Here is a 57,671-nt window from a genome sequence, read left to right as displayed (position 1 = left end):
CTCCGTTTCAATCGAAGAACTCAACAATCTCTTGTAGGCATCTTTTACTGCCTCTTCCACCTGTTCCGATGCTTCTGTATTCCCTTTGATAAAAATTCTGTTCAATCTTTCCAGAACATCATCCTGATTCGGAGCAATTTCCAGGCGCAAAATTCCTTCAGCCTCACCTCTCCTCAATGCCAGCATTCTATGCGAAGCACATCTTTTCAAAGCTTCTTCCGACTGAAAATAATCCTTGAATTTAACTCCTTCTTCCTCTTTCCCTTTAATTACCTTTGAACGGATAACGGCCTGTCGCTGAAAAATGCTTCGCACCGAATTACGCGAAATTTCATTCTCGTTTACCCACTCAGCAATAATATCGCGAGCTCCCTGTAAGGCTTCATCTTCATCTGCAACCTCATCGTTTACAAACTGGCTTGCTCTCGATTCCACATCACGTTCCACCTGTTTCATCAATATTTTTGCCAGTGGTTCCAGGCCTTTTTCTTTTGCTTTTACTGCCCTTGTTTTGCGCTTTTGCTTGTATGGCAAGTACAAATCTTCCAATTGATTCAAGTCTGTACAAGCCTCAATCCTGGCGCGCAATTCGTCTGTCAGTTTCTCTTGCTTGTCAATTGCATCAAGAATACTTTCTCTTCTCTTATCCAGCTCTGTTAATCGTGCCAATTCTTCTTTAACATTGGCAATCTGAACTTCATCCAGGCTGCCTGTCATCTCTTTTCGATAACGAGCAATAAATGGCAATGTGGCACCTTCTCCCAGAAGTTGCATGGTATTTTCAACCTGAAAAGCCTGCAATTGCAAGCTTTTCGATATTTGGGTTATGTATTTGTTCATCTCTTAATAAGTATCAGTTAGAATGCATCAGGATTTTGAATAGCGTTCAAACTCTTGTTTCGATCGTTCCACGCAATCCTCAAGCGAAAGTCCGTTAAAGTAATTGCCTGTGATATAAATTCCGCTTTCTTCTGCCAATTGTTTAATCTTAGCCATTCGCTCGGTATGCCCTATCTTAATTAAAGGCAACTTGTGTTTGGCCTCAACAGTTTCTGCTTCCAAAGAGTCGATACCAAGCAGTTCAGTCATAAACTTTTCTTGTTCCACTTTACTGATATGGTTCTCCTCGAAATGGAAAGCAAAACCTCTCATTTTTTCATGTGTCAGCACATCGCGGGTAACCATTGAAAAACATGGTCCTTGCAAAGGAATCACAAAGCTAAGTGGATCGAAGGATAGCTTCTCTTTTTCTAAAACCACCGTGCGCGATTCAATATTTTGAATTGGAAAATCAGCCAATACATCCGATAAATCTGCATTCAGGTTTTTGCTTAATTCAGAGGCTACTTTTGGCGTAACAGCCAATGAGATATCCTTAGAAAGATATATTTCTCCACTCTCTGCTCTTGCTTCAAAACCATCTTGATTTTTTACCAACTCAGAGAGCTTGGTATTCAATTTAAGATCGATATTTTCATGAGCTGCAAGTGCTTGCATAAAACTTGTCATTCCTCTTTTGAGGATAAAACTTTTAGGATGCTCTTTGCTTTTGGTTTTTCGTCTTTTTAGAAAGTATTCGGCCGAAAACTCGTTGGCATTCTGCACAATTACTGCACTAAACATACGCGCAAATACCTTTTCGAAATTCTTGCGACCTACAATTTTTCCGAAGTATTCCTTTACCGTTTTTCCGTCTCTCTTCGAAAAAAACAAGTTAGGTACCGAGCAAATCAATTCAAACTTGCTCACTCTCGACATGATTTTTTCGTGCTTGTCGGTAAACACTTTCATACCCACTTTCTCACGAGCCACAATCTCATCTTCCAATCCATTTTTTTGAATCAGGTCAATTAAATTGGTATAACTTGCATAGAAGGTATGCGCCCCCATCTCCACCCAGAAATCATCTTTGTAATAAGTATTTAAACATCCGCCAATTTTATCGGCAGCATCTAAAACCAGTACTTTTTTACCCGATCGGGCAATATGATTTGCGAGGCTTAATCCACTTATGCCGGCGCCGATCACAATCATGTCGTAAGATTCAGCTTGGGTCATTTTTTTAGCTTAGGGTTATTATTTTTTGTTCGTTTTTTTTCTCTTGAAAAATTTACGTTTGCCTTTGGGTTTCGGCTTTGTTCGAGGATTGTATTCGGGTGCTTCTCCCAGTTCGGCAGGAACCGGTATTTTAAATACATCCGATTCAATTAAATCTTCGATCTTTTTAAAGTCGCCCTGATCCTTGTTTGTGATAAAGGTTAAAGCAACTCCTTCCGATTCTGCACGTGCAGTACGGCCTACCCTGTGCACATAATCTTCTGCATCGTTTGGAACATCAAAGTTGATTACCAGATCGATTGAATCGATATCGATTCCCCTGGCAATAATATCTGTGGCAACTAAAATCTGGTGTTTTCGGTTCTTGAATTCACGCAAAACCTCTTCTCGCTCACTTTGTTCCAAATCGGATTGAATGCCGGCAGCCTTAAATTTATGCTTTTTCAGATCTTTGGTAATGGCCTTTACATTTACCTTGGTCGAAGAGAATATGATTACACTTTTCAGATCTTTACCTTCCAAGAGGTGATTGATCAAAGGAATTTTCTGCTCTTCGTATAGCATATATGCCGCTTGCAAAACTCCTTCGGCAGGTTTTGAGATGGCAATATTTATGCTTTCAGGCTCTACCAAAATTTCTTCTGCCAGCTCTCTAATTTTAGGAGGCATGGTAGCAGAAAACATGAGGTTTTGTCTCTCTTTTGGCAGAAAACTCACAATTTGCATCAAATCGTCGAAGAAACCCATATCCAGCATTCTGTCGGCTTCATCTAAAATCAAATGCTTAATTTTCGACGTATCAACATATCCTAAATTCAAATGAGAAATCATTCTACCCGGAGTAGCAATTACCACATCGGCACCTTCTATCAGCCCCTTTTTCTGTTGATCCCAAACAGAAGAATCGCCACCACCATATACCGATAGTGAAGTAATGGAAACAAAGTATCCAAAACCTTCCATTTGTTGATCGATTTGCATGGCTAACTCCCGGGTTGGAACCAATATCAGGGTACTAAAGCCTTCAGTTTGGTTCTTTTGGATTTGATCCATTACCGGCAACAGATATGCAGCGGTTTTTCCAGTACCCGTTTGGGCACAAACAATCATATCTTTGTTCTCGATAATTTTTGGGATAGATAACTCCTGAACAGGAGATGGTGTTTCGAAGCCCATGGCGTCCAGACCGTCCATTATTTCAGGAGAAAAATCAAATTCAGAAAATTTCAACTAGTTTCTTTTTAGTGAGTTATAAATTACAATGATTGAAGATACAAAAAAACTGTTTATTCAACATATAAAACCAAGCCTTTCAGGTATTCTCCTTCGGGATGATAAATATTTACCGGATGATCGGCTGGTTGCGTTAATTGATGCAGAACACGAACAGTTCTACCTGCATTTGCTGCTGCAACAAATACGGCTTTTCTAAAATCTTCTTTGCTAACTGCCTGCGAACAAGAGAAAGTAAATAGAATTCCTCCTGGCTTAATCTGTTCGAATCCTTTTTTATTTAATCGCTTGTATCCTTTCAAGGCATTATCCAATACCTTTTTGTGCTTTGCAAAAGCAGGTGGATCCAGCACAATCAGGTCATATTTTTGTGAAGATTGATCCAGAAACTTGAAAGCATCTTCAGCGAAAGCTTCATGTCGCTTGTCGTCTGGAAAGTTTAGCTCAACATTTTCATTGGTAATATCAATGGCTCTCGATGAGCTGTCAACCGAATGAACCAATTCTGCACCACCTCGCATGGCATAAAATGAAAATCCACCGGTATAGCAGAACATATTCAATACAGATCTTCCTTTCGAATAGTGTTCCAATAAGCTTCTGTTTTCGCGCTGGTCGATAAAAAAACCTGTTTTCTGGCCTTTCAACCAATCCACATTAAATTTTAAGCCGTTTTCCAATGCTGTAAACGACTCTGTTTCACCAAACAGATACCCATTTTTGGGCTCAATGCCCGATTTAAAAGGAATGGTTCCTTCCGATTTGTCGAAAACAGCTACCAAATCTTTACCAAAAACAGTTTGCAAAGCTTCGGTTATTTCTTCGCGATGCAGATACATTCCAACCGAATGACATTGTATTACGGCAGTTCCTGCATAAAAATCGATGATCAAACCTGGCAGGCCATCACCTTCGCCATGCACCAACCTGAATACATTGTTATCTTCTGCGCCATAAAGAGAAACTGCTCTTCTCATTTCGCAAGCAGAGCGAATTTTTTCTACCCAAAAGTCCAGGTTAATTTCTCTTTCTTCGAAACTTAGAATTCGAACCACTATCGACCCGATGGAGATATGTCCGATTGCTAAAAATTCATTCTGATCGTTATAAACTGAGACCAAATCTCCCTCTTGTAAGCCTTCATCTACTTTACTTACAGCTCCCGAAAAAATCCATGGATGGAATCTTTTAACAGAGTGCTCCTTCCCTTTTCTCAGGTATACTTTTGGATAATCTATCATTTAGAAATGTATTTTTTACTGATTAACGAATTGCAATTGCCTGCAATCGTTGTTTGCGACTTTTTAGAGTCAAAGTAATTTTGTGAGTCTTATATTTCTGGTTCAGCAGCTTTTAGTTTTTCAAATATCTTTAAAGATACCCAAGCATCAGTTGCGGCATATCTTAGCTGACCCGGACTTAAAGTTTCTGCCTCCCAATTCGAAACCTGTTGTCGTTTCGAAATTCTAAAATTCAATACAATGGCCGATAGCTTCTTTAATGAGAAGCTTTCAATCCCAAAATTGGATACATAGTCTTGCAGTTCCAGGAATCCATTGGCATCAAAATCGTTTAGTTTTTGCAATCCCCTGATATCATCTTTAATGGCGGCTCCCACTTTTATGATATCTGGATTTTTAAGAAGATCGATAATTTCTGCTGGAAGACCTATTTTATTAATTCTGAATAAAAAAGTTTTTGAGTTTGCGGCCAGTTGAAGTAAAGCTACATCGTTAACTTTTCCTTTTTTGAACGATGGTCTGGTTTCGGTATCAAATCCTAAAACCGAATAGGTTTTTAGATAATTCACGGCTTCGAAAAGATCTTCATATTCGTCGATCAGAATAATATCTCCTTCGAAAGCCTTTAATGGCATTTTGTTAGCTTCTTCGGCTGTAATTGATTTTTGAAATGGCAACATTTACTACTCTTTTACTCTGGAAATTTATTTTTCCTATTCATTTTCTTCACCCCATTCTCTCTGGCGTTGTGAGAAAATAGATCCACTCATGTCTATATTATCGATATTTGAATCAGCATCTAAATCTGATTCATCATTCAGGTTTACTTTATCGGCTGCAAGTTTATGAATGGCACGAAGCGAATTTACAAGTTTTTGCCCCCAATACTCATAAAAATGGTGATTTAAATCCCAAAGGGCATCATTCATTACCTCAACCGTTCCGATTTTATAGGAGGTAATAAAATCTTTAAGATCCTGATAAATATCGGCAAAATTTTCAGAAATCGAAGCAACAAGTGGTGTATCGCTATACTCCATATCGTTCTCGAACACTTCCAAAAACTCATTGTGGGCTCCCATTTTACTTTTCACGCTAGAATGAATAAACTCCCAATCCGATTCAGTCACAAACTTTTCCACTTCATCATCAAGCTCATTTTCGTTGGCTGGCAACATACTTGCTTTCAGGTAAAGTAAAGGCAATAATTTTTGAGCTGTTTCTACAAACTCAAGTTTTGTAATTTTCGAACTTGTTTCCAACAACAGGCAAAACTCGTTGGCTACTGTTACAAATTCAATAACATTTTTAGAATATACTACGTGTTCAAATTTATCTTCCATCTCTATTTTTTCCTACAACCTTGCAAAAATAACAAGATTTTACGAATAATAAATCCTTAGTTTCCAGACATGACAAATGCTTTGACAAACAGGCATGTTCTGTATTTGCAATTCCACTGGTGATTTATCAACTACACAGGGATCCATTTTATTCGGTTCCCACTTGCGCAATCAACCTCCTCATTGTCCTTTAAATGCTGAATTACTGTAATGATATTGTCTTCATTATAATCCAATCTTTCCACAATATCTTCTATGGCCAAAAAGTCTTTTTTTATCAGATCTAAAATGGCGTAATAAATGGTACGAAATTCTTTATCGCTTAATTTATCGGCCTCCATGGCTTTGCAAATATCACATTGTCCACACTCCTGTGCATATTTCTGCCCAAAATACTCCAACAAAAATTTCGATCGGCAAATATTTTCCGATTCTGCATAATGAATCACCGAATGAATCTTACTTTCCAGTTGCTCCTTTCTTTCCTGGTATACTTCTTTGGTCAACTTGATAAATCCAATTGGCAATCGTTCCTGGCTATACAATATAAAAGGTGTTTTCTTTCTCGGGATATACTTTATAATACCATGTTTCGACAATTCCTTTAAATAGGCAATAATCAATTCTTTATCTGCCTTTAATTTTCTTGCGAGACTGTCCACATTAATGGGCACATAATCTGTAAAAAGCCCGGTGAAGGAACGAAGTAAAATTTTGATAAAAGCATCAAAATTTTTATTGGCAACCTGGAATTTATACAGATCATCGCGTTGCACTGCAAAATGAATTCTCGACTCATGTTCCAGGTCATCCGTTAATTCGATATATCCTGCTCGCTGCAATATTTTTAAAGCATTAAAAGCCTGCAGTACATTAAATTTAAAATTCTTACAAAATTGCCCCAGGTCAAAATCGAAAACTGCATCCTTACCTGCCCCTTCAGCTACCTGTAAAAAGTTTCCTAAGGCCTGATACACTCTCACAATCAAATCTTTCTCTGGAAAGGCTGTTTTAATTCTTTTCAACAATTGTACCTTATCGGGATTTGAGTAGAGCATAACAGCATAGGCTTTTTTACCGTCTCTTCCGGCTCTTCCCGCCTCCTGGAAATAGGCTTCCAATGTATCTGGCAAATCCATATGCACCACGGTTCTCACATCCGATTTATCGATACCCATACCAAATGCATTGGTTGCTACCATTACCTGCACAATGCCTTTTTTCCATCGGTTCTGCCTGAAGTCTTTTACTTCGTTTTTCAGGCCCGCATGATAATATTCTGTCTTAATTCTATTGTTTTTAAGGAATTCTGCCAATTCCTTGCATTTTTTCCTGCTTCTCACATAAACCACCGAACTCCCTTTTTGTTTGCTTAGAATTTTAAGCAGGTATTTTTGCTTATCCTCTGTTTCCCGAACCAGATAAATTAAATTTTTACGTTCAAAACTCTTTCGGAAAACATTTATTTCAGGAAATCCGAGCTTTTCCTGAATATCGGTAACAACATCTAAAGTGGCAGTTGCTGTAAGTGCCAAGACAGGAACTTCCGGCAATAACTCCCGAAGCGAAATGATTTTTAAATAAGAAGGGCGAAAATCATATCCCCATTGCGAAATACAATGCGATTCATCAACTGCAATCAGGCAAACATTCATTTGCAGGGCTTTCTTTCGAAAGATATCGGAACTTATTCTTTCGGGAGAAATGTAGAGAAATTTCACATTCCCAAACAGGCATTTGTTCAGAATGTTTTCAATTTCGTCCCTGGAAAGCCCAGAATAAAGGAGTTCAGCTTTAATTCCCTTCTCTCTTAAATTCTGAACCTGATCTTTCATCAATGCCACCAAAGGCGATACAACCAGGCAAATTCCTTCGCTTGCCATGGTGGGAACCTGGAAGGTTAAAGATTTTCCTCCTCCTGTAGGCATCAACCCCAAAGTATCTTTCCCTTCAGAAACCGATTTAATGATCTCATCCTGTAAAGGACGAAACATCCCATATCCCCAATATTTTTTTAGAATATCTGTAAATCGATCCATTGAATTCTGTTCCAGCTTATTTATGGTGTTTTTTTGGCTTTTTTAATGCAATAAAGCAGTCTAAAAATAGTAACTTTTATATGGAATTAATCAATTAACAATTTTTAGTATTTATAATCAAGTTCTATTCCGCTATTTTTTTGTATTTTCGCATGCAATTTAAATCTAAAATTATTGCATAATGTCATTCGTATCTGATAAAATTATTTCTGACGGTCTAACGTTTGATGATGTTCTCTTGGTTCCTGCTTATTCTGAGGTACTTCCTAGAGACGTAAGTTTAAAAACTAAGTTCTCCCGAAACATTACTCTTAATGCTCCAATGGTATCTGCTGCGATGGATACTGTTACCGAATCTGCTTTGGCAATTGCCATTGCACGTGAAGGTGGTATTGGTGTAATTCACAAGAACATGAGTATCGAATCTCAGGCAAAACAGGTATTAACTGTAAAAAGAGCTGAGAATGGTATGATTTACGACCCAATTACAATTCCTCCTTACAAAACTGTAAAGGATGCCCTGGGCTTAATGAAGGAATTTAAAATTGGTGGTATTCCTGTAGTCGACACCGACAAATCATTATTAGGTATTGTAACCAATCGTGATTTGCGTTTCGAATTGGATATGGATCGTCCAATATCAGAAGTAATGACAAGTGAAAACATTGTTAGCACATCTGACTCTACCGATTTGGAAAAAGCAGCGGAAATTCTTCAAGCACACAAAATTGAAAAATTGCCTGTTGTTGATTCAAATAACAAATTAATTGGTTTGGTAACCTACAAGGATATTACCAAAGCAAAAGATAAGCCATTGGCTTGTAAAGATGAAAAAGGTCGTTTGCGTGTAGCTGCCGCTGTTGGTGTATCTGGTGATACTTTAGAAAGAATCGAAGCTTTGGTTCAGGCCAATGCCGATGCCATTATTATCGATACAGCTCACGGTCATTCAAGAGGTGTAGTTGAAGTACTGAAAACTGCCAAGAAGAAATTTCCTGACATGCAGTTTATTGTAGGAAACATTGCAACTCCTGAAGCAGCTAAAATGTTGGTTGATGCTGGTGCTGATGCTGTTAAAGTAGGTATTGGTCCAGGTTCTATTTGTACAACACGTGTAATTGCCGGTGTAGGTGTTCCACAGCTGAGTGCAATTTATGAAGTTTCGAAAGCACTTAAAGGCACAGGTGTTCCTGTAATTGCCGATGGTGGTTTGCGTTACTCAGGTGATATTGTAAAAGCAATTGCTGCTGGTGCCGACTGTATTATGGCAGGATCGCTTCTTGCTGGTGTTGAAGAATCGCCAGGAGAAACCATCATATACAATGGTCGTAAATTTAAATCGTACCGTGGTATGGGTTCTGTTGAAGCAATGCAGCAAGGTTCTAAAGACCGTTACTTCCAGGATGCTGAAGACGATATCAAGAAATTGGTTCCTGAAGGAATTGTTGCCCGCGTACCATATAAAGGAACTTTATATGAAGTAATTTACCAGTTAATTGGTGGTTTACGTGCAGGTATGGGATATTGCGGTTCGGCAAGTATTGAAGATTTGCACAATGCAAAATTTGTTAAAATTACAGCTTCGGGTATGGCAGAAAGTCATCCTCACGATGTAGCAATTACTCGCGAAGCTCCTAACTATAGCAGATAATTATATCGCATATAATTCGGTAACCCGTATGTTGCGGGTTACCGTTTTCTTTTTTGGAATTTTTACCATATCATTACTGAATGAGGAAGGGTTTACTATATCTGATTACAGTTTTATATTGCTCGTTAGCAAGTTACGGACAATACAGCACTACAGATACCCTTTTCAGCATAAACAACCAGGCCTACCCTTCTGCCCCATTTAAAGATTTGTTCGAGAGCAAGAAGCTCCGCGGTACAGACAACAAAGCCCTGCCATTAAACGAAGCTTTAGATTTATACATCGATTATCAGTTAAAAGCGAGAGAAGCTAAAAATTTACGACTGGACACCATCCCTGAAATAGCTCAGGAAATCGAATCCTATCACAATCAGGCATTCAACACCTACCTCTACCCTGTCGAAATCAGCGACAAACTTATTGAAGAAACCTTCAATCGTCTCCAACATTTCATTAAAGTTCGACATATTTTAATCAAAATTGAGGGAAGGGAAACACCCAAAGATACACTTGAAGCCTACCAGGCTGCTTTAAAAATTTACACTCAATTGAATAAAGGCAGAAAGTTCGAAAAACTGGCTTCACTGTATTCCGACGACATGTCGGTAAGAAAAAACGATGGGGAAATTGGATACATTAGCGTATTCGATATGGATTATGCATTTGAAAGCGCTGCATATGATACCGAATTTGGAAAATATTCAAAGCCTGTCCGTTCTCCGTATGGATATCACATTGTTCAGGCCATGGAGAGAATTGAAAATCCTGGCAGAGTAAAAATCAAGCACCTGATGCTTGAATTCAAAAAGAAAAATGCAAAAGATGAAATAAAGCTGAAAGCTGATTCCTTATACCAACTTTTACAAAAAGGAGCAGATTTTTCTGAAATGGTTCTTAAGCATTCTGATGATATCAATTCTGCCAAAGACAGTGGAAACTTGCCTTGGTTTGGCTTATTTGAAACACATCCAGCCATAGAAAAAGCTGCGTTCAATCTTAAAAACAAGGGTGATTATTCAACACCAATAAAAACCGAATTTGGATATCATATTATTCAATTGCTTGATAAAAAAGAACACAAATCGCTGGAGCAAAGCAGAGAAGAAATTACTTCTCGTTTGGAAGATGACAGCCGATCCAGAAAATCGGAAAGAGAATTAATTCGATACCTAAAAGAAAAATACAAGTATCAGGAAAACAAGCAGCTTCTCGAAAACTTCTATTCCATATTGGATTATGCTTATGCCGAATTATGGGAAGCGTTATTTACCATTGATGGGAAAGATTATTCGCAGGAAAAATTCGCCGAATTTTTAAGCAAGCAGGAATCGAAAGATATTTACGAGAATTTTAAAGAATATATCAACAGATTATATGTTAATTTCTCAAACACTTGTATCTTAGCCTACCACAAAAAAAAGTTGGAGGAGCAATATCCTGAATTAAGATCTCTGCTTCGGGAATACGAAAATGCTGTGTTGGTTTATTTCATTAGTAAAAACAAAATTTGGGACAAAGCATCGGCAAACGAAAAAGAAGTAAAGGAATTCTATCAGCAGAATTTAGAAAAATATGAATCAGAAGTAGGTTTCGAAGAGAGTAAAGATAAAGTACTAAGAGATTACAGAGAATATTTAGGACTGGAATGGTCGAAAGAATTGCGTAAAAAATACGCTGTTTCCATTAACAAACCTACTCTTATTAAAATTGCAAATAAGCAGAATGAATAAATATATATTAGCAATCATAGCACTTGCATGTTTAAGTGCATGTAATTACAATACCGAGGAAGATAAAACAGTTGCAAAGGTAGATCAGGATTTTTTATACATGAGTGAAGTTGCTGCCGTAGTGCCCGATGGAAGCTCAAAAGAAGATAGTATTCTGATTGCGGATAATTATATCCATCAATGGATCAAAAAGCAATTGATTATATCAAAGGCTGAACTAAACCTTACCGATGAAGATAAGGATGTGAGCAAAATGGTTGAAGATTATCGCTCTTCCCTAATCATACATAAATATCAGCAACATCTTTTAGAGCAAAAACTGGATACCATTGTCTCCTCTTTCGAGATTGACAACTACTACAGGCAAAACTCAAGCAACTTTGTTCTGAACAAGAACATTATCAAGGCATTATACATTAAAATAGCCAAGCCAGTACCCGATTATAAAGAATTACAGAAGCTTTATAAATCAGAAAAAGAAGAAGATTGGGACGAATTGGAAGACTACTGTTTTCAGAATGCCACAAAATTTGATAATTTTAGCGGACAATGGGTAAATGCAAAGGAGTTGCTCAACCGAATTCCTTTCGAATATAGCGATGAAGACAAATTGTTAAAAAGTAGAAAACACATCGAAACAGAAGATTCGACTCACCGCTATTTTGTTGCCGTTAAAAAAGTAGAGTTTAAAAATAAGGTAGCTCCGCTGGAATTTGTAAGAGACGATATCAGAAAAATAATTATCAATAAACGAAAAATAGAATTCATTAAAAACCTCGAAGAAAACATCTACAGAGATGCCGAATCGAAAAATAAATTCAAAATTTATTAAACCATAAAATATGCGTTACATTTTTAGAAAAACTTGCATGGCAATTACACTCTTGTTGATGAGTATGCTTACTCTAACTGCTCAGGACAATGTAGTCGATAAAATTATTGCCGTGGTTGGTAATCAGGTTGTATTAAAATCGGATGTTGAAACCAGGTTTCTTCAACTTCAGGCTCAAGGATACACCTCGGGTAGTGTTGATTTAAAAACAGAAATTTTTGAAGATCTTTTGATTCAAAAAATGATGATTGCCCAAGCTGCGATTGATAGTGTTGAAGTAACGGAACAAGAAGTAGAAAATGATCTTGAACGTAAGATGCAAATGTATGTTCAAAGAATTGGTTCGAAAGAAAAATTGGAACAGTTTTATGGAAAATCGCTTCTTGAAATGAAGAACGACTTGCGTGATGACAACCGTAACGAACTGATTAAAGAAAGAATGCAGGCCGAAATTACGAAAGACATTCATATTACTCCTGCCGAAGTAAGAGAGTTTTACAATAAAATGAACAAGGATAGTTTACCAATGATTGCCGGTAAACTGGAAGTACAACAAATTGTAAGATATCCACAGGTTACTGATGATGAAAAAGACAGAATCAGAAACCGTTTAAGAGGATTTAGAGACAGGGTTCACAATGGTGAAAACTTTGCCACTTTGGCCGTTCTTTATTCTGAAGATCCAGGAAGTGCCCGCCAGGGTGGTGAACTTGGATACATGCCAAGAACAGACTTGGTTCCAGAATTTGCCAACGTTGCCTTCAACCTAAAAACCGATAAAGTTTCGAAAATTGTTGAAACGGAATTCGGTTTCCATATCATTCAATTTATCGATCGTAAAGGGGAACGTATTAATGTGCGTCACATCTTGCTGAAACCAAAAATTGAAGAAGCAAAAAGAGAACAAGCTAGTTCGCGTTTAGATAGTATTGCCGATTTAATTCGCAGCGAAAAACTGGAATTCGACGAAGCTGCATTCTATTTCTCTGCCGATAAGGATACAAGAAACAATGGTGGTTTAATTGTAAACCCATATACTGGCTCATCGAAATTCGAAAAAGACAACTTGCCTCCGGCAATTGCTCAGCAAGTAAACACTTTAAAAATTAATGAAATTTCTGAACCATTCCTTGATGTTTCGGGAGGTAAGGATGCTTATAAAATCATTAAAATAAAATCGGAAACAAAAGCTCACGCTGCGAACCTTTCCGACGACTGGAGCATTTTTGAAAATATGCTCACAAGCAAAAAACAGCAAGACATCCTTAATAAATGGATCAAAGATAAACAGGCCAACACCTACGTACACATCGATGATTCTTACAAGAATGCTAAATTTAGATTCAAAGGCTGGATAAAATAAGAAAGCAAAAAAAACATACTCAGACACAGCCAATATGCTGTGTCTGATTTTTTAATGGGAATCCTTAAAACAAATTCGATGAATTTTAAATCAGAAGTTGAAGCTGCAAATTCCTTACATGCCGATTACGAAAAACTGTTGGCTGAAATAGGCAAGAAAATTTATGGTCAGGATGAAATTATTAAAAAGGTACTGATTTCGATCTTTAGCAACGGTCATTGCTTGCTGGTAGGTGTACCCGGCCTGGCTAAAACTTTGCTTGTAAATACCATTTCGCAGGTTCTCGATTTAAAATACCAAAGAATACAGTTTACCCCCGACCTAATGCCTTCAGACATTATTGGAACGGAAATCCTAAACAGCGAACGCAAGTTTACATTTATCAAAGGACCTTTGTTTGCCAATATTCTTCTTGCCGACGAAATTAACCGTACGCCTCCAAAAACGCAATCGGCATTGCTGGAGGCCATGCAGGAAAAAATGGTAACCGTAAATGGTAAAAATTATGAGATTGATAAACCATTTTTTGTACTGGCAACTCAAAATCCAATTGAGCAGGAAGGAACATATCCACTTCCCGAAGCACAGCTGGATCGATTCATGTTTAGCATCTACCTCGACTACCCAAAATTGGAAGATGAAATTTCTATTGTTGAAAACACAACTTGTGGCAAGGATATTGTTTTAAACAAAATCATATCGGGTGAAAAAATTTCCTACTATCAAAAATTGATACAAAAAGTACCAATTAATCGAAATGTATTGGAATATGCAGTAAATTTGGCAGCCAAATCGCGACCAAATACCGAGATTTCTCACCCAATGGCAAATGAATACATCAATTGGGGAGCAGGGCCACGAGCTTCGCAGTATTTGGTAATTGGAGCAAAAACCAATGCTTTGTTATCGGGAAAATATTCGCCTGATATTGAAGATGTAAAAGAGGTGGCCATTCCAATTCTTCGACATCGAATCATGAAAAATTACAAAGCCGAAGCGGAAGGAATTAGCGTAGAAGATATCATAACAGAATTATTAAAATAAAACGAATGCCTGGCATCATTTCAAGATACAAAACCATTTTTCTTTTGGTTGGATTCATGTGCTTTTTTGCATTTCATGCAGAAGCTCAAAAAAAATCTAAAGTAAAAATTAAAAACTCCGAAAGTTTTAGAGCTTTGCTAAAAGCCGATCCTCCGGTTACCATTTTTAAGAATAAAGTATACATTACACATGAAGACATAAAAATGTATTGTGATAGTGTGTACCAGTACAACGAACAAAACAGAATCGAAGCATTTGGAAATGTTCATATTATTAACGCCGATACGGTTCATATTTATGGTGATTACCTAAAATACAATGGCAACACCAAACTTGCCGAATTGCGTGACAATGTAAAACTGAAAAACAAATCGGTTACCGTTACTACCGAGTTTCTAGATTTTGATATGAACGAAAGTGTTGGCTATTACTTTAAGGGTGGTAAAATTGTAGATGCCGACAATACGCTTACCAGTGTAATCGGGAGATATTATACTCGTCAGGATTTGCTATTTTTTAAAGACAGTGTTGAGGTTCACAGCAAGGACTATATTCTAAATTCGGATACCTTAAAATACAATACCACCAGCAAAACAGCTTTTATTTTGGGCCCAACTACCATCCAAAACGAGAAAGAAACTTTGTACTCCGAAGATGGCTGGTACAATACAGCAAGTGGCATTTCTCAATTTTTTAAGAATACCACACTCAATAGTAAAGAATACCAAATTAAGGGAGACAGCATTTACCTTAACAAAAATGACGAGAATGCAAGGGGTTTTGACAATGTAGAGCTTCGTGATACAGTGAACAAATTTATTCTTCGTGGGAATTTTTTGGAAACTTTTAAGAACACCGAAGAAGCCTTAATGACCGATTCTGCTGTTTTTATCCAGGTGGCCGAACAAGATTCACTATTCCTACATGCTGACACTTTAACCATTTCGAAGGACTCTGCAGGCTTTGAGCTGATTAAAGCTTTCCATCATGTTAAATTTTTCAGACCCGATTTGCAAGGAAAATGCGATTCGCTGGTTTACAGTATGCAAGATTCAACCATTTGGTTATATAATGATCCGGTGCTTTGGGCTCAGGGAAATCAGATGGTAGCCGATACTATTGGAATCGAAACTCAAAATCAGGAGGTAAGATATTTGCACTTTAGAGGTTCCTCCTTCTTAACAGCCAAAGAAGACAGTACTTTTTACAACCAGATTAAAGGGAAAAACATGCTTGGGCATGTAAAAGACAATAAGGTGTATAAGCTGGATATTGACGGCAATGGGGAAACCCTTTATTACCCGAAGGATAAAAACATCATTATGGGAATGAATGTGGCTAAAAGTAGCGATATCACCATTCACATTAAGGAAAATAAAATTGACCAGATCGTTTTCATTAAAAAACCAGATGGCAATATGTATCCCTTGTTTGAAGTGGAGCCAGAAATGCTATTCCTGAAAAATTTCCGTTGGTTCGATGGCATTCAGCCAACATCCAAAGAGGATATTTTCATTTGGCGAGATACAGCACCCAAAACTTCTCAAAGCATTTTAAAAGCTGAAGTTTTAGATAGAAAAAAGGAATGATAAATAACACATAAAACAAAAAACGAGGTTTTGAATCAAAACCTCGTTTTTTATTTTTTAGTATTCATCTTCGTTGAATAAAAAATCTCCTTTGCTCGGATAATCAGGCCAAATATCCTCAATACTCTCAAAAATCTCTCCCTCTTCCTCGATTTCCTGCAAATTTTCAATTACCTCCAGCGGCGCACCAGAGCGAATTGCGTAGTCAATCAACTCATCCTTGGAAGCCGGCCACGGGGCATCTTCAAGTTTTGTTGCTAATTCAAGTGTCCAATACATAAGTTCAAAATATTTTTAGGTTCCTTTATTCTGCGAATATAATTTTTTTTTCCGAATTTACAAGTCAGGCTCCCATTTTATTTCAGTAGCGCCAACATCCAGTAAAACCTTACGCGATAACACGAACAGGTAGTCCGATAATCTATTTAAGTACTTCAACAATAAGGGATTTATGTCAATTTCAGTGGACAATTGATTGGCTCTTCGTTCAGCTCTTCGACAAACTGTTCTGGCCACATGACAAAAACCATTCAAAGTACTCCCTCCGGGTAGCACAAAATTATTCAATTCAGGTAACTGCTCATCCATTCGATCCATTTCCGATTCCAATAGCAAAATATCGTCTTCACTAAGGTTTAGCCTCTGTTTTAGGTCCGATTTCTCATCATCTGTTGCCAACCTCGATCCTATTAAAAACAGCTTATTCTGCACCGCATTTAGCACTTCTTGTGTTTTTTCTTCGAGTTGATGTGATCTTATCAGGCCAATGTAAGAATTGAGTTCATCTACTGTGCCATATGCTTCAAGTCTGGCATGATATTTTGGAACTCTTGTTCCTCCAATTAAACCGGTAGTTCCTTTATCCCCGGTTTTGGTATATACTTTAAATTTGTCCATTGTTTCTTTCTTAGGCTGATTAACTAATTTTAATCAGAAATTTTTAGCTCTTATAACAAAGATAAAATAATTTATTATTTAGAACCGTTCTATATTGATATTTTTCGAATATATTCCTGCTTTTGCAGATCTTGATCTGCAATCAATATACCTGCAGAAAACATATCGATACAAATTTTAAATTCCTGATTTGTTTGTAGCTGTCTCCAAAGCTGCATTAGTTCCGAATTTTTACGCATATTTAGGAGTACAATCGTACATTTTGAGCCCAATATTTTCTCATACTTCTCTGTAAAAAACAGGATATCTTCCTGCGCAACCAGATTGCTAATCACCACAAAATCTGCATTGGTAATATCTCTAAAGCTTGCAATTTTAATGTTCTTAATTCCCAACTGATGATTAAATATTTCAGAATTGATCTCCTCATTTTTTAAACAATCTCCAATGCAATTTATTGTAAGCCTCGAATCAACCTTCGCCATATAAGCTTTTGAGTAAGACAAGCCACTTCCAATAAAAATTGGATTGGTCGACTTAAAATGGTTCATCAAACGAAAAACCAATCGATCGGTATCTTTTCCTCTTTTTAAATTCAGAATCTCTTCCTTTAAATCATTGGCTCGCTGATGGCTCACAGCAGGCGATTTACAGGATGATTTCAGCAGTTTTATAGCCAATTGCCTGGTTTTCTGAAGTTCTCCAAAGGCATAATAATGCAACTTGGCATCAAGAACATTGCGAAACAAATCTCTTGCAAATGCTGATCTTCTTTTCCATCTCCTGCGACGTGAAGTCTTTAAACGAAAAAGTCTTTTTTTTAACTGGTAACGAATGTCACTCATGCGTGTGTTTATGTATATTTGGCGAATTAAATTGTAAATTTGAGTTTCTCAACAATTAAAATTATTAGAATTTTTCAACTTTTAATCTTTTAAATGTCTGAATTAGCAGGTCTGGATATAAAATTTTTAGCAGGAGTGGGTCCCAAAAGGGCTTCTATCTTAAATCAGGAATTATCGATTTATAGTTACGAAGACTTATTGTATCATTTTCCTTACAAATATATCGATAGAACAAAATTCTATTCGATCAAGGAAATCAACTCTAAATTGCCTTACATCCAGGTAAGAGGACAAATTACGGGCATTGAAACCCTGGGAGAAAAACGCCAGCAAAGATTGGTTGCCTATTTTACCGATGGAGAAGATACAATGGAATTGGTATGGTTTAAGGGCATTAAATACATTAAAGGCAGCTTGAAGCCAAATACCGAATACATTGTATTTGGAAAACCTTCCGAGTTCAACCGCAAGATAAATGTTGTGCATCCAGAACTAGAAGAGGCCGGTAAAACAAATGGCAAAATCAACGCTTCGCTACAGTCGTTTTACCTTACCACCGAGAAGATGAAAAACAGTTTCCTGAACTCGAAGGCAATTCAAAAACTTCAGGAAAATGCACTAAAATCTGTCAATGGAAAAATACCCGAAACTTTACCTGCTCCACTTATTAAAAGGCTTGGCTTAATCAATTTACATGAAGCTTTGCTTCAAATTCATTTTCCAAGCAATACCGAACTTCTAAAAAAGGCACAGTATCGCTTAAAGTTTGAAGAGCTGTTTTACATCCAGCTCAACATCCTAAAAATGAAAATGAAACGGAAAGTTCTTTACAAAGGACATCCGTTCTCGATCATTGGAGATAACTTTAATTCATTCTATAAAAATAACTTGCCCTTTGAGTTAACCAATGCTCAAAAGCGAGTGATCAAAGAAATCCGAAAAGATGTTGGTTCTGGCAAACAGATGAATCGCCTGCTGCAAGGTGATGTGGGAAGTGGCAAAACCATGGTGGGGTTAATGTGTATGCTGATGGCTCTTGATAATGGTTGCCAGGCTTGTTTGATGGCTCCGACCGAAATTTTAGCCACCCAGCATATGGAAAGCATTTCTGAATTTCTGGAAGGAATTGATGTAAATGTGGCATTGCTTACCGGATCGACCAAACAAAAAGACAGAAGAAGAATTCATGAAGATCTGCAGAGTGGTGAGTTGCAAATTCTAATTGGAACTCATGCTTTGCTGGAAGATGTGGTGCAGTTTCATAACCTCGGACTGGTTATTATCGACGAACAACACAGGTTTGGTGTGGCTCAGCGTGCACGATTATGGAAGAAAAACAATATTCCTCCTCATGTATTGGTGATGACAGCAACCCCAATTCCAAGAACCCTAGCCATGACACTGTATGGCGATCTGGAAGTTTCTGTTATTGATGAGTTGCCACCTGGAAGGAAACCCATTCAGACCGTTCACTATTTTGAGAACAAAAGGCGACAGGTGTATGAGTTCATGAAGAAGCAGATCGACCTGGGAAGACAAATCTATTTGGTGTATCCGATGATTAAAGAATCGGAAAAAATGGATTACAAAAACCTGGAAGAAGGATACGAAAGCGTTGCAAAATCATTTCCACCTGAAAAATATGGCATCAGCATGGTTCATGGTAAAATGAAACCTGCAGAGAAAGATGCAGAAATGCAACGATTTGCACAGGGAGAAACCAAAATAATGGTTGCCACTACGGTAATCGAAGTAGGTGTGAATGTTCCCAATGCTTCGGTAATGGTAATCGAGAGTACCGAACGATTTGGTTTATCTCAATTGCATCAGTTACGTGGTAGAGTTGGTCGAGGTGCAGAACAATCCTATTGTATTTTGATGTCGTCCTATAAAATCTCGAACGAATCGAGAAAAAGGATTGAAACTATGGTGCGAACCAACGATGGATTTGAAATTGCCGAAGTAGACCTTAAATTACGTGGGCCAGGCGATATTGAAGGAACACAACAGAGTGGAATCTCTTATGATTTGAAAATTGCTCACCTGGGTAAAGATGGCCAACTATTGCAGTATGCACGCGATGTAGCCCAGGAAATTCTTGATCATGACCCTTTGCTTGAAAAGGAAGAGAACTTTACTTTGGCCAAACAAGTGAAGCGATTGAGCAAAACGAAAATCAACTGGAGCGTAATCTCTTAAATATCAACACAAGTTTCACAATTAAACTTGAACAAAAGCACATTATTTCACAAGTTAATGCACTGTTGTTTTTAGGGTAATTCCCTATTTATTCGGTTTACACAATAATCAATCTATACATTTATGAAAAAACGATTACTACTCTCTTTATTGTCAGTACTCTTGTGCACAAATTATATGATGGCACAGGAAGACAATTCATTTTATGGTTTCGACAATTCATTTGAAAACTTGAGTAATCCTGACTCAATAAGTCTTTTCACCGGAGCCTTTGCTTTTGCAAGAATAGGTGGAGAAAACTATGCAGGAGCCAGATTTCAGCCAGAGTTAAACCTTGGAAAAGTGGGTGTTGGTTTCGATATCCCTGTCTATTTTAACCTGGAAACTGGCGATTTTTATAGCGACGAGTTCAAAAATGGAAGTGGTGTTTTGCGCCTGATCAGCTATGTGCGTTATGGTCGCAAGAAAAAAGATCCGGTTTTTCTAAAAGTAGGCCAGCTGCGAGGCGAATCGCTTGGTTACGGAAGTTTGCTGAACAATTACAATAACTCACCTAGTTTCGAAAAAAGAAAAGTAGGGTTAAGTTACGATATCAGAATCAAAAAAGTAGTTGGTATCGAAGGATTGTACAGCGATTTTAACCTAGAATCGTTCAACCTTTTTGCCATACGTCCTTATGTACGTCCTTTTGGAGCCAGCGGAATTCCTGTTCTTAAAACCCTTGATTTTGGTTTTTCATACATCACCGATAAAGATGAAACCAATCGTTTTGGAGATGAGTCGGGTAAAAATGAATTCCTTTCAGATGGCATGAAAGCTTATGGTTTCGATATGGGAATTACTTTTATCAACTCTGGTTTTATAAACCTTACGGGATATACCCACTTTAGCAAATTGGCCAAGGTAAAATCAGACTCTTTGGCAAGATATCAGCAGGCAATTCCGCCAAGCCAGGGCTATGGTGCTGGTAAAGGAATGGGAATTGGTGTAAATGCCAATATGAATATCGTAGGTAATTTTTTCAGGTTGAATTCGAGAATAGAGCGCCTTTGGTATACCGATAATTATCTGCCACAATTCTTCGATGCCCATTATGAAATTAACAAAGACACTAAAATTGCTGCCCTTGGCGATGCAAAAAACAAGCAAGGCATTTATGGATCTTTAACTGCCTCTTTAATGGATAAAGTTTTAGTTGGTGGTAACTTGTTGTTACCCGATAATGTGAGCGAAGAAACTCCTGCTACCATGCAGCTAAACCTACGCACCAAAGATTTATTCGATAAAATTATCATAGAAGGATATTATACAAAAGCGAATTTGGTTGATTTTGGAAATGCATTTGATTTTGACGAAAACTCGTTGGCATTACTGAGATTCGCCTACAAAATTAGCCCAATTATAGCAACGGGAATCGATTATAAATGGACCTGGAACAAACAGGATGACGGCACCTACAAGGCCGATAATTCTGTGATGCCCTATATCGCATTACGCTTTCAGTTTTAGATAAAAAAAGAGCGAATCACGTTTGATTCGCTCTTTTTTTATTTCCATATTCTAATAACCTTAGTTCGATTAATGGGCAAAGAAGTGTGCTGCCCCATTTTCTCCATCGTTAACCTTGGTGAAGAAGTTTTCGGTCATGGTTTCTTCATGTGTTACCGAATCAAGATAATTAGCGGTAATTTTCACCTTTCCCGATTCATAAATTCTAAGTTTTACGTAATTGTACACGTAGCCTTTTCCTTTCGGATTCGCGATTAATTTAGAGGTAGAAGTTACCACAAAAGCTTCCTTATTTCGAATTGAACCTTTGGCAAAATACTCCCAGGTGTCAATTTTCATCCCACCTACGGCATCAACACTTTCATCTTCAATTTCATTATCACTAATCAATTGACAATCCTTGTAATAAAATACTGCATGAACTACTTTTCCCTCTTTTAAGGCATCCATTATTCCTTCAAAAGAGTTTAGCTTTTGAGTTTTTGCCATTAATACACCAGGAATAAGTAATAAGCTAAGTAACAATAGTTTTTTCATAATTTGGGGCTAGTAAAGATTTAATAAAAAGTATGTTTTTAGTTAATAAAATCACATTTCATTTTCCATTTCAATAAAATTTGAACGGATAAAGCTCAATTTATTTACAAACATTCTAAATTACCTCGTTTGCGGAAAACACTAAAATTAACGATTTTTTTCTTGAATAGCCCAAACTAACTGTAACCAATATAGATACATCAAAAATTGCAATCTCCACATTACAAAAGCAAGGAAGTCCCTCTATTTAAACACACTATAAATAGACTTTTTCAGGATGGAATGTGCCCTAAAGTGTTAATTTTGTTGCCATGTGTTAAATAACATGCGCATTAAAACGCACTGATATACAGCAAACAAACACATGCAATACTAAAAAGGGGCTAAACTATGAGTAATCCCAAACAAATTGATCACGAGGGGACGATCCTTGAAATTGAGGATGGTAAGATTACGGTCGGAATTGTTAATGTTTCGGCTTGTGCAGGATGTCATGCCAAAGGAGCATGTACAATGTCCGACATGAAGGAAAAATCGATTGATGTTATTGATTACAGCAACAAGTATTCGGTTGGTGAAAAGGTAAAATTAACCTACCAGGAATCCTTGGGTTGGTTTGCTTTAATACTTGCCTATGTTTTGCCTTTCGTACTTGTTTTACTGGTACTTTTCATTGCAACAACAATTACTAACGACGAATTAATAAGTGGTTTATTGTCATTGGCAGTTTTACCACCTTATTATATCATATTGTCCTTTTTTAAAGGACGCTTAAAAAAAACGTTTTCATTTACAATAGAAAAAATCGTAAACATTTAATTCTATGAGCATTATAGCTATCACTATTCTGGCTTTGTGTGCGATTGGTGTTACAGCAGCAATTATCCTGTATTTTGTAGCCCAAAAATTCAAAGTGTACGAAGATCCTCGAATCGACGAGGTTGAAGAAGCATTGCCTGCAGCAAACTGTGGGGGTTGTGGTTATCCGGGTTGTAGAGGTTTTGCCGAAGCATTGGTTAAAGCCGACGACATCTCTAACTTCAACTGTCCTGTTGGAGGCGCTGCAGTTATGTCGCATGTAGGTGCCCTGTTAGGTCACGAAGTAAAAGCAGCAGACCCAACTGTTGCTGTTGTTCGTTGTAACGGTACTTGCGAAAACCGACCAAGAACTAACCAATATGATGGTGCCACATCTTGTTCCATTTCAGCATCACTTTACAGTGGTGAAACAGGTTGTCAGCACGGTTGTTTAGGTTTAGGTGAATGTGTTGAAGCATGTAACTTCGATGCAATGTATATGGATGAAGAAACAGGTCTTCCGGTAATTATCGAAGACAAATGTGTTTCTTGTGGAGCATGTGTTACGGCTTGTCCAAACAACATTATCGAGCTTCGTAAAAAAGGTCCTAAGAGCCGCAGAATCTTTGTATCGTGTGTAAACAAAGACAAAGGTGCCATTGCTAAAAAAGCATGTGATGTGGCATGTATTGGTTGTCGCAAATGCGAAAAGGAATGTCCTTTCGATGCAATTGTGGTAGAAAACAACCTTGCCTACATTGACTACAACAAATGTAAGTTGTGTAGAAAATGTGTGGTGGTTTGTCCAACCAATGCAATACATGAACTAAACTTCCCTCCTCGCAAAGAAAAGCCAGCTGCAAAACCTGATGCAAAAACAGTTAAGCCAGCTGCTGCGGCAAAAACGGAAGTTAAAGATGCTCCTAAAGCTGAGCCTAAAGCAAACGATTCGAAAGAAGAAACATCTGATAACAAATAAATAGGAGGATAATCAGTGTTAAAAACATTTTCTATAGGAGGTATTCACCCGGCAGAAAACAAACTATCTGCTGATAGCGCAATCCAGGCATTGCCAATACCCCAAATGGTTAGCATTCCAATTTCACAACATATTGGTGCTCCTGCTACTCCTGTTGTAAAAAAGAACGACGAAGTTAAAGTAGGACAATTAATTGCCAAATCTTCAGGATTTGTATCCGCAAACATTCACTCTTCGGTTTCAGGAAAAGTATTCAAGGTAGATGATATCATGGATGCAAGCGGTTTCCGCAGAACTTCGATCATTATTAAGGTAGAAGGCGATGAATGGTTGGAACACATCGACCGAAGCGAAAAACTGCTTACAGAAATCAGCGCAAGCAAGGAAGAAATCATCAAAAGAGTTGGCGATGCAGGTATCGTTGGACTTGGTGGAGCTACCTTCCCTGCCCATGTAAAACTTTCGGTTCCTCCGGGAAAAACTGCAGAGGTATTAATTATTAATGCGGTAGAGTGTGAGCCTTATTTGACTTCTGACCACAGAATCATGCTTGAAAAAGGCGATGAAGTATTGGTTGGTACTCAGATTCTAATGAAAGCTTTGGAAGTGAATAAAGCAATTATTGGTATCGAGAACAACAAACCAGATGCAATTGCACACCTTACAAAATTGGCTACCAATTACGAAGGAATTGAAATTTGTCCTTTAAAAACACAATATCCACAAGGTGGCGAAAAGCAGTTGATTTCGGCAACCATCAAACGTGAAGTTCCATCGGGAGCCTTGCCTATTGAAGTTGGTGCTGTAGTTCAAAACGTAGGTACAGCTTATGCTGTTTACGAAGCAATTCAGAAAAACAAGCCACTAATCGAGCGTGTTGCTACCATTACAGGAAAATCGCTAAAGAACCCTTCGAACTGGATGTTCAGAATTGGTACTCCGGTTAAGGACATTATCGAAGCTGCTGGTGGTATGCCTGAAGATACAGGTAAAATTGTTGGTGGTGGTCCGATGATGGGTAAAGCCCTTTCGAGCGTCGATGTGCCATTAACAAAAGGAAGCTCTGGATTATTGCTACTTCCTCGTGAAGAAACTGCACGTAAGGCTACAAAAGCTTGTATCCGTTGTGGTAAGTGTGTTTCTGTTTGTCCGATGGGTCTTGAACCATACTTGCTTATGGTATGTGCCGATCAGAAAAATTACGAGCGACTTGAAAAAGATGCAGTTATGGATTGTATCGAATGTGGTTCTTGTAGCTATACCTGTCCTGCACACCGTCCTTTATTGGATTATATCCGATTAGGAAAAGGAAAAGTGGGTCAGATTATGAGAGCACGTAAATAATTAGCAATTCACAATGAGTTGAGATAAACACTCATTTACCAAATTAAAAATAAACTAATTAACAAATAGATATGAACACCAAAGTACTTGTCGCACCATCTCCGCATGTTCACAGTGGAGATTCCATACAAAAAAATATGTATGGTGTGGTATTTGCGATGCTTCCGGCGCTGCTGTTTTCGTTCTTTTACTTTGGATTAGGTGCTCTTGTAGTCACTCTAACCGCCGTAGCATCATGTTACTTATTCGAATTCTTAATTCAAAAATACATTTTACAAAGCGAGGTTACCATTAACGATGGTTCTGCCTTGATTACAGGTATTCTTTTGGCCTTTAATGTACCTTCAAATCTTCCTATTTGGATCATTATTATTGGTGCATTGGTATCAATCGGTATTGGTAAAATGACATTTGGTGGATTAGGGAATAACGTATTCAACCCTGCATTGGTTGGTCGTGTATTCCTTTTGATCTCCTTCCCGGTTCAAATGACAAGCTGGCCAAAACCTACCGGTCTTTCATCGGGATATATCGATGTTGAAACCGGAGCTACACCTCTTGCCATCATCAAAGAAGGATTAAATAGCGGACAGCCATTGTCTAAATTAATGTCTGAAATTCCATCTAACATGGATCTTTTCCTTGGTAACATGGGAGGTTCGATGGGTGAAATTGCTGGTGCTGCACTGGTTCTTGGATTGATTTACATGTTGATTCGTAAAATCATTACATGGCACATTCCAGTATCAGTAATAGGTTCTGTAGCCATTTTCACAGGAATCCTTCACATGGTAGATCCTGAAGCTTATGCTGGTCCGTTATTCCACATTTTAACTGGTGGTTTGCTATTGGGTGGTATCTTTATGGCAACCGACTATGTAACTTCTCCTATGTCGAACAAAGGAATGATTATTTACGGTATCGGAATTGGAGTTCTAACCGTAGTAATTCGTGTGTTTGGAGCATATCCTGAAGGAGTTTCATTTGCAATTCTGATTATGAATGCATTTGTACCGCTAATTAATGTGTATGTTAAACCTAAGCGTTTCGGCGAAAAAAGGAAATAATCATGGCTGGTAAAAAAGAATCTACATTTATAAATATGGTTCTGGTGTTATTCATTGTAACACTAGTTGCCTCAGCTGCATTGGGTGGACTTTATGAGTTAACCAAAGAGCCTATCGCCGCTGCAAAATTGGCTAAGAAATTAAAAGCAATTAAAGAAGTTGTTCCTGCATTTGATAACAATCCTAGCGAGGAAATGTATTCGGTTGAGATGCCTTCTGGTGATCTTTTGGAATTCTACCCAGCTAAAAAAGGAGATGAATTGGTGGGTACAGCTGTAAAAACATATACAGCCAACGGTTTCTCTGGTTACATCTGGATTATGGTTGGGTTCAAACCTGATGGTTCGATTAACAACTATTCGGTTTTGGAACACAAAGAAACTCCTGGATTGGGAACCAAAATGGAACCTTGGTTTAAAACTACTGACCCTACAAAAGCAAGTTGTTCGATTATTGGAAAAAATCCTGGATCGAATAACCTAACGGTGAGCAAAGATGGCGGTGAAGTTGATGCAATTACTGCAGCAACAATTAGCTCCAGAGCATTCCTTGAGGCTGTTCAGACTGCTTACAATGAGTATAACAAACAAATGGAAGGAGGAAGCAAGTAATGACGAATAAAGAGATTTTTTTAAGAGGATTTTTTAAAGAAAATGCTGTATTTACACTACTTCTGGGTATGTGTCCTGCACTGGGTGTAACCTCATCGGCCATTAACGGATTAGGGATGGGATTGGCTACAACATTTGTACTGATCATGTCTAATATCGTAATTTCCCTTGTTAGCTCGCAAATTCCTGATAAGGTAAAGATTCCATCATTTATTGTGATTATCGCATCCTTCGTAACCATGGTAGATTTGATCATGGCTGGTTACGCTCCTGCCCTACACGAACAATTGGGTGTGTTTATTCCACTTATCGTGGTAAACTGTCTTGTATTGGGACGTGCAGAAGCATTTGCATCGAAAAACAAGTTGGTTCCTTCAATTATTGATGGTGCAAGTATGGGACTTGGCTTCTCAATGGCACTTACAATGCTGGGAGCCGTTCGTGAATTTTTCGGCGCTGGAAAAATGTTCGGAATTACATTATACAGTGAGAACTATGGTATGTTGATTTTTGTATTGGCACCGGGAGCATTTATCGCACTTGGATACTTGATCGCATTTATTGACAAACTAAGAAAAGCTTAAGGAGGAAAAACATGGAATTTATTGTAATTATTATATCAGCAATATTCGTTAATAACGTAGTATTGATGCAATTCCTTGGAATTTGTCCGTTCCTTGGGGTTTCGAAAAAAGTAGAAACAGCTGTTGGTATGACTGGTGCTGTTACATTCGTAATGGTTCTTGCGACAATTGTAACTTACCTGATTCAAAACTATATCTTGAATCCATATAATATTGGTTTCATGCAGACCATTACCTTTATTTTGGTAATTGCTTCATTGGTACAGTTGGTTGAAATCATGCTAAAGAAAGTAAGTCCTGCATTGTACCAGGCATTGGGTGTTTTCTTACCACTGATTACTACAAACTGTGCGATTTTGGGTGTGGCCATTATGACCATCCAGAAAGACTACAGCCTTGTTGAAGCCGTTGTATTCTCAGCAGCATCTGCAGTTGGTTTTGGTTTGGCATTGGTACTATTTGCCGGACTGAGAGAACATCTTGATTTAGTAGAACTTCCTAAAGGTATGAAAGGTGCTCCGGCAGCTCTTATCGTTGCAGGTTTACTTGCAATGGCCTTCATGGGATTCTCAGGAATCGTATAAATCAAAATACAATTGATTATATTTCATAGCAGCTCATTTTGGGCTGCTTTTTTTGTTGAATAATTTCCCCTCTACGTAAGCAATAATAAACCCTTTATCAAAAATCTTGTGTAAATCCAACGGAATAACTAACTTAGAACTGAAAGCAGTCTTTTTAGCTGTTTTTATAAACCACTAATTACACACTAAATACAGGTCGAAGCTAAATGCTTAATAAGTTAAAATTTCGTACGAGAGTGCTTGCCGGATTCGGACTTATTTTACTGTTTACGGTATCATTCTTCGTCTTCTCTATTTTCCAGGTAAAAAAACTACGCTCCGAGTCGGAATTCATTTATACTCACACCTATACAGTCAGCAATAGCGTTCGAGATATCAATACACACATCCAGATCATGGAAAGTGCTATGAAAGATATCTTACTAGCCAACACACAGGAAGAATTCGATCAGGCCATCGATACCATCAACCTTTATCACTTAAAGGTAATGACAGAGTTTGATACTGTTTTTAACCGTTTTTTAGGAGATAAAAGAGATGTTGGAATCGCATATCACACTTTTGTGGAGTGGGAAGAGATCAGGAATGAAATTATTGACCTAAAAGTAAGTGGCAAAGAGCTAACTGCTAAAAAAATGGTTGATGGAATTGCCGCTACTCACCTAAACAAGCTGAAAGAAAAAACCAAAGTAATGACCGATTTTGCTGCTAACAAGGCAAATTCTAGTTATAAGGAAGCATCAGAAATGCATACCACCAACCTGTTTTGGTTCACCATTATTTCTATCATTATTGTCTTAATTTGTATCGCGATTACTTATATCATTTCGGATAGCATTTCAAGACCCATTAAAAAATTCATTTATAAGGCACAGGCAATTTACCAGGGACAAGGGCACGGTTCTGTAAAAAGAATTAGTGAAGAAAACCTGCTGAATCATTCGATAACAGAACTTACCGAAACCTACACCAAGTTGCAAAATGAGATTGTAGAACGTGAAAAAGGAGAACAAACCATTCGCGAACAGTACCAGGAAATTCATGATTACTCGGAACAGTTACGATCTTTTAATGAAAAACTGGAAGAAAGAGTAAAAGAGAGAACCACAGCCCTGGCAACCAGCGAAGAGAAATACAGAAACCTGATCAACGGAAGTACAGATATCATTTTGGTAAATGAGTATTTGGGAGATGGATCTTCAAAATTAATTGAAGCCAATGATACAGCTTGTATCCTGCTGGGTTATGCCCGCGAAGAATTACTTCAACTTTCCTTAGGCGATTTTATCGAAAATTTGAGCGAGGATTATATTGTTGATTCCATTAAACGACTAACTCGTGAAAAGCAGTTTACCAGCGAGCAGGTATTTGTTTCGAAATACGGCAAGAAAACTCCAATGGAGACTGTAAATCAGCTGGTAACTTTACAAGGGAAACATGTTATTCTCTCTACGGCACGTGATATCACCGAAAGGAAAAATGCACAGCAAGCTATTATTTCTAGCGAGAGAAGATTGAAGAAAATGATTCATAAATCTCCTCTTCCAATTGTGATTACGGATGACAAAAAGGATATCGAATTTTTCAATGATAAATTTATTGAACAATTTGGTTACACCTTAAATGATATCAGAACTTCGGAAGATTGGTACAGCAGATGTTACCCCGATGAAGCATATCGAAATACAGTGATAGAAACCTGGCAAAGCGCAATTGATAAAGCAAAACAGGATAACACGGATATTGAAAAGCAAGAGTTTCACATGACCACCAAAAAAGGTGAGCAAAGACATTGTGAATTCTTCATGGTTCCTTTCGATACTTCATCAATGATTATCATTAATGATATTACTCCTATCAGAGATTCGCAGACAGAACTTGTAAAAGCAAAGGAAAAAGCAGAAGAGAGTGATCGCTTGAAGTCTGCCTTCCTGGCAAACATGTCGCACGAAATCAGGACTCCAATGAATGGAATTATTGGTTTTGCCGATATGTTGAGAAAACCTGGTAAAACCGACGAACAACAAAATGTCTATGTCGATATCATTTACAAAAGTTCAAATCAACTTTTAAAAATTATTAACGATATACTGGACATCTCCAAATTGGATGCAGGCCAGACAATTATTAAAGAAACACAGTGTTCGATCAATTCAATTCTGGATGATTTACACATGCAGTTCAGCAAGGAAAATATTGCCGATGAAGAGATTGAATTTAGAGTGATTAAATCGCTTCCTAATGAGAAAACACTTGTGGTTACCGAAGAAAGAAAACTTCGCCAGGTGCTTTCAAACCTTCTGAACAATGCCTTTAAATTTACCTCATCGGGATATATTGAGTTTGGCTACAAATTAATGGATGAAGATTTCCTGGAATTCTACGTGAAAGATACAGGTATCGGTATCCAGAAAGAGAAGCAAGACATTATTTTTGAGCGCTTCCGCCAGGTGGAAGAATCCTTTACCAGGAAATATGGTGGAACCGGTCTGGGATTAGCCATTTCGAAAGGTTTTGTAGAACTTATGGGTGGTAAAATCAGAATGGCAACAGTTGAAGATAAAGGAACAACATTCTTCTTCACCATTCCATACAAGCCAGTCGATTCTGACATTGTTCCGGCAAAAAAGAAAACCAAAAAGAAAGATTACAAGTGGGACGATAAGCTGATATTGGTAGTTGAAGATGATGAAACCAACTACAAGTATATAGAAGCTGCTTTAAAGCCTACTAAAGTTAAAATACTTCATACCATATCAGGCAACAAAGCCATAGAACTAAGCCTGCGAAACCCTACCATTAACCTGGTTTTAATGGACCTTCGTTTACCGGATATCAATGGACTTGAAGCAACTCAATCGATCAAGAAAATGAGAGATAATCTTCCGATTATTGCTCAAACCGCGAATGCTTTCAGAGAAGACAAAAACAAGAGCATTGAAGCCGGATGCGACGATTTTATTGCCAAACCATTTGATGAGAAGAAACTTTTGGAGACCATCAACAAATATTTTAAAAAGGGTCGTAAAATCGAAGCTCAATAAATAGAAATTAAAGTATAAAATCATATCTCGGCCTGTTTACAAAAAAGTAAGCAGGCTTTTTTTATTTGCTTTGATTTGAGGATGTTCAAACCTGACAAACTCAAAGATTTTTGTTCTTTGTAGCATTCAATCCATACAGCGAAGTTTTTATACTCTATAACACAAAAAATCATATGAAATAGGGATGTTATAAATCTGCAAACTTAATTAGCTTTGCAGCCGCAATTGTATATATACTAACAAACATTTCAAATGATATCAAAGAACATTGCAATTTTAGGGGGAGGTAACCTGGGTGCCTCTATTGCAAAAGGTTTGGTAAAAAGTGGCTTGCTACAGGCCAGTCAAATTACCGTTACCAATCTTGAGTTACACATGATTCAGCCATTGCAAGATGAAATTGGTGTGAACATCACTACCAATAATATCGAGGCAATTAACAATGCTGAAATCGTAATTGTTGCCGTAAAACCAACAGTGGCTCATGCGCTTTTAGCGGATATAAAACCAGCTCTTCAGAAAGATAAAAAAGTATTAATTTCGGTTATATCGGGCGTTAAACTACAGGATCTTGAAAATGTACTGGAAGATGTACCGGTAATTAGAGCAATGCCAAATACCGCTATTGCGATACAGGAATCTATTACAGCTTTATCTTTTAACGAAAAAGGATTGGCATACAAAGACGAAGTCGTTGAGATTTTCGACCAATTGGGTACTACCATGATTATTCCGGAGTCGAAAATGCCAGCAGCAACCGTATTGGCATCCTGCGGAATTGCCTTTGCATTGCGATTTATGCGTGCTGCATCGCAGGGAGGAATCGAAATCGGATTATCGTCGAAAGAATCGTTAGAAGTTGCTGCTCAAATCATGAAAGGTGCTTCGAAACTGATTATTGAAAATGGAACTCACCCAGAGCCGGAAATCGACAAGGTGACAACTCCACTTGGCGTTACCATTAAATCGCTAAACAAAATGGAGCATGAAGGATTTAGTTCTTCTCTTGTTCAGGGTGTTGTAAGCGGTCACAAAAAAATATTGGAAACAGAATCGTAATCATACAGATAAACAGCTCATTGCCTAGCAAATTTTATACAGCGTGGTAGTGAGCTGTTTTCCATTTAAAAGCACCGAGCCCAAAGGTTCGTACCAGCCATCGAAAAATTGGTTCGATTTTAATTCCTGAATCAGATTTCCTGATACCAGTAGCTTCGATTGATAAGAATTACACAAACCTTGTATGCGTGAAGCCGTGTTAATAGCATCGCCATGATAGGCAATTTCAGATTTTAACTCTCCCACTTCGGCTACCATTACCTTTCCGGAATGAACACCAGCTTTAAATACCGGAATTAAACCATATTCCTTCTGATAGTAGGCCTTTTTCTTATTGAGCTCATCCATAAAATCGAAAAATACCTGCAAGCATCTCTTATTCTTAACACCATCCTCGAGTTTCCAGGTAAGCACCACTTCATCGCCTACGTATTGATAGATTTGAGCTTCGTTTTTTGCAATGGCAGGAGAAATATCCTTGAAACAATCCTGAATCAACCTGCTGTATTTAAAATGTCCCAAACGCTCGGCATAAGAGGTAGACGATTTTAGATCCATGAACAAAAAGATACGCTCTTCCTCTTTGGGTTTGTAATATCGGCCCAATAAAAACTTAATTAACACTCCCCTTCCTAACTTATTATCTATCTCGATAAAAATTTCGATCAGTGTTCCTACAATAAAGAAATAAGCCAGAATGGAATAGAACATTTGAGAATTGTAGAGATCCATTAGCTGCTGAAAACTCTTGGGAAAATCATCGAAAATAAAAATATCACTCAAGTGATAAATGACATAAAGTAGTAAATAAGCACTTAAGATATTAACCGATACCGAGGTGATAATGCTGAGCGAATAGGTAGGAATATAGCGTCGCAGAGAACGGGAAACTTTAAAAATAATTCCCCAAATAAAGCCTGCAAGTATACCCGACCAGAATGAATTGTTCAGGTCGGCAACACGCGAAGTTGACAAAAGCTTGGTTTCTTCTACCTGGAAAGCCATTAAAAAGAAAAATGCCAAAATCCAGGTTAGAATGATAGATCCAAAGTAAGTTAAAGTATTATATGTATATCCAATGAATCTATTTTCCATGATTGCAATTGATAAATGTGACCAAATCATCAAGCTGTTCTTTGGTGTTAATCACATACTCATTGTTCACTTTTAAGCGAAACAAATGCGTTTTGATAATATGCACATTATTTTTTGAGGGATTGTCCAAACTTTTAACTGCCTCATTATAGAGCGAATCTCTATCTTTCATACTTTTGTGACTTTATATAAACCAAGAGAGGACGAATTACAAAGTTGAAAGAACCACCAATCAACCACATCCTACTGCTGTAATTCAATCCTCTCTTTCCCACTATATTAATTTGCTAATTCACCGATTGCTTTTAAGAAACCGGATTCTTTTAATTTGAAATTGATTTTGGCATCGATTAGCTCGGTATGAGCCTGTTGCCAAAATGCCTGTGCATCCAACATTTCGGTTGCATTTGCCAAACCTTCGTAAAAACTGTTCTTAGTAATTGACACATTCTCTTCTGCCTGGCTCATCGAGATATCAGCCAACTCTTTTTGCTGATAAGCCTCCTGTAAATTGAAGTAGGCTTGCTGTACCTCGAGACTTACCAAATCTTTGGTTCGATCCAACTGAAGTTCGCGTTGCCTTGTCTGGTATTTTTTAGCTGCAACCCTATGCTTTCTCTCATTCCAGTGAAATATTGGAACCGATAAGCTTGCCTGAACCGACAAATTTTGACGGGATTCCATCAGGTTCTCAATTTTACTGGTATAACCATAGGATGCTCCAACTCCCAATTGTGGCAAATAGTCAGCACGAGTACTAATCTCTTCTTGCTTATCGATTTCAACCTGCTTGCCCAACATCAGAATTTCGGGGCGTTGTTGCATGGCTTTTTGAATGAAGTTATTCTCGATACTTTTATTCTCCACCAGTATAAGTGTATCGGAAGTAATTATCTCTGTTTTTAAATCTTTACCAATTACCTGGCACAAAGCCATACTTGAAAGTACGCGGGCATTTTTAATTCTGAACAGGTCGAGTTTAGCCTGATTGAATTGCACCTGTGCTTTTAGCAATTCGTTTTTGGTGGTCAGTTCCAGGTCGAAAGCATTCTTTAAATCGGTAACCAGTTGATTCAACATATCAACATACTTTTCGGCTACTTTTACTCTTTCGTTTACCGATACCAAATTCCAGTAGGCCTCATCGGTTTCCATCGTTACTTCGGAAGCTTCCAATTTTCGATTGAACAATGACAAATCGGAACCCAATTTGGCCATATTGTAATTGCTTCTCACCTTTCCACCGGCATAAATTGGCTGACTAAGAATCAGGTTTGCACTGTAGTAATCGATGTTTCCCATCTCCATTTGCAAACCTGGAAAATAAACATCGCTATCGCCCGTGTAGTTTCCCAATCGAGCCTCATCTATACTATTGGCTGTTGGCAGGAAAAATCCTGGCAAGGAAATATCATCGATATCATGCAAATAGTTATAATTTCCTTCTGCACTAAGATTTGGTAAAAAATGTGTGAATGCAAATTTTACATTCGACTCACTTTCTGAGATCAGTTCATCGGCAATTTTAATTCGCTGATTGTATTCCAGGGCCAATTTACGACTCTCTTGCAACGATAGTGTTTCCTGCCCAAATCCCTGAAATGAACACAGGGAAATGGCAACAAACGCATATATTTTGAATTTTAATAATTTCATGAAAATTGTATTATAAATCCATAACCTTTTTGGTATTCACACGATAAAATACCGCATACAATACCGGAACAACAATTAATGTAATGATTGACCCAATCAACAATCCGAACATGATGGCAACAGCCATTCCGCCAAATAATTCATCAGAAATCAACGGAATCATACCCAATATGGTCGTAAAAGATGCCATAATTACCGGGCGCATTCTGGAAACTGCAGAATCGATAATGGCCAGCAATACATCTTTCCCTTCACTAATATCCAGGTTGATTTGGTCGAGAAGTACCACTGCATTTTTAATCATCATCCCCATCAATCCGAGTGTTCCCAATACAGCCATAAAACCAAATGGTTTTCCGGTAATCCACAACCCATAGCTAACACCAATAAATGCAAGTGGCAGAATGGTTAAAATGATAATTGGCTGACGGAAATTATTAAACAGCATCATGATAATAATTACCATTAGTAAAAATGCCAGTGGCAAGAATTTCGCGATATTTTCGTTCGCATCGGCACTATTTTTATGCTCGCCCAACCATACCAAATCGTAACCTACGGGCAATGGAATAGCTTCGATTTTCTCGTGCACTTTGTTGAATACATCTGGTGCATTATAACCAGGAGCTGGATCGCATTGTGCTTTAATTGCTCTGCGTCTGTCGTATCGTTTAATAACCGGATCTTCAAACTCAATGTCAATATCAGAAATTACCTGGCGCAATGGAATACTTTGTGGTCTGGCACCCCATACAGGTGTATTTTCCAATGATTCCACATACTTGTCGCTATCAACCGTTGTTTTAAGATAGATTGGTAAAATATCATCTGCTTTTCTAAACACTCCAATCGCCAAACCATCGGTAGCACAAGCCAAAGCATTCGAAACATCGGAACGATTGATTCCTGTAATTCTTGACTGCGCTTGTGAAAAGCGAGGATTCCATACTTTCACCTGGTTTTTCCAGTCGTTGGTAACCTTTACTGCAATTGGTTCTTCCTCCATAATACGTTCTGCCTTTTCCGACAATTCTCTCAAAACTTTTGGATCAGGACCTGAAAATTTTGCCTCAATCATCGACTCCGTCGAAATCGGAGAATAGTACCTTACCCTGGCCCTTACCCAAGGATAATTTTTATCCAGGTAAGTTTGCAATTCAGCTCCAAATCGAACTGTAGTTTCATAATCTTTGGTATCGATTACCAACTCACCATAGTTTGCATTGCTGTTGGTAAATGGTCTTACCAAAGTATACCTGGCCGGCGTAGAACCTAAACTTGTTGTAACATTTAACACATCTTCCTGTTCTAGCAAATAAGCTTCCAGGTCCGTCAATTCTCGCTCTACTGTTTCAATGTCAGACCCCTCAGGCAACCAATATTCAACAATAAACTGGTTGTATTCGAGGTTAGGCATAAACAACTGTTTCACATATTTAAATACAAATACTGCCGAAACGAACATCAAAACGGTAACAGCCAAAATCATGCTTTTGTGGCGAAGCGAATATTTTACAAAGTGACGAAATTTCTGGTAGAATTTTCCTGCATAAGGATCTGCTTGTTCTTCCGCACCTTCTTGCTTCTCATACTTTTTACCTCTTAAAAACAGATCGCAGAAATATGGTGTTTGTGTTAGAGCCAAAATCCAACTTAGAAATAAAGAAATACCTACTACCTGGAACAAACTGGCACAAAACTCACCTGTACTATCTGGCGAAAGGTAAATGGGAAGGAATGCAAGAATGGCAACAACCGTAGCACCCAACAAAGGCATTGCCGTTTGTTTCGATGTTCGGCTCATGGCCTCTTCTCGTTTCAAACCCTTTTTTAGATCCACCAAAATTCCATCGGCAATTACAATGGCATTATCCACCAGCATTCCCATTGCAATAATAATGGCTGCCAGACTAACACGCTGTAATGTGATGTCGACACTTAACATGACAATAAATGTTCCCAAAATGGTAAATATCAAACCACTACCAATTAATAATCCGGTACGGAAACCCATTGCCAACAACAAAACAAATACAACAATTAAAACCGATTCTATCAGGTTAATCATGAACTGCTCAATGGCAACACTTACTCGCTCTGGCTGATAAAAAATACGATTGATATTGATCCCAACAGGAACATTTGTTTTCAGTTCATCAATTCTTTGCTGTACTCTTTCTCCCAGTTCAATTACATTTCCACCTTTCTCCATGGCAATGGTAAGACCAATGGCAGGAACCTGGTTGTACTTCATTTTACTGGAAAATGGACGTACATAGTCTTCTTTGATCTGAGCGATATCCTTTAGGAAAATTGGATTTTCATCGTTAGCCGAAATCAGAATGTTTTTTAGGTCATCCAATTTGTGAAAACTTCCATCCGAAGCAATTCGAATTCTGTCGCCGCCCACTTTTAAACTACCTGGGTTTACCATGCTATTCTGCTGATTCAAAATCTGAATGACATTGGCAGGATGGATTCCCAAATAGGCCATTTTTTCCTGGGATAATTCAACATTAATGCAGGTTTCCTGTTCTCCAAAAAGATTGATTCTTTTCACACCATCAACCTGTAGCAATTCCCTTTTCATATACCTGGCATAATCCTGAAGCTCTTCTCCCGAATAACCATCTCCACTTAAGGCAAGAAAAATTCCATACACATCGCCAAAATCATCTACTACCATTGGTTTCGAAGCTCCCTGTGGCAAGGCAGGAGTAATATCGTTCACCTTTCTTCTAAGGATATCCCACAATTGAGGTAACTCGTCAGTTTTTACAGTCTCACTAATATTCACTGTAATTTCAGAATATCCTGCCATCGATCTGGATTGAATATCTTTGATATTATCCATAGCCTGTATGGCAGTTTCCAAAACATCCGTTACACGAAGTTCAACTTCGTGGGGCGATGCTCCAGGATATTGCGTGATGACCAAAGCAGATTTTACACTAATTTCTGCATCTTCGAGTTTTCCCATCTTAAAGAAGGAGAAAACCCCTCCTATGGTCAAAGCGATTAGTACAAAGAGCAATACTTTTCGCTGTTTTAATACAGCTTCTGTAAAATTCATAACTGCCCTCCTACATTGGTATTAGACTTCTTTACCAACATTTTCACTTTTTGTCCTTCTCTTAAGGAATGAACACCTGCAGCAACAATTATTTCACCATTCGAAATGCCATCTGCCAGGTTCACCATACCTTTGGAGTCGAATCCCAACATTTTCACCTCACGCTGTTTTACACATTGCTTGTTATTATCGAAAATCCATACGTATGATTTCCCTTTATTGCTGAATACTGACTCTACAGGAACTTTATAGCTTTTTGTACCTTCAGATTTTAATGAAACGCTAACACTTGCAACCATTCCTGGTACAACCTGTTGCTTATTGGCATCCAACTGAAGTCTCATTTTAAAAAAGTTATCTCCATTTGGTTTTCTTTCGATATCGATTAAACTCAAATTGAAATTGGTATTTTTAAAGTTTTCGAAGCTACAAGTAAAAGATTCAAAGGTGTTTCTCATCAAAAAATCATTCTCACTTAAGGCAACTGTAACTTCCAGGTTGTTTAAATCAAGAATGGATACAATGGGCTGACCTGCTCCGATTTTCTCAAAATTCTCAACAAACATACTTTGAATGTAGCCCGTAAAAGGCGCATATATCTTGGTGTCTTCCAATGCATTTTCTGCAGCTTCTTTCTGTGCTCTTGCCAACTTAAATGCAGCCTGGGTTTGATCGTACACACTTTTCGAAGTACTCTTTTTTTGATACAAAGCCGCATACCTTTCTGCTTGCAACTTCGCATTTTCGTAATTGGCATTTGCCGACTCCAGATTCACTTTAAAATCTCTCTTATCGAGTTCGGCAATTACTTCACCTTTTTTCACGAACTGGCCCTGGTCTACATTTAGCTTCACCAATGGTCCGGGTACCTGGAAAGCCATTCGTACCTCTCTCGATTCTTTTACCAGACCTGTAAACACCTTTGTTTGCTGATTCCCACTTGCATTCACCTTAAATATTTTCACAGGTTGCACAAGCTCTACCTTCTTTTCATTCTTGTCTTTACAAGAAAAAAGACCTGCCGTTATTACCATCAGCAGAATTAAGATCTTTGTAGTTTTCATCATTTTCATTCTTACCACCTTTTGAACTCTTTCTGTTCATTGAGTTCATTTTTAACCAAAAAATATATGGAGTTGTTTTACCCCAATAGTATTCAAATTACATTTTGAACTTTAATCGTTCACTTAGTTCATTTCCGTCACAAAAATAAGAAGCATATTTCAATACTCCTTACATTTAAGTTTAATTTTATCTAAATTTCTATTCCCATTCCTCTCAGAACACAGGTAAATGATGCTCTCAATCGGGCTATGGTTTCTTCTTCAGAATATTGTTCTGTCACATAAAACTCATTTAAATGCTGTAATGCATCTATACAATACTCTACATTAATATCCTGTCTTATTTCTCCATTTTTCTGCCACTCCCTGTAGCGATTGGTCACAAATTCTGTCTCAGATTTAAACTTTTCGTCTACCTCTTTCTCAATTAAAGGGTATTCTTTATAAATCTGTTGCACCAAAATTTTCTGTGCCTGAATTGCATAATCGAAGTAATTATCCAAAAAGTCTTTTGTTGCCTTTACCGGATCATCTATTAATCGGAAAGGTTCGAGCATTTTAATAAAGTTCACCTCGAAAATTCTAAACGCAATTTGCCTGATCAAATCCTCCTTGGTTCCAATAATCTTATACAGTGTTGCTTTGGCAAGGCTGCACTCTTTCGCAAGTTCAACCATATTTAAACCACGCAAGCCATACTTCATAATCATCTCCATAGCAACCTTGGTTACTCTCTCCTGCACTTCTATTTTATCAATTTTTGCCACAACTGAACGCATTTAGTATTTCGAGTACAAATATAGATGAAAATTCGATTCATCAATATCAATTTAGATTTTTTAACACTCGTTTTATGGATTAAAGTGAAGTTTAAAAACAGTTGGTCCTCCTTCTTGCGAGGTAAAGCTTAGTGTTCCCTTGTGCAATTTCATTAACTGGCGCGATAAACTAAGCCCAACACCCGAGCCACTTTTTTTGGTGGTGAAAAAGGGAGTAAAAACTTCATCCCTATTCTCATCCGATATTCCACAACCATTGTCTTCGATCTCCACAAGAACACGACCTTCACTCTCTTGTATTATTCTAATGATAATAGATTTATCCTCTTTTCCAATCAATGCCTGAATGGAGTTATTAACCAGGTTAATTAAAATCTGATCGATCATAGATGGGTCGGCATTTACTTCCAACACCTCTTTAGGATGTACAACATGCACTTCTATTCCAGCCTCTTGTAAATTCTCTCTTAAGAGCTTTAGATTCTGCTCTATCCGTTCCAATAAATTAATTTGCTTGAAATTAGGACTTGGCAGTAAGGTTAAATCTCTAAATCGGCTTACAAAATCGACCATTCCAATTGTCCTTTCTTCAATAATTTCGAGGCCTGTTACAACATCTTCGCTTTCTTCCTGGCTAATATTACTTCCCTCAGGTTGGTTTTTAAAGATTTCTGATATGGTTCCAATTGAGGAGTTAATCGGGCTCAAGGAATTCATAATTTCGTGGGTTAACACCCGAATTAACTTGTGCCAGGCATCCAATTCCTTTTCGTCAAGCTCCTGTTGGATATTTTGAAAAGAGACCAATTTAATTTCCTCTCCGCTTAATTTTAGTCTTGTCGCCTTTATGGCAAGCTGAACCAGTTCATTGTTTCTTTGTAGCGAAAAAAGCTTTTTTTGCGAAGGTTCAATTTCAAGAATTGTATTGCATAAACCGTCCTGAATTCTATCCAAATCTTCGACCCGATACAAGTAAAGTTTATTAAATATTTCCTGGGCGGCTTTATTAAAAAGAAGTACTTTGCCTTTAGAATCTATTGATATCAGTCCAATGGCAACATGCTCAACCAAGACTTTGAAATACTGATCCTGATTCTGATTCTCAATCTTAATTCGCTGAATATCTTTATTAATATTATCGAATTGCTGATACAGCTTCTGATAGTCCTTGGCTTTTCTAGAGTTAAATTTCACACTTGAATCGTGATTTCGTACAGTGCTAAAGAAATGCTCCAAATCGCGGTTTACTTTATTCAGTTTTCGAACAAAAAATACAATCTGTATGCACAGTAAAATCAGTAAGTTTACCAAAATTAATACATCCTGATATTTGAACCATATAAATGCCAACAACATACAGTTTACAAGTAATCCCAATACCCGAAACAGAATTATAAAATATAATCTTCGATACATCATAAGCCAATTATTGAATCTTGTATTTCTCTATTTTTCGATAAAGCGTTTGCCTGCCAATATTCAACTCTTTGGCTACCTGGCTAATATTCCCCTGGTTTCTGCGCAAAGCGTTCTCTATTAATACTTTTTCACCTTCTTCCAAACTCATGGCTTGTAAACCCAAACCAGTTTCCTTTTCCTGTTCAAGCTGAAAATCATCGGCAAGTAAAACATTTGAATCCGATAGAATAATAGCTCGTTCTATGCAATGTCTTAATTCACGGATATTTCCGGGCCATGAATAATTCAATAGTTTCTCTTTTGCAGTAGAATCTAAAACAGGGATTGTTTTATCGTACCTTTTGGCAAAATGATCAAGAAAATGTTCGCTAAGAATTAAAATATCTTTTCCCCTTTCCCGCAAAGGAGGCAATTCTATGGTTATGGTATTGATTCGATACAACAAATCCTCCCTAAACTCCTCTTCTTTAATCAGTTTTGAAATATTGGCATTGGTTGCACAAATTAGGCGAACATCAATTTCATCTGAATGATTCGATCCAATTGGAGTAACCACACGATTTTGAAGTGCCGATAATAGTTTGGCCTGCATTGGAAGGGAAAGGTTGCCAATTTCATCTAAAAAGAGGCTTCCTTTATTGGCTGCCTGAAACCTTCCAATTCTATCCTCTTTGGCATCGGTAAAAGCACCTTTTACATGACCAAACAGCTCACTTTCAAATAAATTTTCGCTTAAAGCTCCCAGGTCAACGCCCAGAAAAATATGATTTTTCCTTGCCGACAACTGATGCAGTTCCCGCGCAATCAGCTCTTTTCCTGTACCATTCTCTCCTAATATCAATACATTGGCATCGGTCGAAGCTACTTTTCTTACGGTTGCAAGAACCTTTTGAATCGCATCAGATTCACCAATAATGTTCACAAATTGTTGCTGAAGATCTTTTTGCAGGTAATCTTTTTGTTGCTCCAACTTTTCAACCTTCAACCTGGTCTGATGAAGCTCAACACCACTTTGCAATGTGGCCAATAGTTTTTTGTTGTCCCACGGTTTCAGTATAAAATCACTTGCTCCTTCCTTCATGGCATTTACAGCTAAATTTACATCTCCATAGGCTGTAAACAGAATCACCACCAGCGATTCATCAATTTTTAAAACCTCTTTCAACCAGTACAAACCTTCATTACCCGAGTTTACACCTGCTGTAAAATTCATATCCAAAAGCACCACATCAAATTTCCCTTTGCTTACGATTGCCGGAATTTGATTGGGGTTTGAGCAAACTTCAAGGTATTCGAAATGATTCTTAAGGAAGAGCTTCAAAGAACTTAAAACACTTTTGTTGTCGTCAACGATTAAAAGTTTTCCATTTTTTTTCATGGCAGGCCTTTACATTTGATAATATGATAAAAGTAAGAGAAAACAATAAAATCTGAAAAACAATGTTCCATTTTGGTACAGTTAATGGATGATTTTGAAACAGTTTTATTTTCCAAACAACAACCAACACCACATATCCATCTTATTTTCTGCCTCTTACATATTTTGGCACATGTATCGCAATAAGACCTTCATAACCTACTAAAACAGACAATCATGATACAAACATCAAATCTGAGCAAAATATTTAGAACGGAAGAAGTGGAAACTTTGGCCCTTACGAATATTAACCTGCACATTAAAAAAGGAGAATTTGTTGCCATAATGGGCCCTTCGGGTTGTGGTAAATCTACTCTGTTAAACATTATTGGCTTGCTTGATAACCCTTCGGCAGGTAACATGAGGTTTCTCGAAAACGAAGTAGCTCATTACAGCGAAAAACAGCGAACCAAATTGAGAAAATCGAACATTGGTTTTGTTTTTCAAAGCTTTAATTTAATTGATGAGTTAAGTGTTTACGAAAATGTTGAGCTGCCATTGGTGTATCAGAAAGTGCCTGCATCGGAACGCAAAAGAATGGTAAGCGAAGTGTTGAAACGAGTTCAACTCGATCACAGAAGCAAGCATTTCCCACAACAGTTATCGGGAGGTCAGCAACAGAGAGTTGCCATAGCAAGAGCCGTTGTTTCTAATCCGAACCTGATTCTTGCCGATGAACCAACAGGAAACCTTGACTCAGCCAACGGACGCGAAGTGATGGATTTACTTTCGGAACTTAACCAGGAAGGCACAACCATTATCATGGTAACCCATTCGAGTAGCGATGCCGAACGAGCAAGCAGAACCATCCAACTTTTCGATGGACACATTGTGAGCGAAAATCACAAAAAGACCCTCAAGCAACAGATTAAAAGCGAAATTCTTTAAACCCAGCAAGCATGATCATTAACAATCTTAAAATCGCATATCGAAACCTGATTCGAAATAAAGGATTCAGCCTGATTAACATTTCAGGACTTGCCATCGGCATGGCTTGTACCATTTTACTCCTTCTTTGGGTAAATCATGAAATGAGCTACAATAAATTTCATAAAGATCCGGAACAAGTTTTCCAGGTGGCAAACTACCAAACCTGGAATGGTAGAAAGAATGCAATGCCAAACCTTCCTGGACCTTTGATTGATGTTTTAAAGGAAAAATATCCTGAAGTTGAATATGCAACTCATTTTAATCCCTGGGGAGAGAAGTTATTGTTGGAATATAATGGCGTAAGACAGTATGCTAATATTCAGTGCGCCGATCCGGATTTCTTTCAAATTTTTAATTTCCCTTTGATTCAGGGAAACAAAGAAACCTGCCTTAATGATATTGGATCGATTGTATTGACAGAAAAATCGGCCAATAAAATTTTTGGTAAGGAAAACCCAATCGGGAAAGTTGTTAAAATAGATAACCGACAGCCTTTAACTGTAACAGCCGTTGTAGAAAACCCACCTACAAATTCTACCATACAGTTTGAATACCTGGTTACATTTGAAATGATGAAAAGATATAACAAATGGCTTGATTCCTGGGGATCTCACAATTTTTTCGGTTATGCTAAAATTGCAAAAGGAACAGATATCAGTAACCTGAACGAGAGACTTGACCAATTTTATACAGAGCATGTAGAAGAAGAAAGCAAAAAATCAGTTTTTGTTTTTCCACTGCTCAAAAGACATTTGTATAGCCTGGAATATAAACCATCCAAAATCACGAAAGTGAGAATGTATTTTCTGATTGCCATTTTTATTCTGATTATTGCTTGTTTCAATTTCATGAACCTTTCAACAGCAAGAGCAGCCAAAAGAGCCAAGGAAATTGGAATGAAGAAAACCATTGGGGCTACTTATCCACAATTGATCAGACAGTTTTTAGGAGAGTCCTTACTGATTACTTTAATAGCAGCAAATTTTGCGATAATACTGGCTCATTTCTTTTTGCCACAGTTTAATACTTTAATGAGCAGACAACTGGAAATCAATTATGCTTCGGGTGAATTCTGGCTTGTTATTCTGTTGGTAACAGCCTTTACAGGTTTAATTGCCGGAGCTTATCCAGCCTTTTACCTTTCCTCTTTTAATCCGATTATGGTTCTAAAGGGCACACACACGGGTGGAAAAGGAAGCAGTAAATTCAGAAGAACCTTAACCGTATTGCAATTTATTTTGGCTTCCTCATTACTGATATGCACATTAACCATTGTTCTGCAGACCAAATTTCTATCGAATATGGATATTGGTATGAATGTAAATAATGTGGTAATGGTGAATGTGAACCAGGAAATGCATAAGAAAATTGAAACCATTAAAAGCGAGCTTCAAAGCAATGCAATTGTTGAGAGTGTTTCATTTGGATCGCACATTCCATACCAGGTATTTAATAATGGCTGGGGCTGGGAATGGGAAGGAAAAGATCCCAATTACACCCCACTGGTTACCTACCCTTCTGTTGATGCCGATTTTCTGGATGTATTTCAAATTGAAATGGCCGAAGGACGTTTTTTCAATAAGGAAAATCCAGCTGCCGATTCAATGTGTGTTGTGGTGAATGAAAAATTCGCGAAAATCATGTCAGATGAATCTGTTGTTGATAATACAATGCGATCGGGTGATATGGATTATAGAATTATTGGGGTAGTGAAAGATTATAACTGCACACCTAATAACCGAAAATTACAACCCGTACTCATGCAGATGACACAAAACATTAACTGCTTATTTGTACGATATACGGCAGGAAACTCAATGAAAACGGTGAGCAAATTAGAAGAGGTTTGTTCAAAATACAATCCCGATTTCCCTGTTGTTCATCTGTTTCTGAACGATCATTACAGTCAACTCTTTGATAGTGAAAGAATGACTATTAGAACCTTACTTTATGCATCATTGTTAGCCATTATTGTTTCTTGTCTTGGTTTGTTTGGCCTTGCATCTTTCAATGCCGAGGAAAGGACCAAAGAGATTGGAGTAAGAAAAGTATTAGGTGCATCAATGGGACAATTGATCATGATATTTGGAAAAGATTTTAGCAAGTGGATTTTAATTTCAACAATTATTTCCTGGCCAATCACCTACTATGCCATGGAAAAATGGTTCGAAGATTACCCTTACAGAATCGATTTCCCATTCTGGTTGTTTGGTGCAGTGCTCTTCATACTCCTGGTCGTATCACTAATTACGATTGGATATCAATCATGGAAAACAGCCACAAAAAACCCTGTTATCAGCTTAAAATACGAGTAAATTAACCCAATACCTATTCAAACACAAAACCGTTCCTTCAAGTATATTGAGGAACGGTTTTTTTATATTTCTTTTCAGGATTTATCGCATTAACATCGATTCAAACGTCTTTACCAATTGTTCAAAATCAGGATAAACCTCTTGTCCATTTTTAATGGTCTGAACTTTTAAAAATTGCTTTAGCTTGCTTTTGCCTTCCTTGTTTAATAAAAACTCGATAAAGGCGGCACCTACCGGGTAACTCAAATTTCTTTCGTACCTGGTTGGTTCTTCCCAAAGTTCCAGCAATGAAAACTTTTCTTTTGGAATTCGATTTCGGGCAATGGCAAATAAATTTTTATCCATGGTATCAAAGTACACGCCAAGGCCTTTATTCAACATCATACTTTTAAACTTAGGCTGTAAGGCTACCTGGCTAAGCATATGACACAGTTCGTATCCATTTAGCTCCTGATCCCAAACATTTACTGTACACAAATCAGAATTGAAAAAACCGACCGGTTTATTGAATTTGCGAAAAGCTTCATTTCTATCATTCCAGATAAAAATATCAACCTTTTTTGAAGGATTCATATCAAAAAAAGATACAATTCGTTGATAGTTAACCTGCATGCGCTCCATATAGGCATCTGCATCTTTCAGCTTCGCCTTATCCTGAAAATGAAACCTGATATGATCGGTTTCGACAAGCTCCCAGGCCTTGTAATAAACACCGCTTTGAAAAAGGTTTAAATACCTGTGTGCATATCTGCTGGCCTCCTTCGATTCACTGCCATTCTGACATTCTTTTAAATAGCGAACTGCTTTTTGCTCTTCACCCATAACAAAGTAACACTTTGCAAGGTATGCTTTACTAATTGCTTTAATTTCTCCCGAAGCCAAATCACTATTCATCGATTTTTCCAGGTATGGAATAGCCATTTTAAACTGCTTCGAATTGGTATAAGCTCTTCCCAAGATGGAATTCAAATATGGATCAGATTCTTTCTCAGCCAGCAAAATCTGCGCTTTTTCAATCAACTGATCGTACTTTCCTTTCGAATACATTTTTCTAAGCTCCTTATTCTGGCTCATCGAGCTAAACTGAAGAAGTACAAATAGAAGTGCAAGTAGAATTTTATTCATATGAAGTAAACTTTATGGCTTGGCAATTTAAAAGAATAATTTGAGAGTCAAAATAATCACTCTTTAATTTCGGCCTTCTTTGATCAATTATCATTCCAAAACCAAATCACTGCCAAATTAACCCCTTAATTTCTATAACATTTCTTATTTTTAGATATCATCTACCAAAACCACTTGATTATGATTGGAGTTTTTATCGCCTACCTTGTTGTACTGTTGGTCATCGTAGCCTATTCTGCAAGAAGATCGAAAACCAATACCGACTTTGTATTGGGAGGCAAAAAAATCAATGGGTTTTCATTGGCCCTGTCAGAACGTGCAACTGGAGAATCGGCGTGGCTGCTCCTGGGACTAACTGGTCATGCCTATGCCGAAGGTTTAAGTTCAATTTGGGTAGCCATTGGCTGTGTTTCGGGTATCTTTTTTATTTGGGCTTTTATGGCAGAACCACTCCGAAAATTCACCGAAAAGTACCAGGCCTTAACAGTTCCTGGCTTATTTTCGAAAAGATTCCCTGGAAACGAAAAAGCTTTTGGCATGATATCTTCAGCCATTATCATCATCTTTTTCCTGCTTTATATTGCGGCACAATTTAGCGGTGCAGGTAAAATTTTTCACGACACATTTGGCCTCTCTCCACTTTGGGGAATGCTGATAGGATCTTTACTCGTTACCGTTTATACCATGCTTGGTGGATTTATTACCGTAGTTGCTACTGATGCTTTTCAGGCCATTTTAATGGTAGTTACTTGCGTGGTTCTGCCTATCATTGCATTTTTTGTTGCTGCTCATCACAATGTAGATATTGCTGCTGCAATTTCCTCATCGAGCTTTACCACACCCATAAATGCCAGTGCAGGAACAAGCATTGGAGCATTACTTATTCTTAACGGATTAAGTTGGGCTTTTGGGTATACAGGTCAACCTCAGCTGTTGACGCGAATGATGGCTTTGAAAAATAAGAGCGACCGCAGAACAGCTCAATGGGTGGCAGTAATCTGGACGAGTTTAGCCTATGCCGGTGCATTTTTAATTGGCCTTATTGGATACGAACTGGTTAAAGCCGGAGCTCTGGGAGAAGTAAGTGCCAAACTTGCCGCAGATGCAGAAAAAATAATGCCTGTAATGGTGATGAGCTTGTTTACGCCAATTCTTGCAGGAATACTCTTGTCGGGTGCCGTTTCTGCCATGATGTCGACAGCTTCTTCACAATTGATGGTTTGTTCTTCATCTATGAGTGAAGATTTATACGAGCCAATGGCGAAACGTAAAATTTCTCAAAAAAGAATGCTTAGGCTCAATAAAATATTAACACTTGCAGTAGGATTTGTAGCTTTTCTTCTGGCCATTTCGATGGAAGATACGGTTTATGGATTGGTATCCTATGCATGGTCGGGAATTGGAGCTTCCTTTGGACCTGCAATTGTATTATTACTGTTCTGGAAAAAGCTAAGCCGTGCAGGAGTGTTTGCATCTCTTATTGGGGGAACACTTTCGGCCATTATTTGGAAAACATTTTTGGTGAGTTCAACAGGAATTAGCGAAAGATTATCGAGTTATGTAATTGCTTTTGCACTGGCCATTTTGTTTTCAATAATATATCCTGAAAAGAAATAAAAAAAGGTGCTGAAATTTCAGCACCTTACTATTTTATAGAAAGAATAGGAACGGAACTATTATTCCGATGGCAATGAGCCATTTTCCTCTTCCTGTAATTCCTTTTTTCCCCGGAACCATAAACATGCCCGATAGTGCAAACACTAACATGGCTACGGCAAATATATCAGCCATTAGGGTCCAACCTTTTTTACTGTTATAATGCAGTTTATTCATAAAATAAACCCATTGTTTTTTCTCATACACCTCGAATGTTAAGCCCCCACTCATTGGGTTGTACTTGCCCAAACCTCCTTTTAGATATAAATCATAATTCTCGGCATTTGGTATAATTCGATTCAGGTGATAATCAGAAAAATGATTCCCCCAATAGGTTTTTAATTGGTCGGGACTTAAATTGGCCTCCAGGTTGTAATTCTGTGTAATTGTACGGTAAGCCGGATCTTCATTATGCTTCTTATGATTCAAAATAATACCGGAAACCGCATAAATAATTGTAATTCCAACGAAGAAATAGCCCAAATCTCTGTGGATTAATCGAAGCCATTTTCTCCAAAATTTCTTACTCCACAATTTCATAAGCTGTTCCGTCTACAAAGTAGATTGCATAATAATCCTTGTTATTTTCTTTCATCCAATCGCGCATTTCCTTAATGTTAGCCATTTCAGAACTGCAATGCTCACCATCTTCTTCATCTACAGTCTTAGCTTTTACATCGGCTTCCCATTTGTCGATATAATCGGTATCCAGTCTTTTTTCTCTTAAGGTTCCGTTTACCAATAGATCGTTGCCTGCCAATTCTTTGGTAAAACCTTCCAATTTGCCTGTTGCTTCAACACGAATAGATAATTTTCCATCGGCAGTTTTTAAAATACATCGTTTGCCCGAGTGTGCACAAACATGTCCAACGGTACCAGTAAAGTATACTTCTTTGCCAACATTTTCGGCTGCAGTTTCCATTACTTGCTCAATGGTTAATGCCGCTTGTTTCACTTGTGCGACTTCTGTTTTCTCAGCTTTTTCTTTTTGCACCGAATTGCATGACAACAGCATGAAACAGATGCCCAATAAACCTAGGTATTTCATCGTTTTTTGGATTTAGGATTAAATTAGTTGTTTGATTTTGTTTATTTTATAACAAACCTATTGCATATCTAAACATTATCCAAGTCCGATAACATTTTATTAACAAAATACCCCAATTTAAGCTTTCAATTCTTATTCTTTTCATTCTGGTTATCAAGCCTTTTTTTAGTGCGGATAAAATTTCACGGAAAAAAAACATTAATTCACACCAAAAAAGTAACCATTCACTATGAAATCCGTAATATCACCGTGATTCAGAAAAGAGAATCCTCAATTTTAACATTTGAAATCTTAATACACACAGATATTATGCAATTTGTCATCAAAAAGTTTAAAGATTGGAGCATTAAATCCAAACTTATGCTTTTAACGGTTTTAACATTACTAAGTATATTGGTTTTAAGCCTAACATCCAGTTTTTTCTTTAATACCAGCCGTACTTTTAGTATCATGATTAATGGCTTGCGTGTTCATGAGAGTTTGCTGCAAAATGGCATAGATAACTTCTACAACTATCAAATTACAAAAGATCCAAACTTCCGTGAGCAATCGGCATTTTACATCGATCGATCCAATCAGTTGGTTGCCGATTTGTTAAAGCTGCAAGAAGATTATAAAACCAAAACAAACCAGGAAATTGCAAACTATCTGTACGATGGATTTCCGGAAGTTTACAACCATGAATATGAGAATGCTGTGTTAATGGTGAAAAGGTTTAGACTACTGAATTCACTTAACAGCAAGGAAATGGGCAATTCCAGAAATCACTCAAAAGAGACTCTCGAATTGACCGAGCAAATGAAAAACCAGTTGCTTAACGATGAGATCGAAATAGATATCAATCAACTACAAGCTAATCTGGAGTACATTCAAAATCATTATGCTGATATCAGCCAGGAAGTAAACTCCTTATCACACAAAATTAACAATGCTCTGATTTGGGCTATACTTATTATTTCCCTGTCAATTAGTGCTTTATTTTTGATTTTATCACGTTACATTTCACGTTCTATTACCATTCCGGTAAAGGAAATGGTGGATAACTTCCGTTCTATTGCGAAAGGAAATTTCAGACGTCCTCTAAACATACAAACCAAAGATGAAATTGGTTCTCTGGCCAAATCGTTTAGAAGCATTCAGGTAGATTTTCAGAATGTAGTTGGATATACAAGAAAGGTGGCTGATGGAGATCTTGGCATTAATCTTATTCCAAAATCAAAGGAGGACGAGTTATCGGTTTCTTTGAACCAAATGGTAAAAACTTTAAAACATTCTAAAGCACAAAACGATGAAACATTATGGTTTAGGTCGGGAGTCAACAATTTAAACGATGAGTTGCAAGGCGATCATGATTTAAATGAAGTTGCAAATAAAGCATTGGATTATATGACCGCGTTCCTAAGAGCTGAACTGGGTGCGATTTATGTCTATCACGAAGAAAATGAAATTTTAACACTCGCAGCTTCATGCGGAATTCCTGATAAGAATCAATACAAAAACATCAGACCTGGACATGGATTAATCGGGCAAACAGCCATTAATAAGAAATTCAGTCACCTTAAAGATGTTCCTTCTGATTATTTCTCTATTTTCTCGGGAACCGGAGAAATGCTACCAAAGAACATTGTGCTGGTACCTTTAACCTATAACGATGCACTTTGGGGCGTAATGGAATTATCGGCAAGTAAAATATTTAGCGAAGCCGAAATTGATTTTATAAAGGCAGTAAAAGACAGCATTACTGTGAAATTGGCCTCAACCATTGCTCGAGTGAGGCTGGAAACTCTTTTGAAAACTACACAGGAACAGGCAAGTGAATTGCAGGTGCAGCAGGAAGAATTAAGAGTTGCCAATGAAGAGCTTGCCGAACAAACCAGTATTCTTACCGAAAACGAGAAAAAGCTGCAAGTTCAGCAGGAAGAATTAAGAGTAGCAAATGAGGAATTGGAAGAGAGAACCAACCAACTGGAAATTCAGAAAGAAGAAATAGAACAGAAGAATTCAGGCTTATCTCTTGCCCACGAAAAACTGGAAACTAAAGCAAGAGAACTTGAACAGGCCAGTCAGTACAAATCTGATTTTCTGGCAAACATGTCGCATGAATTGCGCACTCCACTTAATAGTTTGTTGATTCTATCTGGCATTTTGGTGAAGAATAAAAATGGCAACTTAACTCCGGAAGATGTTGAGTCGGCTAAAATTATTAATAAGAGTGGTAAAGATTTGCTTCAGTTGATCAATGAAATTCTTGACTTATCGAAAATTGAAGCCGGGAAAATGACCATTGAGATGGAGGAGGTGAATCCGATCGATTTGAAGAGTGAAATTGTAATGGATTTCAAACACCAGGCCGAAAAGAAAGGTTTGGATTTCCTTGTAGATATAGCTGAAGACTTCCCAACAAGTATAGAAACCGATCCACTAAGATTAAATCAAATTATAAAGAATCTCTTATCGAATGCCTTTAAGTTTACCTCGAAAGGTTCCATTACTGTTTCTATGAACAAGGTAAATGGCAATTCGGAATTCTGGAGAGATGATTTGAAAACAATGGACACTTGTTCCATTAGTGTAACAGATACAGGAGTAGGAATTCCCGCCGAAAAGAAAGAAGCCATTTTTGAAGCTTTCCAACAGGCCGATGGAAGTACATCACGAAAATATGGTGGAACTGGTTTGGGACTATCGATCTCGAAAGAGTTGGCAAGAATGCTTGGCGGTGAAATTCACCTGGAAAGTGAAGTTAACAAAGGATCGAGCTTTACCCTTTTTGTGCCGGTAAAACAATCTGCGAAAAATATTAAAAAGATAAAGCAAGCGGTTGCCAAGGAAGAAGTTTCGGCGATTGAAGAAGAAACAAACCAGGCGGTTGTACTTCCAAAGTTTATTGATGATGACAGAGATGTGCCACACAATGGTTCTACTGTCGTTTTAATTCATCCAAATAAGGAAGAAGCCACTTCACTTTACTATCAAATTCATAATAATAGTTTCCATGCACTGGTGGCCGAAAATATTCCAAATGCCATTCAACTGATCGAATCGCACCAACCATCGGCCGTTATTGTTGGAATGGACTTGTTAATGGAGAAAGGCGAGGCTGTTTTGGAACCATTAAGATTACACGCTTATGCTTCCAAATTGCCAATGCACATTATCAACCCGGTTGAAGGATTTGTTGAAAGAGATATTAAAGAATTACCAACTGTTAATGCCACAAACATTACACAGGTAATTGATAAAATGAAAACTCAGCTTTTTACCGAATCGCAAAAAATACTGGTAATTGAAGACGACGATGTAACCAGACAATTAATTAAGAGTATTCTTACTCCAACAAATGTTCAGATTGAAGAAGCTGATACCGGGAAAGAAGCAGTTGAATTAATATCTACTAAAAAATACGACTGTATTGTTCTTGATTTGGGCTTGCCGGATATTACAGGTAATCAACTTCTGGAAACCCTTAGCAAAAACAATATCAAGATCCCAAATACTATAATTTACACAGGAAAAGAATTATCTCGCGAAGAACATCGCGAACTAAGCAAGTATACCAATTCGATAATTTTAAAAGGTTTAAAATCGGATGAGCGATTGATGGACGAAGTAAGTTTATTCTTGCACCAGGTGGCCACAACTGCGCCCGATAATCCTAAAGTGAAAGTTACCGAAATTGATGACTCTATTTTTAAAGGTAAAAAAGTACTGGTTGTTGACGACGAGATCAGAAATATTTTTGCTTTGGGTAAAATTCTTGAAGAAAAAGAGATGGAAGTTCTTGAAGCCGAAAATGGTAAAATTGCCATTGATGTGTTGAAAGAAAACAACAACATCGATTTGGTTTTAATGGATATCATGATGCCTGAAATGGACGGTTATGAAGCCATGAATATCATCAGAAAAACTCCTGAAATTCAAGATGTCCCAATTATCTGTTTAACGGCCAAGGCCATGAAAGATGATTACCAGAAAGCAATTACTTCCGGAGCAAACGATTACCTGTCTAAACCAATTGACGAAAACAAATTGTTCTCGATGTTAAAAATTTGGCTATACAACTAGTTACAACGCAATTAGCACAATGAAAAAAGAAAAAATATTAATCGTAGATGACAAAATTGAAAACCTTGTAAGTTTAGAAAGGGTTTTAAGCGATTTTGATGTAGAGTTTGTAAGAGCTGAATCGGGTGAAGTAGCCTTAAAACATACTCTTAAAGAGGAATTCGCTATGGCCATTCTTGACGTTCAAATGCCGGGAATGGATGGCTATGAAACCCTGGAATTCATGCGTCAGCGAAAGAAAACAAAATACCTTCCGGTGATTTTTGTATCTGCGATTCATCAAAGCGATTTGCATATTATTAAGGGAATAGAAACCGGGGCGGTTGATTTTATTCCAAAACCAATTATTCCAGAAATTTTGCAGGGAAAAGTAAAAGTTTTTCTTGACTTGTACCGACAGAGAAAAGAGTTGGATACCCTACTTGAATACCTGGAAAAAAAGAATGAAGAATTGGTCATTGAGAAGCAAAAAGCCGAAGAGGCTACCAATGCAAAATCACTCTTCCTGGCAAACATGTCGCATGAAATTCGCTCTCCAATGAATGGGATCCTGGGATTATCCAGATTGCTTTTGGAATCGGAACTGTCGGCAGAACAAAAAGACATGCTGAAGGTGATGACCACATCGGGCGAAAACCTTTTGCAAATCATTAATGATATCCTGGACTACTCGAAAATTGAGGCAGGACAAATCGAAATTGAAAATATTGAATTCGATATCAGGAAATTAACAGACACCATTTATCATCTGCTTAATTTTAAAGCTGTAGAAAAAGGAATCGATTTTATCGTTGAGTTAGACGATGATATTCCTGAAAACCTGGTAGGAGACTCATTTAGACTAAATCAAATACTAATGAACCTGGCCAATAATGCAGTAAAATTTACGCATAAAGGTTCAGTTTTATTATCGGTAAAATGTCTTGAGAAAACCAATCAATATGTATCTTTGTTCTTTACTGTAAAAGATACCGGAATCGGAATTTCGAAAGACGCACAGAAAAAACTATTTAAAGAATTTACTCAATCGGATAGTTCAACAACTCGCCAGTACGGTGGTACGGGCCTGGGTTTAGCCATTTCGAAAAATTTAACCAACCTTATGGGTGGTAAAATTAACCTGGAAAGTGAACCTGGCCTTGGGTCGGAGTTTATGTTTGAACTAAAATTTGGATACAAAGACAAGGAGGCGGATATGTTTAATAATGAAAACGTGGAAATTCCAAGACAATTATCAATTCTTGTAGCTGAAGACAACCCTATTAACCAAAAAGTAGCAATTTTAACTTTGCGCCATATGGGGCTACAGTGCGATGTTGCTAAAAATGGATTAGAAGCATTCGAAATGCACAAGAAAAATAACTACCAGGTGATTCTGATGGATATGCAAATGCCTGTTTTAGATGGATTAAATGCAACTCAAAAAATCAGAAGTCACGAGGCAGATCATCCTGAAGTAGATAAAGCATTTATTATTGCTCTAACCGCAAATGCATTTGTTGAAGACAAACAAACCTGTTTAGATGCGGGTATGAATGATTTTATAAGCAAGCCATTCAAAGAAGAAGCTCTTAGAAAAATCTTAAGCCAAATTACAAAAAGCATTGCCTAATATATGGAGCAAAACAAGTCTTCTAACATTGATAATATCGACATTGAGATTCCCTTGTTTCTGGAAGCTGTATATCAGAAATACAGTTACGATTTCAGGGATTATTCCAAAGCTCATGTTAAACGCAGACTTATGCACAGAATGTCGGTTGGGCATTTCTCATCTGTATCTCAAATGCAGGAAAAAGTGCTGCGCGATAAAGATTTCTTTATCGACTTACTGGAAGACTTGTCGATTAATGTAACCGAGATGTTTCGGGATCCTGATTTTTACAAATCCTTCCGTGAAAATGTGGTGCCGACATTAAAAACCTATCCATTTATTAAAATTTGGCATGCAGGATGCTCAACTGGCGAAGAAGTATACTCCCTTGCAATTCTTTTACAGGAGGAAGGATTACTGGATAGATGCCAGGTGTATGCCACCGATTTTAACCGTAAAGTTCTTGAAATTGCCAAGCATGGAATTTATCAAACGCAGGAGTTGGAAAAGTTCCAAAGAAACTATACCAAGTCGGGCGGAAAAGGTCAATTATCAGATTATTACACGTTAAAATATGGATCCATAAAGTTTGACCAGTCGCTATCAAAACGCGTGGTTTTTGCCGATCACAACTTGGTTACCGATCATGTTTTTGCCGAGGTCAACCTTATTCTATGCAGAAATGTTCTGATCTATTTTAACCGCGAATTACAAAACAAAGTAATCAACCTTTTCCACGAAAGTTTGGTACACAGCGGTCATCTATGCCTGGGTTCAAAAGAGTCGCTTCGTTTTACCCAACACGAGCACAGTTTTTCAGATATTGATGCCAAACAAAAAATATTCAAAAAGAGAATTGGTTGATGAGTAAAGCATTGGTTATTGGTACATCTTTTGGTGGTTTGGAAGCCCTAAAAACCATCATTCCCTCTTTGCCCGAAGATTTTAACATTCCGGTTTTGGTGGTGCTTCACATTGGCGACCACAACAACGATTCTTTTATAAACTACCTTAACAGTATCAGTAAATTAAAGGTTAAAGAGGCCGAAGAAAAAGATGAAATCCTGGCCGGATACGTCTACTTTGCGCCACCAAATTATCACATGTTGATTGATGATGATGCGAGCATCTCCTTCTCTGCCGATCCAAAAGTTCATCACTCCCGCCCTTCAATCGATGTGTTGTTTGAATCTGCTGCCTGGTCGCTTAAAGATGGAATTATTGGACTTATACTTACCGGTCTTAACCAGGATGGAGCCCATGGTTTAAAAACCATTAAAAATTATGGTGGCACTGCCATTGTCGAGAATCCTGAAAATGCGGTAGCCTCCATTATGCCTAAGGCAGCATTGGCTGAAACCGAAGTCGATTTTGTTTTGGAGCTTGATGAAATCGGTGCTAAAATTATCGAACTTTCCAAACAGTTTTAATCCTTGAAATCAGATTAATTTTTACGATATTTCGGGTTCAAATAAGCAAAAAATTACACTATGCCCATAACTGTTGAAATTAAAGCACATTGCAAAAATCAAGATCGTGTTCGTGAAATATTATTGGCCCACAATGCAGAGTTTAAAGGAACCGATCGCCAAATAGACACTTATTTTCATGCCAAATTAGGTCGATTAAAATTGCGCGAAGGCAAAATTGAAAACAACCTAATTCATTATTTTCGCGAAGACAAAAAAACATCCAGGGAAAGCAAGGTGAGCCTTTACAAAACCGATCCTGAATCTTCACTTAAAGAAATTCTTGAAAAATCGATGGGCACACGCTGTGTGGTTGATAAGGAAAGGGAAATTTACTTTATCGATAATGTAAAGTTTCACATTGACAATGTAAACGGACTTGGAAAATTTGTAGAGATTGAAGCCATAGATACCGATGGAAGCATTGCCAAAGATAAACTACAGGAACAATGCAACTACTACATTAAACTTCTCGAAATCAACGCCAAAGATTTAATCTCGCAATCTTATAGCGATTTACTGCAACAGAATAGCTTATTCAATCAAATTTTAGCTGATGAGTAAATTTTAATTTACTAAAAGTTGCTTATTTAGTAACTTTAGGGTGAGACTCTAAACTTACATGCAATGCTCCAGTTCGAATTCGATATCCGAGATCATAAAATCAATAATAACGAAGCCAGGGGAAAACAACTGGCTTTGGCTATTGCTTTCCTGATTTCTGCAGTCTTACTCTACGTTTTTAACCGGTATTTCAATTTCCTTCCCCACGGTAATTACCTGATT

48 protein-coding genes (2 of these 48 cut by a window edge) are annotated in these 57,671 nt (G+C 37.6%); 26 read left to right on the top strand and 22 right to left on the bottom strand.

The annotated features are described in order from the left end of the window. The 7 genes from ELS83_RS06455 to ELS83_RS06425 form a co-directional block, all read right to left on the bottom strand. Positions 1-840, bottom strand: partial view of a Tex family protein gene (locus ELS83_RS06455; RefSeq protein ID WP_171594717.1) — the beginning only. The gene continues 1,290 nt to the left of window position 1, outside the view; 840 of the gene's 2,130 nt are visible here — the first part of the coding sequence; the start codon lies at positions 838-840; its stop codon lies off the left edge, out of view. Between the two features lie 27 nt (positions 841-867). Further along, a complete protein-coding gene (locus ELS83_RS06450; RefSeq protein ID WP_171594716.1) occupies positions 868-2,058 on the bottom strand; it encodes a protoporphyrinogen/coproporphyrinogen oxidase in 1,191 nt (396 codons plus the stop codon). A gap of 18 nt (positions 2,059-2,076) precedes the next feature. After that, positions 2,077-3,288 carry a DEAD/DEAH box helicase gene (locus ELS83_RS06445; protein WP_171594715.1) on the bottom strand — a complete coding sequence of 404 codons (1,212 nt, stop codon included), beginning with the start codon at positions 3,286-3,288 and terminating at the stop codon, positions 2,077-2,079. A gap of 56 nt (positions 3,289-3,344) precedes the next feature. Further along, positions 3,345-4,532 carry a class I SAM-dependent rRNA methyltransferase gene (locus ELS83_RS06440; RefSeq protein WP_171594714.1) on the bottom strand — a complete coding sequence of 396 codons (1,188 nt, stop codon included), beginning with the start codon at positions 4,530-4,532 and terminating at the stop codon, positions 3,345-3,347. A gap of 89 nt (positions 4,533-4,621) precedes the next feature. Next, a complete protein-coding gene (locus tag ELS83_RS06435; protein ID WP_171594713.1) occupies positions 4,622-5,212 on the bottom strand; it encodes a 3'-5' exonuclease in 591 nt (196 codons plus the stop codon). A 33-nt stretch (positions 5,213-5,245) separates the two neighbouring features. Beyond that, entirely contained in the window at positions 5,246-5,875 is a 630-nt protein-coding gene (locus ELS83_RS06430) for a DUF5063 domain-containing protein (RefSeq protein WP_171594712.1), read from the bottom strand. Positions 5,876-6,006: 131 nt separating this feature from the next. Continuing rightward, positions 6,007-7,914: a RecQ family ATP-dependent DNA helicase gene (locus ELS83_RS06425; RefSeq protein ID WP_171594711.1), complete on the bottom strand. Its 1,908-nt coding sequence runs from the start codon at positions 7,912-7,914 to the stop codon at positions 6,007-6,009. A gap of 181 nt (positions 7,915-8,095) precedes the next feature. Here ELS83_RS06425 and guaB point away from each other — a divergent pair, with 181 nt between their 5' ends. From guaB to ELS83_RS06395, 6 genes are all read left to right on the top strand, one after another. Continuing rightward, positions 8,096-9,565, top strand: coding sequence for an IMP dehydrogenase (guaB, locus tag ELS83_RS06420; RefSeq protein WP_171594710.1), 1,470 nt, complete (start codon positions 8,096-8,098; stop codon positions 9,563-9,565). An 80-nt stretch (positions 9,566-9,645) separates the two neighbouring features. Beyond that, positions 9,646-11,295: a peptidylprolyl isomerase gene (locus ELS83_RS06415; RefSeq protein WP_171594709.1), complete on the top strand. Its 1,650-nt coding sequence runs from the start codon at positions 9,646-9,648 to the stop codon at positions 11,293-11,295. Beyond that, complete coding sequence (locus tag ELS83_RS06410) at positions 11,288-12,127, top strand: peptidyl-prolyl cis-trans isomerase (RefSeq protein WP_171594708.1); 840 nt, start codon at positions 11,288-11,290, stop codon at positions 12,125-12,127. Before ELS83_RS06415 ends, ELS83_RS06410 begins: the two co-directional genes overlap by 8 nt. A gap of 37 nt (positions 12,128-12,164) precedes the next feature. Further along, positions 12,165-13,490, top strand: coding sequence for a peptidylprolyl isomerase (locus ELS83_RS06405; RefSeq protein ID WP_171594707.1), 1,326 nt, complete (start codon positions 12,165-12,167; stop codon positions 13,488-13,490). A gap of 78 nt (positions 13,491-13,568) precedes the next feature. Next, on the top strand, positions 13,569-14,534 hold the full coding sequence (locus tag ELS83_RS06400) for an AAA family ATPase (protein ID WP_171594706.1): 966 nt from the start codon (positions 13,569-13,571) through the stop codon (positions 14,532-14,534). A gap of 5 nt (positions 14,535-14,539) precedes the next feature. Then, positions 14,540-16,123, top strand: a complete 1,584-nt coding sequence (locus ELS83_RS06395; protein ID WP_171594705.1) for an OstA-like protein — start codon at positions 14,540-14,542, stop codon at positions 16,121-16,123. Between the two features lie 57 nt (positions 16,124-16,180). Here ELS83_RS06395 and ELS83_RS06390 read toward each other — a convergent pair whose 3' ends face one another. The 3 genes from ELS83_RS06390 to ELS83_RS06380 form a co-directional block, all read right to left on the bottom strand. Beyond that, positions 16,181-16,402, bottom strand: coding sequence for a DUF2795 domain-containing protein (locus ELS83_RS06390; RefSeq protein WP_054714819.1), 222 nt, complete (start codon positions 16,400-16,402; stop codon positions 16,181-16,183). Positions 16,403-16,459: 57 nt separating this feature from the next. Next, a complete protein-coding gene (locus ELS83_RS06385; RefSeq protein ID WP_171594704.1) occupies positions 16,460-17,020 on the bottom strand; it encodes a cob(I)yrinic acid a,c-diamide adenosyltransferase in 561 nt (186 codons plus the stop codon). Positions 17,021-17,109: 89 nt separating this feature from the next. After that, positions 17,110-17,865, bottom strand: a complete 756-nt coding sequence (locus ELS83_RS06380) for a hypothetical protein (RefSeq protein ID WP_171594703.1) — start codon at positions 17,863-17,865, stop codon at positions 17,110-17,112. A gap of 93 nt (positions 17,866-17,958) precedes the next feature. Here ELS83_RS06380 and recG point away from each other — a divergent pair, with 93 nt between their 5' ends. Together recG and ELS83_RS06370 are read left to right on the top strand one after the other, a co-directional pair. Further along, positions 17,959-20,064 carry an ATP-dependent DNA helicase RecG gene (gene recG / locus ELS83_RS06375; protein ID WP_171594702.1) on the top strand — a complete coding sequence of 702 codons (2,106 nt, stop codon included), beginning with the start codon at positions 17,959-17,961 and terminating at the stop codon, positions 20,062-20,064. Positions 20,065-20,187: 123 nt separating this feature from the next. Next, positions 20,188-21,573 carry a hypothetical protein gene (locus ELS83_RS06370; protein ID WP_171594701.1) on the top strand — a complete coding sequence of 462 codons (1,386 nt, stop codon included), beginning with the start codon at positions 20,188-20,190 and terminating at the stop codon, positions 21,571-21,573. Positions 21,574-21,642: 69 nt separating this feature from the next. Here ELS83_RS06370 and ELS83_RS06365 read toward each other — a convergent pair whose 3' ends face one another. Continuing rightward, positions 21,643-22,110 carry a VirK family protein gene (locus ELS83_RS06365; protein WP_171594700.1) on the bottom strand — a complete coding sequence of 156 codons (468 nt, stop codon included), beginning with the start codon at positions 22,108-22,110 and terminating at the stop codon, positions 21,643-21,645. Between the two features lie 390 nt (positions 22,111-22,500). On the opposite strand from ELS83_RS06365, the gene ELS83_RS06360 reads away from it, so the two are divergent. The 9 genes from ELS83_RS06360 to proC all read left to right on the top strand — a co-directional run bounded on the left by ELS83_RS06360 (position 22,501) and on the right by proC (position 32,180). Continuing rightward, positions 22,501-22,929 carry a SoxR reducing system RseC family protein gene (locus ELS83_RS06360; protein WP_171594699.1) on the top strand — a complete coding sequence of 143 codons (429 nt, stop codon included), beginning with the start codon at positions 22,501-22,503 and terminating at the stop codon, positions 22,927-22,929. 4 nt (positions 22,930-22,933) lie between these two features. After that, positions 22,934-23,887: a Fe-S cluster domain-containing protein gene (locus tag ELS83_RS06355; RefSeq protein ID WP_171594698.1), complete on the top strand. Its 954-nt coding sequence runs from the start codon at positions 22,934-22,936 to the stop codon at positions 23,885-23,887. A 15-nt stretch (positions 23,888-23,902) separates the two neighbouring features. Further along, a complete protein-coding gene (gene rsxC / locus ELS83_RS06350; protein WP_171594697.1) occupies positions 23,903-25,231 on the top strand; it encodes an electron transport complex subunit RsxC in 1,329 nt (442 codons plus the stop codon). 71 nt (positions 25,232-25,302) lie between these two features. Beyond that, positions 25,303-26,298 (top strand): RnfABCDGE type electron transport complex subunit D, encoded by a 996-nt coding sequence (locus ELS83_RS06345; RefSeq protein ID WP_171594696.1) that lies wholly within the window; start codon positions 25,303-25,305, stop codon positions 26,296-26,298. Positions 26,299-26,300: 2 nt separating this feature from the next. Next, positions 26,301-26,909 carry an RnfABCDGE type electron transport complex subunit G gene (locus ELS83_RS06340; RefSeq protein ID WP_171594695.1) on the top strand — a complete coding sequence of 203 codons (609 nt, stop codon included), beginning with the start codon at positions 26,301-26,303 and terminating at the stop codon, positions 26,907-26,909. Next, on the top strand, positions 26,909-27,493 hold the full coding sequence (locus ELS83_RS06335) for an RnfABCDGE type electron transport complex subunit E (protein WP_171594694.1): 585 nt from the start codon (positions 26,909-26,911) through the stop codon (positions 27,491-27,493). The genes ELS83_RS06340 and ELS83_RS06335 overlap by 1 nt, the downstream gene beginning before the upstream one ends. 11 nt (positions 27,494-27,504) lie before the next feature. Then, positions 27,505-28,077 (top strand): electron transport complex subunit RsxA, encoded by a 573-nt coding sequence (gene rsxA / locus ELS83_RS06330; RefSeq protein WP_171594693.1) that lies wholly within the window; start codon positions 27,505-27,507, stop codon positions 28,075-28,077. A 206-nt stretch (positions 28,078-28,283) separates the two neighbouring features. After that, positions 28,284-31,121 carry an ATP-binding protein gene (locus ELS83_RS06325; RefSeq protein WP_171594692.1) on the top strand — a complete coding sequence of 946 codons (2,838 nt, stop codon included), beginning with the start codon at positions 28,284-28,286 and terminating at the stop codon, positions 31,119-31,121. Between the two features lie 252 nt (positions 31,122-31,373). Continuing rightward, the gene (proC, locus tag ELS83_RS06320) at positions 31,374-32,180 is read left to right on the top strand and encodes a pyrroline-5-carboxylate reductase (protein WP_171594691.1); all 807 of its coding nucleotides are present in this window, start codon (positions 31,374-31,376) and stop codon (positions 32,178-32,180) included. A gap of 24 nt (positions 32,181-32,204) precedes the next feature. Here the strand turns inward: proC and ELS83_RS06315 are convergent, their stop codons facing one another. From ELS83_RS06315 to ELS83_RS06280, 8 genes are all read right to left on the bottom strand, one after another. Next, the gene (locus ELS83_RS06315; protein WP_171594690.1) at positions 32,205-33,275 is read right to left on the bottom strand and encodes an adenylate/guanylate cyclase domain-containing protein; all 1,071 of its coding nucleotides are present in this window, start codon (positions 33,273-33,275) and stop codon (positions 32,205-32,207) included. Next, positions 33,265-33,447, bottom strand: a complete 183-nt coding sequence (locus ELS83_RS06310; protein ID WP_171594689.1) for a hypothetical protein — start codon at positions 33,445-33,447, stop codon at positions 33,265-33,267. Before ELS83_RS06310 ends, ELS83_RS06315 begins: the two co-directional genes overlap by 11 nt. 107 nt (positions 33,448-33,554) lie before the next feature. Further along, on the bottom strand, positions 33,555-34,931 hold the full coding sequence (locus ELS83_RS06305) for a TolC family protein (RefSeq protein ID WP_171594688.1): 1,377 nt from the start codon (positions 34,929-34,931) through the stop codon (positions 33,555-33,557). Positions 34,932-34,941: 10 nt separating this feature from the next. Beyond that, on the bottom strand, positions 34,942-38,004 hold the full coding sequence (locus tag ELS83_RS06300; protein ID WP_171594687.1) for an efflux RND transporter permease subunit: 3,063 nt from the start codon (positions 38,002-38,004) through the stop codon (positions 34,942-34,944). Further along, a complete protein-coding gene (locus ELS83_RS06295) occupies positions 38,001-39,077 on the bottom strand; it encodes an efflux RND transporter periplasmic adaptor subunit (protein ID WP_171594686.1) in 1,077 nt (358 codons plus the stop codon). Before ELS83_RS06295 ends, ELS83_RS06300 begins: the two co-directional genes overlap by 4 nt. Before the next feature lie 182 nt (positions 39,078-39,259). After that, entirely contained in the window at positions 39,260-39,835 is a 576-nt protein-coding gene (locus ELS83_RS06290; protein ID WP_171594685.1) for a TetR family transcriptional regulator, read from the bottom strand. 84 nt (positions 39,836-39,919) lie between these two features. Then, positions 39,920-41,266, bottom strand: coding sequence for a sensor histidine kinase (locus ELS83_RS06285; RefSeq protein WP_171594684.1), 1,347 nt, complete (start codon positions 41,264-41,266; stop codon positions 39,920-39,922). A gap of 7 nt (positions 41,267-41,273) precedes the next feature. After that, on the bottom strand, positions 41,274-42,644 hold the full coding sequence (locus ELS83_RS06280; protein WP_171594683.1) for a sigma-54-dependent transcriptional regulator: 1,371 nt from the start codon (positions 42,642-42,644) through the stop codon (positions 41,274-41,276). A 216-nt stretch (positions 42,645-42,860) separates the two neighbouring features. Between ELS83_RS06280 and ELS83_RS06275 the strand changes: the two genes are divergently transcribed. Both ELS83_RS06275 and ELS83_RS06270 read left to right on the top strand, forming a co-directional pair. Next, positions 42,861-43,571 (top strand): ABC transporter ATP-binding protein, encoded by a 711-nt coding sequence (locus tag ELS83_RS06275; protein WP_171594682.1) that lies wholly within the window; start codon positions 42,861-42,863, stop codon positions 43,569-43,571. Between the two features lie 11 nt (positions 43,572-43,582). Further along, positions 43,583-45,928 (top strand): ABC transporter permease, encoded by a 2,346-nt coding sequence (locus ELS83_RS06270; RefSeq protein WP_171594681.1) that lies wholly within the window; start codon positions 43,583-43,585, stop codon positions 45,926-45,928. An 81-nt stretch (positions 45,929-46,009) separates the two neighbouring features. Here ELS83_RS06270 and ELS83_RS06265 read toward each other — a convergent pair whose 3' ends face one another. Next, complete coding sequence (locus ELS83_RS06265) at positions 46,010-47,053, bottom strand: tetratricopeptide repeat protein (RefSeq protein ID WP_171594680.1); 1,044 nt, start codon at positions 47,051-47,053, stop codon at positions 46,010-46,012. Positions 47,054-47,233: 180 nt separating this feature from the next. Here ELS83_RS06265 and ELS83_RS06260 point away from each other — a divergent pair, with 180 nt between their 5' ends. Continuing rightward, a complete protein-coding gene (locus ELS83_RS06260; protein WP_171594679.1) occupies positions 47,234-48,670 on the top strand; it encodes a sodium/proline symporter in 1,437 nt (478 codons plus the stop codon). 33 nt (positions 48,671-48,703) lie between these two features. On the opposite strand, the gene ELS83_RS06255 is transcribed toward ELS83_RS06260, so the two are convergent. Then, a complete protein-coding gene (locus ELS83_RS06255; RefSeq protein ID WP_171594678.1) occupies positions 48,704-49,249 on the bottom strand; it encodes a PepSY-associated TM helix domain-containing protein in 546 nt (181 codons plus the stop codon). Beyond that, positions 49,233-49,757, bottom strand: coding sequence for a hypothetical protein (locus tag ELS83_RS06250; protein WP_171594677.1), 525 nt, complete (start codon positions 49,755-49,757; stop codon positions 49,233-49,235). Before ELS83_RS06250 ends, ELS83_RS06255 begins: the two co-directional genes overlap by 17 nt. 360 nt (positions 49,758-50,117) lie before the next feature. Between ELS83_RS06250 and ELS83_RS06245 the strand changes: the two genes are divergently transcribed. The 6 genes from ELS83_RS06245 to ELS83_RS06220 all read left to right on the top strand — a co-directional run. Continuing rightward, positions 50,118-53,822 (top strand): GAF domain-containing hybrid sensor histidine kinase/response regulator, encoded by a 3,705-nt coding sequence (locus tag ELS83_RS06245; protein WP_171594676.1) that lies wholly within the window; start codon positions 50,118-50,120, stop codon positions 53,820-53,822. 19 nt (positions 53,823-53,841) lie between these two features. Then, entirely contained in the window at positions 53,842-55,434 is a 1,593-nt protein-coding gene (locus tag ELS83_RS06240; RefSeq protein WP_171594675.1) for a response regulator, read from the top strand. 3 nt (positions 55,435-55,437) lie between these two features. Further along, complete coding sequence (locus tag ELS83_RS06235; RefSeq protein WP_171594674.1) at positions 55,438-56,280, top strand: CheR family methyltransferase; 843 nt, start codon at positions 55,438-55,440, stop codon at positions 56,278-56,280. After that, on the top strand, positions 56,280-56,846 hold the full coding sequence (locus ELS83_RS06230; protein WP_216616407.1) for a chemotaxis protein CheB: 567 nt from the start codon (positions 56,280-56,282) through the stop codon (positions 56,844-56,846). Before ELS83_RS06235 ends, ELS83_RS06230 begins: the two co-directional genes overlap by 1 nt. 60 nt (positions 56,847-56,906) lie before the next feature. Further along, positions 56,907-57,449 carry a class IV adenylate cyclase gene (locus ELS83_RS06225; protein ID WP_171594672.1) on the top strand — a complete coding sequence of 181 codons (543 nt, stop codon included), beginning with the start codon at positions 56,907-56,909 and terminating at the stop codon, positions 57,447-57,449. A gap of 63 nt (positions 57,450-57,512) precedes the next feature. After that, positions 57,513-57,671, top strand: the start of a protein-coding gene (locus tag ELS83_RS06220; RefSeq protein WP_171594671.1) for a hypothetical protein. Its footprint extends 285 nt past the window's final position; the window shows 159 of its 444 coding nt (coding positions 1-159); its start codon is at positions 57,513-57,515; its stop codon lies beyond the right edge, outside the window.

It is taken from the genome of Marinifilum caeruleilacunae, from assembly GCF_013141825.1.
GTDB classification, from domain to species: domain Bacteria; phylum Bacteroidota; class Bacteroidia; order Bacteroidales; family Marinifilaceae; genus Marinifilum; species Marinifilum caeruleilacunae.
Note: the sequence above shows the minus strand (reverse complement) of the source record. Positions and strands in the feature narration are given on the sequence as shown.

What these genes read in the sequence shown, in the direction of transcription:
- ELS83_RS06340 (WP_171594695.1), top strand. Translation starts at nt 26,301, where the DNA reads ATGGCTGGTAAAAAAGAATCTACATTTATAAATATGGTTCTGGTGTTA.
- ELS83_RS06365 (WP_171594700.1), bottom strand. Translation starts at nt 22,110, where the DNA reads ATGAAAAAACTATTGTTACTTAGCTTATTACTTATTCCTGGTGTATTA.
- ELS83_RS06280 (WP_171594683.1), bottom strand. Translation starts at nt 42,644, where the DNA reads ATGAAAAAAAATGGAAAACTTTTAATCGTTGACGACAACAAAAGTGTT.
- ELS83_RS06430 (WP_171594712.1), bottom strand. Translation starts at nt 5,875, where the DNA reads ATGGAAGATAAATTTGAACACGTAGTATATTCTAAAAATGTTATTGAA.
- ELS83_RS06230 (WP_216616407.1), top strand. Translation starts at nt 56,280, where the DNA reads ATGAGTAAAGCATTGGTTATTGGTACATCTTTTGGTGGTTTGGAAGCC.
- ELS83_RS06435 (WP_171594713.1), bottom strand. Translation starts at nt 5,212, where the DNA reads ATGTTGCCATTTCAAAAATCAATTACAGCCGAAGAAGCTAACAAAATG.
- ELS83_RS06335 (WP_171594694.1), top strand. Translation starts at nt 26,909, where the DNA reads ATGACGAATAAAGAGATTTTTTTAAGAGGATTTTTTAAAGAAAATGCT.
- ELS83_RS06235 (WP_171594674.1), top strand. Translation starts at nt 55,438, where the DNA reads ATGGAGCAAAACAAGTCTTCTAACATTGATAATATCGACATTGAGATT.
- ELS83_RS06410 (WP_171594708.1), top strand. Translation starts at nt 11,288, where the DNA reads ATGAATAAATATATATTAGCAATCATAGCACTTGCATGTTTAAGTGCA.
- ELS83_RS06405 (WP_171594707.1), top strand. Translation starts at nt 12,165, where the DNA reads ATGGCAATTACACTCTTGTTGATGAGTATGCTTACTCTAACTGCTCAG.
- ELS83_RS06360 (WP_171594699.1), top strand. Translation starts at nt 22,501, where the DNA reads ATGAGTAATCCCAAACAAATTGATCACGAGGGGACGATCCTTGAAATT.
- ELS83_RS06345 (WP_171594696.1), top strand. Translation starts at nt 25,303, where the DNA reads ATGAACACCAAAGTACTTGTCGCACCATCTCCGCATGTTCACAGTGGA.
- ELS83_RS06395 (WP_171594705.1), top strand. Translation starts at nt 14,540, where the DNA reads ATGCCTGGCATCATTTCAAGATACAAAACCATTTTTCTTTTGGTTGGA.
- ELS83_RS06255 (WP_171594678.1), bottom strand. Translation starts at nt 49,249, where the DNA reads ATGAAATTGTGGAGTAAGAAATTTTGGAGAAAATGGCTTCGATTAATC.
- ELS83_RS06295 (WP_171594686.1), bottom strand. Translation starts at nt 39,077, where the DNA reads ATGAAAATGATGAAAACTACAAAGATCTTAATTCTGCTGATGGTAATA.
- ELS83_RS06325 (WP_171594692.1), top strand. Translation starts at nt 28,284, where the DNA reads ATGCTTAATAAGTTAAAATTTCGTACGAGAGTGCTTGCCGGATTCGGA.
- ELS83_RS06260 (WP_171594679.1), top strand. Translation starts at nt 47,234, where the DNA reads ATGATTGGAGTTTTTATCGCCTACCTTGTTGTACTGTTGGTCATCGTA.
- ELS83_RS06425 (WP_171594711.1), bottom strand. Translation starts at nt 7,914, where the DNA reads ATGGATCGATTTACAGATATTCTAAAAAAATATTGGGGATATGGGATG.
- ELS83_RS06275 (WP_171594682.1), top strand. Translation starts at nt 42,861, where the DNA reads ATGATACAAACATCAAATCTGAGCAAAATATTTAGAACGGAAGAAGTG.
- rsxA (WP_171594693.1), top strand. Translation starts at nt 27,505, where the DNA reads ATGGAATTTATTGTAATTATTATATCAGCAATATTCGTTAATAACGTA.
- ELS83_RS06390 (WP_054714819.1), bottom strand. Translation starts at nt 16,402, where the DNA reads ATGTATTGGACACTTGAATTAGCAACAAAACTTGAAGATGCCCCGTGG.
- ELS83_RS06285 (WP_171594684.1), bottom strand. Translation starts at nt 41,266, where the DNA reads ATGATGTATCGAAGATTATATTTTATAATTCTGTTTCGGGTATTGGGA.
- ELS83_RS06370 (WP_171594701.1), top strand. Translation starts at nt 20,188, where the DNA reads ATGAAAAAACGATTACTACTCTCTTTATTGTCAGTACTCTTGTGCACA.
- ELS83_RS06380 (WP_171594703.1), bottom strand. Translation starts at nt 17,865, where the DNA reads ATGAGTGACATTCGTTACCAGTTAAAAAAAAGACTTTTTCGTTTAAAG.
- ELS83_RS06300 (WP_171594687.1), bottom strand. Translation starts at nt 38,004, where the DNA reads ATGAATTTTACAGAAGCTGTATTAAAACAGCGAAAAGTATTGCTCTTT.
- ELS83_RS06245 (WP_171594676.1), top strand. Translation starts at nt 50,118, where the DNA reads ATGCTTTTAACGGTTTTAACATTACTAAGTATATTGGTTTTAAGCCTA.
- ELS83_RS06315 (WP_171594690.1), bottom strand. Translation starts at nt 33,275, where the DNA reads ATGGAAAATAGATTCATTGGATATACATATAATACTTTAACTTACTTT.
- ELS83_RS06415 (WP_171594709.1), top strand. Translation starts at nt 9,646, where the DNA reads ATGAGGAAGGGTTTACTATATCTGATTACAGTTTTATATTGCTCGTTA.
- ELS83_RS06450 (WP_171594716.1), bottom strand. Translation starts at nt 2,058, where the DNA reads ATGACCCAAGCTGAATCTTACGACATGATTGTGATCGGCGCCGGCATA.
- ELS83_RS06250 (WP_171594677.1), bottom strand. Translation starts at nt 49,757, where the DNA reads ATGAAATACCTAGGTTTATTGGGCATCTGTTTCATGCTGTTGTCATGC.
- guaB (WP_171594710.1), top strand. Translation starts at nt 8,096, where the DNA reads ATGTCATTCGTATCTGATAAAATTATTTCTGACGGTCTAACGTTTGAT.
- ELS83_RS06305 (WP_171594688.1), bottom strand. Translation starts at nt 34,931, where the DNA reads ATGAAATTATTAAAATTCAAAATATATGCGTTTGTTGCCATTTCCCTG.
- proC (WP_171594691.1), top strand. Translation starts at nt 31,374, where the DNA reads ATGATATCAAAGAACATTGCAATTTTAGGGGGAGGTAACCTGGGTGCC.
- ELS83_RS06225 (WP_171594672.1), top strand. Translation starts at nt 56,907, where the DNA reads ATGCCCATAACTGTTGAAATTAAAGCACATTGCAAAAATCAAGATCGT.
- ELS83_RS06385 (WP_171594704.1), bottom strand. Translation starts at nt 17,020, where the DNA reads ATGGACAAATTTAAAGTATATACCAAAACCGGGGATAAAGGAACTACC.
- ELS83_RS06400 (WP_171594706.1), top strand. Translation starts at nt 13,569, where the DNA reads ATGAATTTTAAATCAGAAGTTGAAGCTGCAAATTCCTTACATGCCGAT.
- ELS83_RS06265 (WP_171594680.1), bottom strand. Translation starts at nt 47,053, where the DNA reads ATGAATAAAATTCTACTTGCACTTCTATTTGTACTTCTTCAGTTTAGC.
- ELS83_RS06310 (WP_171594689.1), bottom strand. Translation starts at nt 33,447, where the DNA reads ATGAAAGATAGAGATTCGCTCTATAATGAGGCAGTTAAAAGTTTGGAC.
- ELS83_RS06355 (WP_171594698.1), top strand. Translation starts at nt 22,934, where the DNA reads ATGAGCATTATAGCTATCACTATTCTGGCTTTGTGTGCGATTGGTGTT.
- ELS83_RS06440 (WP_171594714.1), bottom strand. Translation starts at nt 4,532, where the DNA reads ATGATAGATTATCCAAAAGTATACCTGAGAAAAGGGAAGGAGCACTCT.
- ELS83_RS06240 (WP_171594675.1), top strand. Translation starts at nt 53,842, where the DNA reads ATGAAAAAAGAAAAAATATTAATCGTAGATGACAAAATTGAAAACCTT.
- recG (WP_171594702.1), top strand. Translation starts at nt 17,959, where the DNA reads ATGTCTGAATTAGCAGGTCTGGATATAAAATTTTTAGCAGGAGTGGGT.
- ELS83_RS06270 (WP_171594681.1), top strand. Translation starts at nt 43,583, where the DNA reads ATGATCATTAACAATCTTAAAATCGCATATCGAAACCTGATTCGAAAT.